52 protein-coding genes and 1 tRNA gene (2 of these 53 only partly in view) are annotated in these 56,749 nt (G+C 71.8%); 29 read left to right on the top strand and 24 right to left on the bottom strand.

All coding sequences use genetic code 11. From position 1 onward, the window contains the following. The 7 genes from typA to Q9S36_RS07220 all read left to right on the top strand — a co-directional run. Positions 1–1,547, top strand: partial view of a translational GTPase TypA gene (gene typA, locus Q9S36_RS07250; protein ID WP_311284547.1) — the 3' portion only. Its footprint begins 367 nt before the window's first position; only the last 1,547 of its 1,914 coding nucleotides appear in the window; its start codon lies off the left edge, out of view; the stop codon is at positions 1,545–1,547. A gap of 77 nt (positions 1,548–1,624) precedes the next feature. Continuing rightward, positions 1,625–2,410: an AzlC family ABC transporter permease gene (locus tag Q9S36_RS07245; protein WP_311284546.1), complete on the top strand. Its 786-nt coding sequence runs from the start codon at positions 1,625–1,627 to the stop codon at positions 2,408–2,410. Further along, on the top strand, positions 2,407–2,721 hold the full coding sequence (locus Q9S36_RS07240; RefSeq protein WP_311284545.1) for an AzlD domain-containing protein: 315 nt from the start codon (positions 2,407–2,409) through the stop codon (positions 2,719–2,721). The genes Q9S36_RS07245 and Q9S36_RS07240 overlap by 4 nt, the downstream gene beginning before the upstream one ends. 23 nt (positions 2,722–2,744) lie before the next feature. Continuing rightward, entirely contained in the window at positions 2,745–3,140 is a 396-nt protein-coding gene (locus Q9S36_RS07235; protein WP_311284544.1) for a DUF6113 family protein, read from the top strand. Next, a complete protein-coding gene (gene fdxA / locus Q9S36_RS07230; protein WP_251450328.1) occupies positions 3,137–3,457 on the top strand; it encodes a ferredoxin in 321 nt (106 codons plus the stop codon). The genes Q9S36_RS07235 and fdxA overlap by 4 nt, the downstream gene beginning before the upstream one ends. Before the next feature lie 59 nt (positions 3,458–3,516). Beyond that, positions 3,517–4,629, top strand: coding sequence for a succinyldiaminopimelate transaminase (gene dapC / locus Q9S36_RS07225; RefSeq protein ID WP_311284543.1), 1,113 nt, complete (start codon positions 3,517–3,519; stop codon positions 4,627–4,629). 225 nt (positions 4,630–4,854) lie between these two features. Further along, complete coding sequence (locus Q9S36_RS07220) at positions 4,855–6,153, top strand: citrate synthase (RefSeq protein WP_251450325.1); 1,299 nt, start codon at positions 4,855–4,857, stop codon at positions 6,151–6,153. Here Q9S36_RS07220 and ppk2 read toward each other — a convergent pair. Then, the gene (gene ppk2 / locus Q9S36_RS07215) at positions 6,135–6,968 is read right to left on the bottom strand and encodes a polyphosphate kinase 2 (protein WP_311284542.1); all 834 of its coding nucleotides are present in this window, start codon (positions 6,966–6,968) and stop codon (positions 6,135–6,137) included. The genes Q9S36_RS07220 and ppk2 overlap by 19 nt on opposite strands. Positions 6,969–7,009: 41 nt before the next feature. Further along, on the bottom strand, positions 7,010–7,966 hold the full coding sequence (gene dapD / locus Q9S36_RS07210) for a 2,3,4,5-tetrahydropyridine-2,6-dicarboxylate N-succinyltransferase (RefSeq protein ID WP_396653727.1): 957 nt from the start codon (positions 7,964–7,966) through the stop codon (positions 7,010–7,012). Positions 7,967–8,036: 70 nt separating this feature from the next. Between dapD and dapE the strand changes: the two genes are divergently transcribed. The 3 genes from dapE to Q9S36_RS07195 all read left to right on the top strand — a co-directional run bounded on the left by dapE (position 8,037) and on the right by Q9S36_RS07195 (position 10,559). Beyond that, a complete protein-coding gene (gene dapE, locus Q9S36_RS07205) occupies positions 8,037–9,107 on the top strand; it encodes a succinyl-diaminopimelate desuccinylase (RefSeq protein ID WP_311284541.1) in 1,071 nt (356 codons plus the stop codon). Continuing rightward, complete coding sequence (locus Q9S36_RS07200) at positions 9,095–10,291, top strand: mannosyltransferase family protein (RefSeq protein ID WP_311284540.1); 1,197 nt, start codon at positions 9,095–9,097, stop codon at positions 10,289–10,291. The genes dapE and Q9S36_RS07200 overlap by 13 nt, the downstream gene beginning before the upstream one ends. A 94-nt stretch (positions 10,292–10,385) precedes the next feature. After that, complete coding sequence (locus Q9S36_RS07195) at positions 10,386–10,559, top strand: DUF3117 domain-containing protein (protein ID WP_076490128.1); 174 nt, start codon at positions 10,386–10,388, stop codon at positions 10,557–10,559. A 66-nt stretch (positions 10,560–10,625) separates the two neighbouring features. Here Q9S36_RS07195 and Q9S36_RS07190 read toward each other — a convergent pair whose 3' ends face one another. After that, entirely contained in the window at positions 10,626–11,261 is a 636-nt protein-coding gene (locus Q9S36_RS07190; protein ID WP_311284539.1) for a class I SAM-dependent methyltransferase, read from the bottom strand. A 70-nt stretch (positions 11,262–11,331) separates the two neighbouring features. On the opposite strand from Q9S36_RS07190, the gene Q9S36_RS07185 reads away from it, so the two are divergent. Continuing rightward, positions 11,332–11,730, top strand: coding sequence for a Sec-independent protein translocase TatB (locus tag Q9S36_RS07185; RefSeq protein ID WP_311284538.1), 399 nt, complete (start codon positions 11,332–11,334; stop codon positions 11,728–11,730). A 44-nt stretch (positions 11,731–11,774) separates the two neighbouring features. On the opposite strand, the gene Q9S36_RS07180 is transcribed toward Q9S36_RS07185, so the two are convergent. Genes Q9S36_RS07180 through Q9S36_RS07170 form a run of 3 tightly spaced genes read right to left on the bottom strand, consistent with a single transcriptional unit; the run spans position 11,775 to position 14,748 of the window. Next, positions 11,775–12,932, bottom strand: a complete 1,158-nt coding sequence (locus Q9S36_RS07180; protein ID WP_311284537.1) for an Mrp/NBP35 family ATP-binding protein — start codon at positions 12,930–12,932, stop codon at positions 11,775–11,777. Then, a complete protein-coding gene (locus tag Q9S36_RS07175; RefSeq protein ID WP_311284536.1) occupies positions 12,929–13,477 on the bottom strand; it encodes a DUF1003 domain-containing protein in 549 nt (182 codons plus the stop codon). Before Q9S36_RS07175 ends, Q9S36_RS07180 begins: the two co-directional genes overlap by 4 nt. Further along, positions 13,477–14,748 carry a magnesium transporter MgtE N-terminal domain-containing protein gene (locus Q9S36_RS07170; protein ID WP_311284535.1) on the bottom strand — a complete coding sequence of 424 codons (1,272 nt, stop codon included), beginning with the start codon at positions 14,746–14,748 and terminating at the stop codon, positions 13,477–13,479. The genes Q9S36_RS07175 and Q9S36_RS07170 overlap by 1 nt, the downstream gene beginning before the upstream one ends. A gap of 40 nt (positions 14,749–14,788) precedes the next feature. Here Q9S36_RS07170 and Q9S36_RS07165 point away from each other — a divergent pair, with 40 nt between their 5' ends. Next, the gene (locus Q9S36_RS07165; protein WP_311284534.1) at positions 14,789–15,490 is read left to right on the top strand and encodes a general stress protein; all 702 of its coding nucleotides are present in this window, start codon (positions 14,789–14,791) and stop codon (positions 15,488–15,490) included. Continuing rightward, on the top strand, positions 15,487–16,161 hold the full coding sequence (locus Q9S36_RS07160) for an alpha/beta family hydrolase (RefSeq protein WP_311284533.1): 675 nt from the start codon (positions 15,487–15,489) through the stop codon (positions 16,159–16,161). Before Q9S36_RS07165 ends, Q9S36_RS07160 begins: the two co-directional genes overlap by 4 nt. Before the next feature lies 1 nt (position 16,162). On the opposite strand, the gene Q9S36_RS07155 is transcribed toward Q9S36_RS07160, so the two are convergent. The 3 genes from Q9S36_RS07155 to Q9S36_RS07145 form a co-directional block, all read right to left on the bottom strand. Beyond that, the gene (locus Q9S36_RS07155) at positions 16,163–17,893 is read right to left on the bottom strand and encodes a gamma-glutamyltransferase (protein WP_311285054.1); all 1,731 of its coding nucleotides are present in this window, start codon (positions 17,891–17,893) and stop codon (positions 16,163–16,165) included. An 80-nt stretch (positions 17,894–17,973) separates the two neighbouring features. Continuing rightward, entirely contained in the window at positions 17,974–19,392 is a 1,419-nt protein-coding gene (locus Q9S36_RS07150) for an aminopeptidase P family protein (RefSeq protein WP_311284532.1), read from the bottom strand. Positions 19,393–19,442: 50 nt separating this feature from the next. Further along, positions 19,443–20,462: an endonuclease/exonuclease/phosphatase family protein gene (locus Q9S36_RS07145; RefSeq protein ID WP_311284531.1), complete on the bottom strand. Its 1,020-nt coding sequence runs from the start codon at positions 20,460–20,462 to the stop codon at positions 19,443–19,445. Between the two features lie 104 nt (positions 20,463–20,566). Here Q9S36_RS07145 and Q9S36_RS07140 point away from each other — a divergent pair, with 104 nt between their 5' ends. Beyond that, the gene (locus Q9S36_RS07140; RefSeq protein ID WP_311284530.1) at positions 20,567–21,430 is read left to right on the top strand and encodes a PHP domain-containing protein; all 864 of its coding nucleotides are present in this window, start codon (positions 20,567–20,569) and stop codon (positions 21,428–21,430) included. Positions 21,431–21,466: 36 nt separating this feature from the next. Here Q9S36_RS07140 and Q9S36_RS07135 read toward each other — a convergent pair whose 3' ends face one another. After that, positions 21,467–22,951: a DEAD/DEAH box helicase gene (locus tag Q9S36_RS07135; protein ID WP_311284529.1), complete on the bottom strand. Its 1,485-nt coding sequence runs from the start codon at positions 22,949–22,951 to the stop codon at positions 21,467–21,469. 131 nt (positions 22,952–23,082) lie between these two features. Between Q9S36_RS07135 and Q9S36_RS07130 the strand changes: the two genes are divergently transcribed. After that, the gene (locus Q9S36_RS07130) at positions 23,083–23,799 is read left to right on the top strand and encodes a ferritin-like fold-containing protein (RefSeq protein ID WP_311284528.1); all 717 of its coding nucleotides are present in this window, start codon (positions 23,083–23,085) and stop codon (positions 23,797–23,799) included. A 29-nt stretch (positions 23,800–23,828) separates the two neighbouring features. Here the strand turns inward: Q9S36_RS07130 and Q9S36_RS07125 are convergent, their stop codons facing one another. Together Q9S36_RS07125 and Q9S36_RS07120 are read right to left on the bottom strand one after the other, a co-directional pair. Continuing rightward, positions 23,829–24,119 carry a hypothetical protein gene (locus tag Q9S36_RS07125; protein ID WP_311284527.1) on the bottom strand — a complete coding sequence of 97 codons (291 nt, stop codon included), beginning with the start codon at positions 24,117–24,119 and terminating at the stop codon, positions 23,829–23,831. Positions 24,120–24,129: 10 nt separating this feature from the next. Continuing rightward, the gene (locus Q9S36_RS07120) at positions 24,130–24,354 is read right to left on the bottom strand and encodes a DUF3107 domain-containing protein (RefSeq protein ID WP_251450304.1); all 225 of its coding nucleotides are present in this window, start codon (positions 24,352–24,354) and stop codon (positions 24,130–24,132) included. On the opposite strand from Q9S36_RS07120, the gene Q9S36_RS07115 reads away from it, so the two are divergent. The 3 genes from Q9S36_RS07115 to Q9S36_RS07105 are packed head-to-tail and all read left to right on the top strand — an operon-like array spanning position 24,355 to position 31,165. Further along, positions 24,355–24,495, top strand: a complete 141-nt coding sequence (locus Q9S36_RS07115) for a hypothetical protein (RefSeq protein ID WP_251450302.1) — start codon at positions 24,355–24,357, stop codon at positions 24,493–24,495. Beyond that, on the top strand, positions 24,495–27,713 hold the full coding sequence (locus Q9S36_RS07110) for an ATP-dependent DNA helicase (protein ID WP_311284526.1): 3,219 nt from the start codon (positions 24,495–24,497) through the stop codon (positions 27,711–27,713). Before Q9S36_RS07115 ends, Q9S36_RS07110 begins: the two co-directional genes overlap by 1 nt. Beyond that, positions 27,710–31,165 (top strand): ATP-dependent DNA helicase, encoded by a 3,456-nt coding sequence (locus tag Q9S36_RS07105; protein ID WP_311284525.1) that lies wholly within the window; start codon positions 27,710–27,712, stop codon positions 31,163–31,165. Before Q9S36_RS07110 ends, Q9S36_RS07105 begins: the two co-directional genes overlap by 4 nt. Here the strand turns inward: Q9S36_RS07105 and Q9S36_RS07100 are convergent. Next, complete coding sequence (locus tag Q9S36_RS07100) at positions 31,087–32,382, bottom strand: phosphotransferase (protein WP_311284524.1); 1,296 nt, start codon at positions 32,380–32,382, stop codon at positions 31,087–31,089. The two genes, Q9S36_RS07105 and Q9S36_RS07100, sit on opposite strands and share 79 nt — an antisense overlap. A gap of 127 nt (positions 32,383–32,509) precedes the next feature. Here Q9S36_RS07100 and nudC point away from each other — a divergent pair, with 127 nt between their 5' ends. Further along, positions 32,510–33,469 (top strand): NAD(+) diphosphatase, encoded by a 960-nt coding sequence (gene nudC / locus Q9S36_RS07095; RefSeq protein ID WP_311284523.1) that lies wholly within the window; start codon positions 32,510–32,512, stop codon positions 33,467–33,469. After that, positions 33,466–35,223, top strand: coding sequence for an ATP-dependent helicase (locus tag Q9S36_RS07090; protein ID WP_311284522.1), 1,758 nt, complete (start codon positions 33,466–33,468; stop codon positions 35,221–35,223). Before nudC ends, Q9S36_RS07090 begins: the two co-directional genes overlap by 4 nt. An 816-nt stretch (positions 35,224–36,039) precedes the next feature. On the opposite strand, the gene Q9S36_RS07085 is transcribed toward Q9S36_RS07090, so the two are convergent. Beyond that, entirely contained in the window at positions 36,040–37,404 is a 1,365-nt protein-coding gene (locus tag Q9S36_RS07085) for a zinc-dependent metalloprotease (RefSeq protein WP_311284521.1), read from the bottom strand. A 124-nt stretch (positions 37,405–37,528) separates the two neighbouring features. Between Q9S36_RS07085 and Q9S36_RS07080 the strand changes: the two genes are divergently transcribed. Both Q9S36_RS07080 and Q9S36_RS07075 read left to right on the top strand, forming a co-directional pair. Further along, positions 37,529–38,650: a S16 family serine protease gene (locus Q9S36_RS07080; protein ID WP_311284520.1), complete on the top strand. Its 1,122-nt coding sequence runs from the start codon at positions 37,529–37,531 to the stop codon at positions 38,648–38,650. 71 nt (positions 38,651–38,721) lie between these two features. Then, positions 38,722–41,655: a UPF0182 family protein gene (locus Q9S36_RS07075; RefSeq protein WP_311284519.1), complete on the top strand. Its 2,934-nt coding sequence runs from the start codon at positions 38,722–38,724 to the stop codon at positions 41,653–41,655. Positions 41,656–41,931: 276 nt separating this feature from the next. On the opposite strand, the gene Q9S36_RS07070 is transcribed toward Q9S36_RS07075, so the two are convergent. The 7 genes from Q9S36_RS07070 to idi are packed head-to-tail and all read right to left on the bottom strand — an operon-like array spanning position 41,932 to position 47,568. After that, a complete protein-coding gene (locus Q9S36_RS07070) occupies positions 41,932–42,822 on the bottom strand; it encodes a prenyltransferase (protein WP_311284518.1) in 891 nt (296 codons plus the stop codon). Further along, positions 42,819–43,148, bottom strand: coding sequence for a lycopene cyclase domain-containing protein (locus Q9S36_RS07065; RefSeq protein WP_311284517.1), 330 nt, complete (start codon positions 43,146–43,148; stop codon positions 42,819–42,821). Before Q9S36_RS07065 ends, Q9S36_RS07070 begins: the two co-directional genes overlap by 4 nt. Further along, positions 43,145–43,495, bottom strand: coding sequence for a lycopene cyclase domain-containing protein (locus Q9S36_RS07060; RefSeq protein WP_311284516.1), 351 nt, complete (start codon positions 43,493–43,495; stop codon positions 43,145–43,147). Before Q9S36_RS07060 ends, Q9S36_RS07065 begins: the two co-directional genes overlap by 4 nt. Positions 43,496–43,497: 2 nt before the next feature. Next, positions 43,498–45,072: a phytoene desaturase family protein gene (gene crtI, locus Q9S36_RS07055; RefSeq protein WP_311284515.1), complete on the bottom strand. Its 1,575-nt coding sequence runs from the start codon at positions 45,070–45,072 to the stop codon at positions 43,498–43,500. Next, positions 45,069–45,953, bottom strand: coding sequence for a squalene/phytoene synthase family protein (locus Q9S36_RS07050; protein WP_311284514.1), 885 nt, complete (start codon positions 45,951–45,953; stop codon positions 45,069–45,071). The genes crtI and Q9S36_RS07050 overlap by 4 nt, the downstream gene beginning before the upstream one ends. After that, on the bottom strand, positions 45,950–47,020 hold the full coding sequence (locus Q9S36_RS07045) for a polyprenyl synthetase family protein (RefSeq protein WP_311284513.1): 1,071 nt from the start codon (positions 47,018–47,020) through the stop codon (positions 45,950–45,952). The genes Q9S36_RS07050 and Q9S36_RS07045 overlap by 4 nt, the downstream gene beginning before the upstream one ends. Further along, positions 47,017–47,568 carry an isopentenyl-diphosphate Delta-isomerase gene (gene idi, locus Q9S36_RS07040; protein ID WP_311284512.1) on the bottom strand — a complete coding sequence of 184 codons (552 nt, stop codon included), beginning with the start codon at positions 47,566–47,568 and terminating at the stop codon, positions 47,017–47,019. The genes Q9S36_RS07045 and idi overlap by 4 nt, the downstream gene beginning before the upstream one ends. Positions 47,569–47,651: 83 nt before the next feature. Here idi and Q9S36_RS07035 point away from each other — a divergent pair, with 83 nt between their 5' ends. Further along, complete coding sequence (locus Q9S36_RS07035; protein ID WP_311284511.1) at positions 47,652–48,119, top strand: MarR family transcriptional regulator; 468 nt, start codon at positions 47,652–47,654, stop codon at positions 48,117–48,119. A 76-nt stretch (positions 48,120–48,195) separates the two neighbouring features. Here Q9S36_RS07035 and Q9S36_RS07030 read toward each other — a convergent pair. After that, positions 48,196–48,269, bottom strand: a tRNA-Met gene (locus tag Q9S36_RS07030). A 91-nt stretch (positions 48,270–48,360) separates the two neighbouring features. Between Q9S36_RS07030 and Q9S36_RS07025 the strand changes: the two genes are divergently transcribed. Beyond that, on the top strand, positions 48,361–48,876 hold the full coding sequence (locus tag Q9S36_RS07025) for a DUF6328 family protein (RefSeq protein WP_311284510.1): 516 nt from the start codon (positions 48,361–48,363) through the stop codon (positions 48,874–48,876). Beyond that, positions 48,873–49,742, top strand: a complete 870-nt coding sequence (locus Q9S36_RS07020; protein WP_311284509.1) for a carbon-nitrogen hydrolase family protein — start codon at positions 48,873–48,875, stop codon at positions 49,740–49,742. The genes Q9S36_RS07025 and Q9S36_RS07020 overlap by 4 nt, the downstream gene beginning before the upstream one ends. A gap of 17 nt (positions 49,743–49,759) precedes the next feature. Here Q9S36_RS07020 and Q9S36_RS07015 read toward each other — a convergent pair whose 3' ends face one another. Beyond that, entirely contained in the window at positions 49,760–50,959 is a 1,200-nt protein-coding gene (locus Q9S36_RS07015) for an aminotransferase class I/II-fold pyridoxal phosphate-dependent enzyme (RefSeq protein ID WP_311284508.1), read from the bottom strand. Positions 50,960–51,096: 137 nt separating this feature from the next. Here Q9S36_RS07015 and Q9S36_RS07010 point away from each other — a divergent pair, with 137 nt between their 5' ends. From Q9S36_RS07010 to Q9S36_RS07000, 3 genes are read left to right on the top strand one after another with little or no spacing between them, the layout of a single operon-like run. Beyond that, a complete protein-coding gene (locus Q9S36_RS07010; protein WP_311284507.1) occupies positions 51,097–52,593 on the top strand; it encodes a trypsin-like peptidase domain-containing protein in 1,497 nt (498 codons plus the stop codon). Positions 52,594–52,638: 45 nt separating this feature from the next. After that, entirely contained in the window at positions 52,639–53,916 is a 1,278-nt protein-coding gene (locus Q9S36_RS07005; protein WP_311284506.1) for a CDP-glycerol glycerophosphotransferase family protein, read from the top strand. After that, positions 53,913–55,367, top strand: coding sequence for a CDP-glycerol glycerophosphotransferase family protein (locus Q9S36_RS07000; protein ID WP_311284505.1), 1,455 nt, complete (start codon positions 53,913–53,915; stop codon positions 55,365–55,367). Before Q9S36_RS07005 ends, Q9S36_RS07000 begins: the two co-directional genes overlap by 4 nt. Before the next feature lie 24 nt (positions 55,368–55,391). Here the strand turns inward: Q9S36_RS07000 and Q9S36_RS06995 are convergent, their stop codons facing one another. Further along, positions 55,392–56,417 carry a glycosyltransferase family 2 protein gene (locus Q9S36_RS06995; RefSeq protein WP_311284504.1) on the bottom strand — a complete coding sequence of 342 codons (1,026 nt, stop codon included), beginning with the start codon at positions 56,415–56,417 and terminating at the stop codon, positions 55,392–55,394. Between the two features lie 111 nt (positions 56,418–56,528). Here Q9S36_RS06995 and Q9S36_RS06990 point away from each other — a divergent pair, with 111 nt between their 5' ends. Then, positions 56,529–56,749, top strand: the start of a protein-coding gene (locus tag Q9S36_RS06990; protein ID WP_311284503.1) for a CDP-glycerol glycerophosphotransferase family protein. 1,063 nt of this gene lie beyond the right edge of the window; the window shows 221 of its 1,284 coding nt (coding positions 1–221); its start codon is at positions 56,529–56,531; its stop codon lies beyond the right edge, outside the window.

Raw genomic sequence — 56,749 nt, 5'->3', positions numbered from 1 at the left:
TGCGCAAGGCGCTCGAGGCGAAGCTGCCGGTCATCCTCCTGGTCAACAAGACCGACCGACCGGATGCGCGCATCGCCGAGGTCGAAGAAGAAGCGCACGATCTGCTCCTGGGCCTCGCCTCCGACCTGCACGAGGACGTTCCCGACCTCGACATCGACGCCCTGCTCGACGTCCCCGTGGTCTACGCGTCCGGTCGCGCCGGCGCGGCATCGCGCACCCGCCCCGCCAACGGCGACCTGCCCGACAACGACGATCTCGAGCCGCTGTTCGAGGCGATCCTCGCGCACGTCCCGGCGCCCGCCTACGACGACGAGGCGCCCCTGCAGGCGTGGGTCACCAACCTCGACTCCAGCCCGTTCCTCGGGCGCCTGGCGCTCCTTCGCGTGTTCAACGGGACGCTGAAGAAGGGCCAGACGGTCGCCTGGGTCCGCGCGGACGGCTCGACGAGCAATGCGCGCATCACCGAGCTGCTGAAGACCCGTGCGCTCGAGCGCTACCCGGCCGAGTCCGCCGGCCCGGGGGACATCGTCGCCATCGCCGGCTTCGAGGACATCACGATCGGCGAGACGATCGCCGACCCCGACGACGTCCGCCCGCTGCCCCCGATCCACGTGGACGAGCCGGCCATCTCCATGACGATCGGCACCAACACCAGCCCCCTGGTCGGCAAGGTGAAGGGTCACAAGCTCACGGCGCGCATGGTCAAGGACCGCCTCGATCGCGAGCTCGTCGGCAACGTGTCGCTGAAGGTCGTCGACATCGGCCGGCCGGACGCCTGGGAGGTGCAGGGACGCGGCGAGCTGGCCCTGGCCATCCTCGTCGAGAACATGCGACGCGAGGGCTTCGAGCTCACGGTCGGCAAGCCCCAGGTCGTCACCCGCAAGGGCGAGGACGGCAAGGTGAAGGAGCCGTTCGAGCACCTGACGATCGACGCCCCCGAGGAGTACCTCGGCGCGATCACCCAGCTCATGGCCGCCCGCAAGGGTCGCATGGACAACATGACCAACCACGGCACCGGCTGGGTGCGTATGGAGTTCATCGTCCCGTCGCGCGGCCTGATCGGCTTCCGCACCGAATTCCTCTCGACCACGCGCGGCACCGGCATCGCCAACGCGATCTCGCACGGCTACGACGACTGGGCGGGGCACATCGTGACCCGGCAGAACGGCTCGATCGTCGCCGACCGCGCCGGCGTGGTCACCCCGTTCGCGATCATCGCGCTGCAGGAGCGCATGTCGTTCTTCGTCCAGCCCACGCAGGAGGTCTACGAGGGCATGGTCATCGGCGAGAACGCGCGCGCCGACGACATGGACGTCAACATCACGAAAGAGAAGAAGCTCACCAACATGCGCTCCTCGACGGCCGACTCGTTCGAGTCGATGACGCCTCCGCGTCAGCTGTCGCTGGAGGAGAGCCTGGAGTTCGCCCGCGACGACGAATGCGTCGAGGTGACCCCCGAGATCGTCCGCATCCGCAAGGTCGTCCTCGACGCCACCGAGCGCGGCCGCGCAGCTTCGCGTCTGAAGCGCCAGGACGCCAACGCCTGACCACCTCGTCGAGCCCCGTGCCACCGATCGTCCGGTGGCACGGGGCTCACGTGTGCGTCGTGGGTAGCATTCGAACGATGGATCACCTGCCCGACATCGAGGACGAGGACGCCCATGCCCGACGGGCCGGCCGACAGGGTCTCGGCGTCGCCCTGGCGACCAGTGCGTACGGCGTATCGTTCGGGGCCCTCGCCGTCGCATCGGGTCTCGACGTCTGGCAGACCTGTCTGCTGAGCCTGTTGATGTTCACCGGCGGCTCGCAGTTCGCCTTCGCCGGAGTCATCGGTGCCGGCGGGGTGGCGGCGGCGCCCGCGGCCATCGCGTCCGCGTCGCTCCTGGGCGTGCGCAACGTCGCCTACGGCGTGAGCATGTCTCCGGTCATCGGCACCGGATTCTGGCGCCGCGCGGCCGCCGCGCACTTCACCATCGACGAGTCCACCGCCGTCGCCCTCGCCCAGCGCACCGCCCGCGCGCGCACGGTCGGGTTCTGGGTGACCGGGGTCGGCATCTGGATCGGCTGGAATCTCTCCACCCTCGCCGGCGCACTCCTCGGGGACGTCCTGGGCGACATCCGCGCCTACGGGCTGGACGCCGCCGCGGCGGCCGCCTTCCTCGCGCTGCTGTGGCCGCGACTTCGGCGCCGGCAGCCGATCGTCGTGGGCGTGGCGGCGGCCGTCGTTGCGACCCTGCTCACTCCTGTTCTCATGCCCGGGATGCCGGTGCTCATCGCCGCTGCCGTCGCGGTCGTCGTGGGCTGGACCAACTGGCTCGGACACGACGACGATCCGGTGGTCGCGACGGGGACGACAGCGACACCGGGTCCGCTCGCACGGCCCCATGAACCGTGGGAGGGTCTGCCGTGACGCTCTGGAACGCCGTCCTGGTCGCCTCGATCGTGTGCGTCGCGCTCAAGACGCTCGGCTATCTCGTCCCGCCGCGCTGGCTCGAGGCGCCGCGGCCCGCGAGGATCGCCGACCTGCTGACGGTCGCCCTCCTCGCCGCCCTCGTCGCGGTGCAGACCCTCGCGGCAGGTCAGCAGGTCGTCGTGGATGCGCGGGTGCCCGCCGTCCTCGCCGCGGGGGGCCTCCTGCTGCTGCGCGCCCCTTTCCTCGTCGTCGTGGTCGCCGCGGCCGTCGTCGCCGCCCTCCTGCGGCTGTGGGGGATCGCCGACTGAGCCCCCACACGTAGACTGACGCGGTGGGATTCTCGTGGGCGCGCGCCGGAACGTGGGTGGTCGCCCTCGTGGTGGGGGTCGTCTACGGCGTGGCGGGCACGATCGCGCACGCCTACGCGCTGGGATGGTTCCCCCTCGGCCTGATCCTCGCCGTGGTCGGCTCCGGCGCTCTGCTCCTGGCCGTCCGGCTGCTCACCGCTGACCGATGGGCCGCGCTCGGCACGGGGCTGGGGATGATGACGGCGACGCTCGTCTTCTCAGGGCGAGGGCCAGGCGGTTCCATCGTCGTGCCGCAGACCCTTCTCGGGACGGTGTGGACGATCGCCCTTCCTCTCATGGTCGCGATCGTGGTGGCATGGCCCGATCGTGTCGCTGCGCGGCGAGACATCGACAGCGAGGCAACTAGACTGACTCCGTGACGTACGTGATCGCCCTTCCCTGCGTGGACGTCAAGGACCGCGCCTGCATCGACGAGTGCCCGGTGGACTGCATCTACGAGGGCGACCGGATGCTGTACATCCACCCCGACGAGTGCGTGGACTGCGGCGCCTGCGAGCCGGTCTGCCCGGTCGAGGCGATCTACTACGAAGACGACCTCCCCGACGAGTGGCAGGACTACTACAAGGCCAACGTCGAGTGGTTCGATGAGGTGGGCTCGCCCGGTGGCGCCGCGAAGGTGGGCGTGATCCACAAGGATCACCCGATCATCGACGCCCTGCCGCCGCAGGCCCCGTGACCGTCGCCCGCCCCCTGGCCATCATCGGGCGACTGTCCATCACCGGGCGGAGCTGACCGATGGGCGTCGCTGACCTCGCCGATTATCCGTGGGATGCCGTCGCACCTTACGCCGCCCGTGCGCGGGCGCACCCGGATGGGATCGTGGACCTCTCGATCGGCTCTCCGGTCGACGTCACGCCGCCGGTGGTGGCCGACGCGCTGCGCGCGGCGACCGACGCGCACGCGTACCCGCAGACGATGGGCACTCCCGCGCTGCGCGAGGCGATCGCGGCGTGGTACGCCCGCCGCCGCGGCGTTCCGGGTCTCACGCCCGATCAGGTCCTGCCGACCGTCGGTTCGAAGGAGCTCGTCGCGCTGCTGCCTATGCTGCTGGGTCTCGGTCCGGGCGACGCGGTGGTGCACCCCCGCGCGGCCTACCCGACCTACGAGGTCGGGGCGACCCTGGTGGGTGCGCGCGCCGTCGCAGCCGACGATCCGGGGGAGTGGCCGAGCGATGCGCGGCTCATCTGGATCAATTCGCCCGGCAACCCCGACGGCCGGGTGTGGGACGCCCCGTCGCTGCGCCGAGCGGTCGCGCGGGCTCGTGAGCTGGGGGCGGTGCTCGCCTCGGACGAGTGCTACGCCGAACTCGGCTGGGACGCGCCGTGGGACCGCGAGCCGATCCCGTCGGCCCTGGATCCGCGCGTGACCGACGGCGACAGTCGCGGCATCCTGTCGGTCTACTCGCTCAGCAAGCAGTCCAATCTCGCCGGGTACCGGGCGGCCTTCCTCGCGGGCGATCGCGAGATCGTGGCCTCACTGCTCACGGCTCGCAAGCACCTGGGACTCATGGTGCCGGCCCCCGTGCAGGCGGCCATGACCGTCGCACTCGGCGACGACGCCCACGTCGCCGCGCAGAAGGAGATCTACCGCCTCCGACGCGCTCAGCTCAAGCCCGCGGTCGAGGCGGCCGGCTTCCGCGTCGATCGCAGCGAGGCGGGCCTCTACCTGTGGGCGACCGAGGGGCGCGACGCCTGGGAGTCGCTCGAAAGGCTCGCGGACCTCGGGATCCTCGCGGGTCCCGGTCACTTCTACGGCGCGCACTTCACCCGGCACGTTCGGCTGTCGCTCACCGCCACGGACGAGCGCATCGCCGCGGGCGCGGCGAGGCTTCGCGCCGTGGCCTCGTGACCGGGGGAGCGGCCGGACGCATCGCGGATCGCGATGCGGAGGATTCCTCCATCGGATCCCCGGCGGCTTTGGTCGTGTCCGCAGTGGTCTCCCACTCCCAGTAGGCTGTACGAAGCGGCGGCACGGCACCCCGGCCCCGCACCGGCTCGCAGAAGGCGCCACCGAAGGTGCGTCGCAGAGGCGGACGACACCCCCCGGAACGACCAGAGATCGCGAGGAGGCGCCGTGAGCGAAGCGGGCACCCAGCAGGAGAAGGCCAGCCTCACCGTCGGAGGGAAGACGGCCGAATTCCCGGTGCTGCGCGGCACGGACGGCATCCCGAGCGTCGACATCACCACGCTCACCCGCCAGACGGGCTTCACCACGCTCGACTACGGCTTCGTCAACACGTCGGCGACCAAGTCCGCCGTCACCTTCATCGACGGCGACCAGGGGATCCTCCGTTACCGCGGCTACCCGATCGAGCAGCTGGCCACGCACTCCAGCTACCTCGAGGTGGCCTGGCTGCTCATCTACGGCGATCTGCCGAGCGCCGACGAACTCGCCGCCTTCGATGAGCGCATCCGCCGTCACACGCTGCTGCACGAGGATCTCAAGCGCTTCTTCTCCGCGCTGCCGCACAACGCGCACCCCATGTCGGTGCTGTCGTCGGCGACCGCGGCGCTCTCGACCTACTACGAGAACGAGTCCGACCCCAACAACCCCGAGCACGTCGAGCTCAACACGATCCGCATGCTGGCCAAGCTCCCGGTCATCGCGGCGTACGCGCACAAGAAGAGCGTGGGTCAGGCCTTCCTCTACCCCGACAACTCGCTGAGCTTCGTCGACAACTTCCTGAAGCTGAACTTCGGCGTTCTCAGCGAGCTCTACGAGATCAACCCCGTGATGTCGCGCGCCCTCGAGCGACTGCTCATCCTCCACGAGGACCACGAGCAGAACGCGTCGACGTCGACGGTGCGCCTGGTCGGCTCCACCGGCGCCAACCAGTTCTCGTCGATCTCGGCCGGCATCAACGCCCTGTACGGTCCGCTGCACGGCGGCGCGAACGAGGCCGTGCTGTCGATGCTCGCCCGCATCCAGGACTCCGGCGAGAGCGTGCAGCGCTTCGTCGAGCGGGTGAAGAACAAGGAGGACGGGGTGAAGCTCATGGGCTTCGGGCACCGCGTCTACAAGAACTACGACCCCCGCGCCAAGCTCGTCAAGGAATCCGCCGACGAGGTGCTCGAGGCTCTCGGCGTGAGCGATCCCCTGCTGGATCTCGCGAAGGAGCTCGAGGAGATCGCCCTCAACGACGACTACTTCAAGGAGCGTCGTCTGTACCCGAACGTCGACTTCTACACCGGCGTCATCTACAAGGCGATGGGCTTCCCCACCCGCATGTTCACCGTGCTGTTCGCGATCGGGCGGCTCCCCGGCTGGCTCGCACACTGGCGCGAGATGCAGTCCGACCCGCAGACCAAGATCGGGCGCCCGCAGCAGCTCTACACGGGAGCCGCTGCGCGCGACTACCCCGGCGCGGTCTGACCCGACTCCCTCGGCTTCGCCGCCACCGCCGTGGCGGCGTAGTCGGGCACCTGCGTTGTGAGTTCGCGCGGCGGACGCTCGTAGCCGCCGTCCTCGGGGCGTGAGGGGATCACGACCTCCGGGCGCTGGACCGGCTGCCACGGGATCGTTGCCAGAAGGTGCGCGATCATGTTGATGCGCCCGCGGCGTTTGTCCTCGTTGTCGACCTCGAACCAGGGCGCCTCGGGGATGTCGGTGTGCACGAACATCGTGTCCTTGGCCCGCGAGTAGTCCTGCCACTTCGTGATCGACAGCACGTCGTTGGGGCTGAGCTTCCACCTGCGCATCGGGTCTTCGGCGCGGGAGCGGAACCGCTTCTCCTGCTCGACGTCCGACACGCTGAACCAGTACTTCACCAGCATGATCCCGTCCTCGACCAGCATCCGCTCGAAGATCGGCGCCTGGTGCAGGAACCGGTGGTACTCCGCGTTCGTGCAGAAGCCCATGACGTGCTCCACGCCGGCGCGGTTGTACCACGAGCGGTCCATCAGCACGATCTCGCCGGCCGCCGGCAGGTGGGCGACGTAGCGCTGGAAGTACCACTGCGTGCGCTCGCGCTCGGTCGGAGACGGGAGGGCGACGATGCGCGTCACGCGGGGATTGAGGTACTCAGAGACGCGCTTGATCGTCGAGCCCTTGCCCGCGGCGTCACGGCCCTCGAAGATCACGACGATGCGGGCCCCGCTGGCCTGGACCCAGGCCTGCATGTCGACCAGCCGGGCCTGCAGCTGTTCGAGCTCGCGCTCGTAGACGTCCTTCGCCAGTCGTTTCGCCACGACAGCCCCTCTCGCCCGCGCCTTCGGCGTGTGAGAGAACTCTAGGCGTGCAGGGCCTCGTTGAGCGTGACGCCCACGCCCGCACGACGGACGGCTTCGATCGCCCCGCTGAGGGAGTTCCGGCGGAACAGGATGCCATCGCGTCCCGACAGCTCCGCGCCCTTCACCGTGGGGCGATCGCCCTGCGCGGTGGGAGCCTCGTCCGCGAGCACGATCTTCGAGCCCGCCGTGACGTACAGCCCCGCCTCGACGACGCAGTCGTCGCCGAGCGAGATGCCGACCCCGGCGTTGGCGCCCAGAAGGGTGCGGGCCCCGATGGAGACCCGGTGAGCGCCGCCCCCCGAGAGCGTCCCCATGATCGACGCGCCCCCGCCGATGTCGCTGCCGTCGCCGACCACGACCCCCTGCGAGATCCGGCCCTCGACCATGCTCTGGCCGAGGGTCCCGGCGTTGAAGTTCACGAACCCCTCGTGCATGACCGTGGTGCCGGGCGAGAGGTAGGCGCCCAGCCGCACGCGCGACGCGTCGGCGATGCGGACGCCGGCGGGGGTGACGTAGTCGAGCAGCCGGGGGAACTTGTCCAGCCCCTGCACCTGGATGCCGTCGCGCTGCAGGAACGGGCGCAGCCGGGTCAGGTCGTCGGGGTGCATCGGGCCCGCGGTGGTCCAGGCCACGTTCGGCAGATGGGCGAACACGCCGTCGAGGTTCAGCTCGTTGGGACGCACGAGTCGCAGCGACAGCGCATGAAGCCGCAGGTAGGCGTCCGAGGTGCTCTGGGGTGCGGCATCCAGATCGACCTCGACCGTGACCACCTCGACCGCCACCTCGCGGCGGGGGTCCTCGACCGCGAGCTGCTCGAGCTGAGCCGGAGGCTTCGCCCGGTCGAACCCGGTGGGGATGCGCCCGGCGGTCAGCTCGGGGAACCACGTGTCCAGGACGGTGCCGTCCTGCCGGATCGTCGCCAGTCCCGTGCCCCACATCCACCGCTCATCGCTCATTCCTCAACCGTACCGAAGCGAGCCGCCCCGTTCCGCTCGGGGGTCGCCGCCGCCTCGCTAGACTCGGGGGATGCCGGTGCTCGATCTGTCCGTTTCCGCCGTCGACCTCACCCGCACGATCTGCGACATCCCGAGCGTCTCGGATGACGAGACCCCGCTCGCGGACGCGATCGAGGCCGCCGTCCGGCAGCTGCCGCATCTGAGCGTGCACCGCGACGGCGACACCATCGTCGCCCGTACCGACCTCGGTCGTGCCCAGCGCGTGGTGATCGCCGGACACATCGACACGGTGCCGATCAACGGCAACGTGCCCACGCGCGACATCGAGATCGAGGGCGAACCGTACGTGTGGGGTCGCGGCACCGTCGACATGAAGGCCGGGGTCGCCGTGCAACTCGTGCTCGCGGCCGCCCTCGCCGAGCCCCGGGTGGACATCACATGGATGTGGTACGACCACGAGGAGGTGGATGCCGCTCGCAACGGCCTCACCCGTCTGGCGGCCGCGCGCCCCGACCTCTTCGCCGCTGACTTCGCCATCCTCGGCGAGCCCTCCAACGGGCAGGTGGAGGGCGGGTGCAACGGGACGCTCCGCGCGATCGTGCGCACCGACGGGGTCCGCGCCCACAGTGCGCGGGCATGGGTCGGCGAGAACGCCATCCACAAGGCCGCTCCGGTCCTCGTCCGTCTCGCCGAGTACCGGCCCCGAGAGATCGAAGTCGACGGCCTCGTCTACCGTGAGGGGCTGAACGCGGTGGGGATCTCGGGCGGGATCGCGGGGAACGTCATCCCCGACGCCTGCGAGGTCGAGGTGAACTTCCGGTTCGCACCGAGCCGCAGCGGCGAGCAGGCCGAACAGCACGTGCGCGACGTCTTCGAGGGCTTCGACGTGGAGATCGTCGACCTGTCGCCGGGAGCACGTCCCGGCCTGGACGCGCCCCTCGCGCAGGAGTTCGTGGCGTCGGTGGGAGCCGAACCGCGACCGAAGTACGGCTGGACCGATGTCGCCCGCTTCAGTGCGATGGGCGTCCCGGCCGTCAACTACGGTCCGGGCGATCCGCAGCTCGCCCATCACGACGAGGAGCGCGTGCCGGTGGCGCAGATCGAGGATGTCGAGCGCGGACTGCGCGCGTGGCTGACCTGAGCCCCGCGCGGTGGCCGGTCGCGGCCCGCATCGCGGTGATCTACCTCGCCGCCCGGGTCCTCACCACCGGGTTCCTGCTGCTGGCGGCCGAACTGTCCACCCCGGCATCCCGCTTCGGCGCCGACGCGGACCTCGCCGCCCTCCTCGGCGGCTGGGATGCGCAGTGGTACGGCTACATCGCCTGGGCGGGATACCCGTCCGAGCTGCCGCGGACGGATGAGGGGCTCATCGCCGAGAACCAGTGGGCCTTCATGCCGGTCTACGCCTATCTCGCCGCCGGTGTCGGCGCGCTGTTCGGATCATGGCTGACGGGCGCGGTGATCGTCTCGCTCGTGGCCGGGTACGGCGCGTGCCTCATCCTGCACCGCCTGCTGCGCGAGCGGCTGGACGACACCGCCGCGACCTGGGCGGTGGTGTTCTTCGCGTGCGCCCCGCTCGCGGCGCTGTTCCACGTCGGCTACGCCGAGTCGCTGTTCCTGCTCCTGCTCTTCCTCGCTCTGTGGGCGGTCGTGCGCCGGCGGTTGGTGTGGCTCTACGCGCTCATCCCGCTCATGGGCTACACCCGCCCCGGCGTCCTCGCCTTCGCGCTGTTCCTCGGCCTCTACGGCATCCACCGGTGGTTCACGCGGCGGCGCGACCCGCTGCCGGCGGTCCAGATCGTCCACATCGTGGTCGCCGGCATGCTCGCGGTCGTTATCGGCTTCTCGTGGCAGGTCATCGCGGGGGTGGTGACCGGCGACCCCGCCGCCTACCTCGAGACCGAGCTCGCCTGGCGTCGGGGGTGGGTCGGCGCCGACGGGCACTTCGTGCCCTTCGCCGGCTTCGTCGACGCATCCGCGATGTGGTTCGGGCTGTGGGGCCTCGGCCCGGTGCTGGGCTACGTCGCGCTCGCGCTCGGCGTCGCCGGCGTCGCCGCGCTGCTGGCGTTCGCTCCGCCGGTCAGGCGGCTCGGGCCCGAGATCCGGCTGTGGTCGGCGTCGTACGTCGTCTATCTGCTGGCGGTTTTCTTCCCGCAGTCGAGCATCTTCCGGCTCCTCGTCCCGTTGTCCCCGCTGTGGGGAGCGGTCGCCGTGCCGCGGTCACCGTGGTGGCGCGCCGGCGTCCTGGTGGCCAGCCTGGCGGGGCAGTGGTGGTGGATCTACAACATGTACGCCCTCGGGAACACCTACTGGCAGATCCCGTGAGACGGGTACCTGGGTCGTGGGGCGGCGCGGATTATCCCTCATCAGAGCCGGGGGATAAACTTGACAGGCTGACCCTCGAAGTAAAGGAGCCGCTATGGCAGCCATGAAGCCGCGAACCGGAGACGGGCCGATGGAGGCAGTGAAGGAGGGTCGCCTCATCATCGTGCGCGTTCCGCTCGAAGGCGGCGGACGTCTCGTCGTCTCGGTGAACGACGCTGAGGCCAAGGAGCTCTACGACGTCCTTGGCGGTGTGGTGGGCGCCGCCTGATTCCATCGTTCCGCGGAAAGGCCGGTCTTCGGACCGGCCTTTTCTCGTGCGCCGCGGCGCGCGCGCTCAGTCGGTCGGGACCGTGGTGAGCTGCAGCAGGCCCTCGCCGACGATCGAGAGCGCGCCGATGACGGCCGGCGACGCCTGCGTCTCCTGGATGAGCGAGCGGTAGGCGGTCGTGACGGCATCGCGGCGGACCGGGTCGGCGACCGCCCCGTTTCCGAGGACGCGCGGGACGAGCACGGTGCCGCCGGCGCGGACGAGCCGCAGACCGTGTTCGACGTACTCGATGACACCGTCGGGGTCGGCGTCGACGAGCACGATGTCGTATGAGGCCTCGTTCATGCGGGGGAGGACATCGGATGCACGGCCCGTGATGAAACGCGCGCGTGCCGCAGGAATCTTCGCCTCGGCGAACGCGCGACGAGCCATGGCCAGGTGCTCGGGCTCGCTGTCGATCGTGGTGAGGGTGGCGCGCGGCGAGCCGCGGAGAAGCCAGAGACCCGAGACGCCGGCGCCGGTTCCGATCTCGACGATGTTCAGGGCTTTCGCCACTGCCGAGATGACCGCGCACTGCGCGCCGACCTCGGGACTGATGGGCGTCGCGCCGACTTCGAGCGCGTGCGCGCGTGCGCGCGCGATGTGCTCGGGCTCGACCGTCGCCTCGGCGGCGAATCGGTGGTTGGCGTCGTGCTCGGGCATATGTCCTCCGGCGCTCAGCCTACGCGCCGCGGCGTGCGAAGCCCGGTCGGCACGGCGGTAACCTGAACACATGTTCTTCGGCCTCACGATCGAGAAGCTGCTGCTCATCGGGGTGATCGCAGCGCTCATCGTCGGTCCGGAGAGGCTGCCCCGCTATGCGGAGTCCCTCGCGCTGTTCACCAAGCGCGCTCGGGAGTGGGTGTCCACGGCCAAGACCCGCGTCAAGGACGAGATGGGCGAGGACTTCGACGACGTGGACTGGCGGACGCTCGATCCGCGACGCTACGACCCGCGCCGCATCATCAAAGAGGCGCTCCTCGACGACGCGCCGGTCGCCACCGTCCGCGCCGCGCAGACGGCCGCGGTCGCCTCCTCGGCGCTGGCCGCTCCGGTGCCCTCACCCTTCGCCGGTCCCGCCTCCGCGCGCGAGCCCGGTGCCGTCCCGCCCTACGACACCGAAGCCACCTGACCCGCGCTCGGATCGTCCCGCCGGATGTCCGCCGTGCGTGCCGGTCAGAGCGGGCGCATCGGCAGGGAGCGACCCGACAGGCCCCGTGGCGCCGCCGCGATCGACGCCGCGAGGGACCGGATCGCCGCGGATGCCGGATCGTCCGGGTGCGAGAGCACGGCGGGGATGCCGGCGTCGGCGTCGCGACGCAGGTCGGGACTGAGGGGGATCGACGCCAGCAGCGGCACGTCGTCACCGAGCACACGCGCGACGGCGGCACCGCCGCCGCTGCCGAAGAGGTCGAGCACCGTGCCGTCGGGCAGGGTCATCGCAGCCATGTTCTCGACGACGCCGATCACCCGCTGACCGGTCTGACGGGCGACGAGGCCGCTGCGCACGGCGACATCGGATGCCGCGGTCTGCGGTGTCGTGACGACGAGCACGTCGGCGTGGGGGAGCAGCTGGCCGACCGAGATCGCGACGTCTCCCGTTCCCGGCGGCATGTCCAGCAGCAGCACGTCCAGGTCGCCGAAGTACACGTCGGTGAGGAACTGCTGCACGGTGCGGTGGAGCATCGGACCGCGCCACGCGACGGCGCCCAGGGGCCCGTCGGCGTCTCCCCGCCGCAGGAACATCCCGATCGAGATCGTCTTCACCCCGTGGGCGACCGGCGGAAGCATCAGCTCGTCGATCCGTGTGGGCTGCACGGCTCCGCCGTCGGGAGCGGTGAGGCCGAGCAGAGCCGGGATGGAGAATCCGTGCACGTCGGCGTCGATCAGGCCCACCACGAGTCCCCGCTCGGCCAGCGCGACGGCGAGGTTCGCGGTGACGGTGGACTTGCCCACACCGCCCTTGCCGCTGGTGACGGCGATGACGCGCGTCAGACTGTCGGGGCCGAAGGGCATCTCCCGAGCGGCGCGGCCCCCGCGGAGCTTCTCCGTCAGGTCGCGGCGCTCGTCGGGCGACATGACGCCGACGTTCAGCACCACCTCGTCGATCCCGTGGACGGAGGCGGCGGCCGCGGTCACTTCGCGCGAGATCCGGTCGGCCGCGGGGCACCCGACGATCGTCAGCGCGATGCCGACGGTCGCGATCGCCCCGTCGACGCTGATGTCGCGCAGCATGTCCAGCTCGGCGAGGGGGCGACGCAGCTCGGGGTCGGACACCGCGCCGACCGCACGGCGGACGGCGTCGGCCGCGCCGACTCCATCGATGTCGCTCACGACGAACGGTCCCGGTTCGTCTCGGCCGGGGGAGCCGCATCCGGATCAGGTCCGATGCTCTCCAGGAGCTGCTTGAGCTCGGCTCGGAGCACATCCTTCGTGATGGCGTCGTTGCGGTAGTCGCTGACCGCCATCCGCAGCGCCACGATCTCGCGCGCCAGATACTCGGTGTCGGCGAGGTTGCGCTCGGCACGCTGGCGGTCCTGCTCGATCTGGACACGATCCCGGTCGTCCTGACGGTTCTGCGCGAGCAGGATGAGGGGAGCGGCGTACGAGGCCTGCAGCGACAGCACGAGCGTCAGCGCGGTGAAGCCGAACTCCTGCGAGTCGAAGCGCCACGCGACCGGGGCTGCGGTGTTCCACACGATCCACCCGACGCAGAAGAGGGTCAGTCCGAGCAGGAACGCCGGGGTGCCCATGTTCCGTGCGATCCACTCGGTGAAGCGGCCGAACCGGTCGCGCGACGGCTGAGGGGTCCGCGGTGCCAGCACGCCCCCGCGTCCGCGGGGGGCGTCCAGCGAGACCCGGCGGGAGCTGCGGGCCATCAGCGCACCCCCTGTCGCGGCGAGCGGGAGCGGGGTGCGGCATCCTGGGATCGCCAGTCATCGGGCAGCAGGTAGTCGAGCACGTCGTCGATCGAGACCGCGCCCACCAGTCGGTGCGCCTGATCGATGACCGGCACCGACACGAGGTCGTAGCTGGCGAGGAGGCGCGCGACCTCGGCGGCCGTGGCCGTGGAGGCCACCGGCTCGACGCTGTCGTCGATGATCGCGCCGATCCGCTCGTGCGGCGGGTAGCGCAGCATCCGCTGGAAGTGCACCGTCCCGAGCAGGCGACCCGTGGGGGTCTCGTACGGGGGAAGCGTGACGAAGACGGAGGCCGCGAGGGCGGGATGCAGCTCGTGACGCCGGATGAGGGCGAGAGCCTCGGCGACGGTCGCATCGGCGGGGAGGATGATCGGCTCGCTCGTCATCAGACCGCCGGCCGTGTCGGGGCCGTACTTCAGCAGCTCGCGGACGTCCTCGGCTTCTTCGGGCTCCATCAGATCGAGGAGCTGCTCGAGGCGGCCCTCGGGGAGCTGTCCGAGAAGGTCGGCGGCGTCGTCGGGCTCCATCGCGTCGAGGATGTCGGCCGCACGCTCGTCGCCCAGCTGCTCGAGGATGTGGATCTGCTCGTCCTCGGGCATCTCTTCGAGGGCGTCGGCGAGCCGGTCGTCGGGCAGCTCCTCGGCGACTTCGAGAAGCCGCTCCTCGGGCAGATCGAGCAGCGTGTTGGCGAGGTCCGCGGGCTTCAGCTCGGAGTAGGTGGCCACGAGCTGCTCGGCGGACTGGGCCTCGCCCGGCGTCTGCTGCTCGCGGACGTCGCTCCACGTGGCGAACGTCGTCGGTCCCTTCGCGAAGGGCGACGCGCTCGTCTTCGGGCGCCTGAGGAACAGCTGACCGACGTCCCACTCGCCGAGCCGGTTCCGCTCGATGGCGACGTCCTCGATGACGGCGTGACCCGACCCGTCGCGGAGGAAGACCTTGCGTCCGAGCATCTCGGCCATGACGCGCACCTCTCCGCCGCGCTGCTCGAACCGCCGCACGTTGATGAGGCCGGTGGTGATCACCTGGCCGGTCGCGATCGAGGTGACGCGGCCGATCGAGAGGAACACGTGGCGTCGTCCCGGGATCTCGATCACGAGGCCGACCACGCGCGGCGGATCGTCCTTGCGGTAGATGACGACGACGTCGCGCACCTTGCCGACGCGGTCGCCGGAGGGGTCGAAGACCATGCACCCGGTCAGGCGCGCGACGAAAACCCTCTGCGTGCTCACCTCCCCAGAGTAGCCCGGGGGAGCGTGGGAGGATGGGAGCATGACCATGATGGGCGGACGCTTCCCGCAGGGCAAGGACGAGGTCGGACAGACCGTCGCCGGATACCCCACCTACGAGGCCGCGCAGAAGGCGGTGTCGGCGCTCATCGCCGCCGATGTCCCCGCCCGGGAGATCGCGATCGTCGGCAAGGGACTGCGATCGATCGAGCGGGTCACCGGGCGCCTCGGCTACGCCGCCGCGGCCCGCTCGGGCGCGGTCAACGGGCTTCTGCTGGGAATGCTGTTCTCGGCGATCCTCGTGATCGGCAGCCCGACCGTCCCCATCCAGGCCTTCGTCGGCGTGCTGTTCGTGGGCATCGCGATCGGGATGCTGCTGAGCCTGGTCACCTACTCCCTCGTCCGCCGCCGTCGCGACTTCGCCTCGGTCATGCAGGTCGCCGCCGACCACTACGAGGTGACGGTCTCCGCCGCGAGCCTGAACCGCGCACGCGGCGTCCTCAACGCCCCGGGCGCCGGGTCCGAGAGCACGCCGACCGCGGCATCCGACCCGCCCCCCGCGGCCCCGGCCCCGGCCGCGCCGGAGGCGCCCCCGACCGAGGAGCCGCCGCGCTACGGGGAGCGGATCACACCGCCTGCCCGCTCGGGTGACGGCTCGGGTGCGCCGGAGACCGCCGCACCCGGCGCGTCCCCGGACCCCGCCGCTCCGGACCCCGCCGCTCCGGATCGGGCCCCCGGGCGATGACCTCCGCCGGCGCGCTGAACGTGCCGGTCGACCTTCCCACCGGTCGCGTCGAGGCCGTCGCGTGGCACGAGCGCGCCGAGGCCGGATGGGCGACCATGGCGATCGCCCACGGCGCAGGCGCCGGCTCGTCGCATCCGTTCCTCGTGGGTTTCGCCGCCGGCATGCGCGGCGAGGGCGTCTCGACGCTGCGCTTCGACTTCCCCTACCTCACCGCGGGGCGTCGGATGCCGGGGCCGCCGGCTCACGCCGTCGCGACGTGGCGGGCCGTCGCCGCGCTGGCCGCCGACCTCGACCGGTCCCCGCTCTGGGCTGCGGGCAAGTCGTACGGCGGTCGGATGGCCTCGATGGCGGCGGCGGAGGGCGCGATCTCACCGGCGGGGCTGGTGTACCTCGGCTATCCGCTGCACCCGCCGGGGCGGCCTGACAAGCCTCGCTCGGCGCACCTGCCGCGCGTCGCGCAGCCCCAGCTGTTCGTCGAAGGCACCCGCGATCCGTTCATCGACCCCCACGCGCAGCTCGTCGACGCGCTGGCGGCGTGCGCCGATGCCCGCATCGCGTGGGTCGAGGGCGCAGGGCACTCGTTCGAGGTGGCCGGGCGTCGCCGGGATGCCGCCACGATCGGCGCCGAGCTGGCGCCGATCGTGGCGGCGTGGATGCGCGAGCGCTCCTGAGTCAGCGCCCGGCGGCGTAGCCCTGCATGCCCCGCGGGTTGGCGGCCGCCCACAGCACGCCGCGTGCGCGGTCGATCCCCACGGCGGACAGGCGACCGAGGCGCCAGTCCCCGGCGCGAGTGACGTCGTGGCCGCGCCGACGGAGCCCTTCGATGACCTCGTCGCCGAGGCGATCCTCGACCACGACCCCCGCCGGGTCCCACGTGCGCGGCCAGAACGAGTCCACGAGGGCGGTGGTGTGCAGGGTGGGGGCGTCGATCGCCTCCTGCGCGCTGTAGCCGCCGGCGAGCATGCGCAGGATCATCGGCAGCTGCCACTGGTCCTGCTGGTCGCCGCCGGGCGTGCCCATGGCGACGACCGCTGCGCCATCGCGGAGGACGAGGGTCGGCGTGAGCGTCGTGCGGGGGCGCGCCCCCGCACGCAGCGCCGAGGGCGACCCCGGATCGAGCCACGTCATCTGGAGGCGCGTTCCCAGGCAGAAGCCGAGCTCGGGGATCGTCGGCGAAGACTGCAGCCACCCGCCCGACGGCGTGACCGACACGATGTTCCCCCAGCGGTCCACGACGTCGATGTGGCACGTGTCGCCGCGTGTGACGCCGTCGCGGGCGACCGTGGGCTCGCCGGCCCCGGCGAACGACACGGTCTCATCGGCGGTGCGTCGAAGCGGGGGCCGGAACGGCTCCGCGTCGCCGAGCCGACCCGGGCGCCACTCCCGGGACGCCTCGGCCCCGATCGCGTCCCGGCGCCCCGCGATGAAGGCCTCGTCCAGCAGCGCGGCGACATCGACGTCGTCGCCGAAGTGCGCGTCGCGGTCGGCCAGGACGAGCTTGAGCGTCTCGACGACCGTGTGCGCGCCGCGCTCGGTCGACACGTCGAGGTCCTCGTCCGCGAGCGGTTCGAGGATCCGCAGCGCCTCGAGCAGGGCGGGGCCCTGGCACCAGGCGCCCGCCTTGGCCACGACGTGCCCGCGGAACGCCGTGGTGGCGGCATCCTCGTACGACGCGCGAAACTCGCCGAAGTCGGCCGCTGAGATCACGGCCGAATGGTCGGTGCCGGACGAGTGCCGGTGCGGGACGGCGAGGAAGGCGGCGGCGGCCTGCGCGACGCGCCCCGTCGCCCACTCGTCGCGCGCGGCATCGATGCGGTCGGCACGGGTGGTGCCGTCGGTGCCGGCGTGGACGAGCTCTTCCAGCACCGTCGCATAGGCGGGGTTGCGGTGCAGCTCCCCGGCGGCGGGCACCCGTCCCTCCGGCATCCACAAGGCGGCCGAGCTCGGCCAGTGGTCGCGGAACAGCTCGGCGACCCGGGCGATCGTGGCGGCGGCGGTGGGGAGCAGGGGGGCGCCGTCCCGCGCGTACCCGATCGCGGGTGCGAGGACCTCGGACAGCTCGAGCGTGCCGTGATCGCGGAGAAGCAGGAGCCATGCGTCCACGGCGCCGGGCACGGCTGCGGCGAGGCCGCCCGCTCCGGGGACGAGGTCGAGGCCTTGGGAGCGGAAGTGCTCGATGTCGGCGCCGGCCGGCGCCGGTCCCTGGCCCATCAACACGACCGGGGTCCCCGGGTCGGCGGCCGTGGCGAACAGACCGACCAGGTCGCCGCCGGGGCCGTTCAGGTGCGGTTCGACGATGTGGAGCACGAACCCGCCCGCCACGGCGGCGTCGAAGGCGTTGCCGCCGCGCTCGAGCATCGCCTGCGCGGCGGCGGTGGCGATCCAGTGCGTCGACGCGGCCATCCCGAAGGTGCCGGTGAGGGTCGGGCGCGTCGTGAAGGCCGACGGCGGGGTGAACGCGGGCGACGGGGTGGAGACGGAGCTCACGAGGACAGCCGCGCGATCCAGGCCTCGACCTCGTCGGCCGTGCGGGGGATGTCAGCCGAGAGGTTGACCGGGCCGTCCGCCGTCATGAGGATGTCGTCCTCGATGCGGACCCCGATGCCCCGGTACTCCTCGGGCACGGTGGTGTCGTCGATCTGGAAGTACAGGCCGGGTTCGATCGTGAAGACCATGCCCGCCTCCAGCACGCCGTCGTAGTACATCTCGCGTCGGGCCTGCGCGCAGTCGTGGACGTCGATGCCGAGGTGATGGCTCGTCCCGTGCACCATGTAACGCCGGTGGTGGCCGCCCGCGTCCGCGTCGAGCGCCTCCTGCGCCGTGACGGGCAGGAGTCCCCATTCCGCGACCCGCGCGGCGATGACCTCCATGGCGGCGTCGTGGACGCTGCGGAAGCGCACCCCGGGCCGCGCGGCGGCGAAAGCGGCGTCGGCGGCCTCGCGCACGGCCTCGTAGACGCGGCGCTGCACGGCGGTGAAGCGTCCGCTGACCGGGAGCGTGCGGGTGATGTCGGCGGTGTAGAGGCTGTCGACCTCGACACCGGCGTCGATGAGGATGAGGTCGCCCGGAACCACCGCCCCGTCGTTGCGGGTCCAGTGCAGATAGCACGCGTGCGGACCGGAGGCGGCGATGGTGTCGTATCCGACCGCGTTGCCGTCGCTGCGCGCCCGAAGATGGAACACGCCCTCGACGATGCGCTCGCCGCGAGGGTGCGCGATGACCCGCGGCAGGTCGGCGACGATGTCGTCGAAGCCGGCCGCGGTCGCGGCGACCGCCTCGCGGAGCTGCGCGATCTCGTAGTCGTCCTTGACCAGGCGCAGCTCCGACACGAAGCGCGTCACCTCGGCGTCCTCGCCGACGACGCGGTCGTCCTCGCCCCCGGCGAAGTCGTCGATGTGCGCGGTGGCCACACCCAGGTCGGCGGCCACCGCCGCCAGGGACGGGCGGGGACCGATCCAGAACTCGCCGATCGCCGCATTGGAGTAGAACTCCGCCGTCGTGCGGTCGGCGCGCTCGCGGAAGTACAGCGTGACGTCGTGACCGTCCTCGCGCGGCTCGAAGACCAGAGCGGCATCGGGCTCGGCGTCACTGGCCCACCCGGTCAGGTGCGCGAACGCGGAGTGCGCGCGGAACGGGTAGTCGGTGTCGTTGCTGCGCTGCTTGAGGCCGCCGGCGGGCACGACCACGCGGGAGCCCGGGAACGCCGCGGACACCGCATCGCGGCGCGCGGCCGCATACGGCGCCTGTGCCCGCTGCGGGGGAGTGGAGTCGGGGCGCTCGGCCCACCCGGTCGAGATCGTGTCGAGGAAGCCCTGACCGTAGGGCTGGCGGCGGTTGGTGCTGGTGGTGGGGCGCTCGCCGTCGGTCTGCGCGATCGTGTCGCTGTCGCCTGAGGTGCTCATCCGCCCAGTCTCGCACGACGCACCCGCCCGGGATCGGCGGTCGGTGCGCGTCAGCCCACAGGCTCGAGCTGGACGATCAGCGGCCGGTGATCGCTGCCGGATCCGTCCAGGGACCGCAGGACGATCGAGCCGGTGGGCCTCCAGTGCGTCGTGGCCATGACGTGATCGATGGGGGCGCCGAGGAGGGCGGGGATCGCGGTCGTCCAGGTGCCGACGGCGCCGTTGCCGGTCTCTGCGGCGATGTCGTGACAGCGTCCGAGGGTGCCGCCGTCCACGCCCAGACCGGCCATGTGATCGAGGGTGGCGTTGAAGTCGCCCGCGAGGATCACGTTCGCATCGGCGCACTGATCCGCCAGCCACTGCAGGTCGCTGCGCCAGTACGACATGTACGCCTGCCGCGGGGCGACCGCGTGCGCGGCCACCACGATCGGTCCGTCGCCGCTCGTGGGCATCGCCACCGCACTCGGCACCGTGGAGGTGTTGCTGGTGCCGTCCTGCGAGGCCTCGATGACGGCGTAATCGCCCAGGTCCGGCGTGATCAGGAGGGTGGTCGATCCGGCATCCCACTGGGTCGACGGGTTGTCGACGTGATGCGCCCACATCGGATGCCCGAGTTCGCGCATCGCGATGGCGACCTGCTCGCCGGTGGCGATCGTCGTCTCGGGGAGTGCGACGATGTCGGCGTCCATGGCCACGGCGATCTTGGCCACCGTGTCGGCGGTCGTCGCCTCGCCGGCGGTGTTCCACGTCATGACCCGGATGCTGGCGTCGGACTTCGCCGGGAGGCTCTCGGTTCCGAGCCCCCTCGTCATCAGCATCGCGACGTTCGCTCCGGCGGCCAGCGCGGTCACCAGGGCGAGGGTGAGCGCCATCGTCCGCAGCGGACGCGCGACCGCCAGCAGCAGGAGGAAGAGGGTCGCCGCGGCGAAACCGGCCGCGAGGAGGCCGCGGAACGAGACCACCTGCGCCACCGGCCAGAAGCGTCCCACGCTGAACACTCCGGGGAAGGTCAGAGCGGCTGCGACGATCGCGCCGACCACGGTCACCAGGACCCCCACGAGGCGAAGCACGACGGCGACTCTATGTCAGCAGCCTGGGAGATCGGTCAGCGGACATGCCGGGGAGCGCATGCGCGTGCGACGCCGACGCCGTCCACCGGCGATACCCTCGGAGGGTGCAGGCATCACGTCGCTTCTCCGGTCCGAGCGACCTGCACCTGCACTCGACCCATTCCGACGGGACCGAGGCGCCCGCCGAACTGATGAGCGCCGCCCATCGACACGGACTGCGCACGGTCGCGCTCACCGACCACGACACGACATCGGGGTGGGCCGAGGCGGCGGAGGCCGCCACCTCTCTGGGGATGACGCTGCTGCCGGGGATGGAGCTGTCGGCCCGGCACGAGTGGCGCAGCGTCCACGTGCTGGCTTACCTGTTCGACCCCGACCACCCGGCGCTGCGGGCGATGACCGACCGCATCCGCTCCTCGCGCCTGGATCGGGCGCGTGTCATGGCCGACCGGATCGCCCGCGACTACGACCTCGTGTGGGACGACATCCTCGCCCAGACGATAGACGGTGCCACCGTGGGGCGTCCCCACATCGCGGACGCCCTGATCGCACGCGGCCTCGTGCGCGATCGCGCCGAGGCGTTCTCGGGCATCCTGAGCCCGCGCGGCGACTACTACGTGGCCCTCTACGCGCCCGACCCGGTGACCGCGGTCGAACTCGTCGTCGCGGCCGGGGGAGTGGCGATCATCGCTCACCCCGCCGGTCGCGCCGGCCTCCTGCCCGAGCGACTCACCGAGCGGATGCTGCACGCCGGTCTGGGCGGTTTCGAACTCGATCATCGCGAGAACCTGCCCGGGGGTCGTGAGACCCTCGCCCGGCTGTGCCGGGAGCGGGACCTGATCGTCACCGGCTCGAGCGACTACCACGGGGTCGGCAAGCCGAACCTGCCGGGCGAGAACACCACGGCCGACGCGATGGTCGCGCGCCTTATCGACAGTGCGAGCGGCAGCACCCCGGTCTATCCCTGAGTGCCGCCGCCCGGCGTGTGTGTGTGACCGACCGCGTCAGACCGCGGGGGTGCCGCCCGTGCGCGGGCCGCGACGGCGACGGCGCCGCGGGGCGGGCTTGCCGTCGTGGTGCTCCTTGCCGGAGCCGTCATGGGTTCCCGCGCCGTCGGGGACGGACGCCGGGGCGGGCGCCCCGTGCTCGGCGGGCACCTCGGCTCCGGCGGCGGCCGAGCCCGAGCGGCGGCGACGCCTGCGGCGGGCATCCCCGTCGCCGGTGTCGTTCGTGCGGGGGGTGCGCGCAGGGCGGTCGCCGTTCGTGCCGGCATCCTGCGTCTTGACGGTCTGGGTGCGCGGGGCCGTCGCGATGCGGCCCTTGGTCCCGGCGGGGATGTCGAGGTCGTCGTACAGGTGGGGGCTCGAGGAGTAGGTCTCGACCGGCTCGGGCTGACCGAACTCCAGGGCCCGGTTGATCAGCGCCCACTTGTGCAGGTCGTCCCAGTCCACGAACGTGACGGCGATGCCCGTCTTGCCGGCGCGGCCGGTGCGGCCGACGCGGTGCAGGTAGGTCTTCTCGTCGTCGGGGATCGTGTGGTTGATGACGTGCGTGACGTCGTTGACGTCGATGCCGCGAGCGGCGACGTCGGTGGCGATCAGCACGTCGCGCTTGCCGGCCTTGAAGGCGGCCATGGAGCGCTCGCGCGACTCCTGGCTCATGTCGCCGTGCACGGCAGCGGCGTTGAAGCCGCGGTCGCCGAGCTCGTCGACGAGCTTCTGAGCGGCGCGCTTGGTGCGGGTGAAGATGACCGACTTGCCCCGGCCCTCGGCCTGCAGGATGCGGGCGATGACCTCGTCCTTGTCGAGCGAGTGGGCTCGGTACACGAGGTGCCGGATGTTCGCCTGCGTGAGGCCCTCGTCGGGATCGTTGGCGCGCATGTGGATGGGGTTCGACATGAAGCGGCGCGCCAGGGCCACGATGGGCCCGGGCATGGTGGCCGAGAACAGCTGGGTGTGGCGCACCGGCGGGACCTTGGTGAAGATCTTCTCGATGTCGGCGAGGAAGCCGAGGTCGAGCATCTTGTCGGCCTCGTCGAGCACGACCTCGGTGGCGTTCGAGAGGTCGAGAAGTCGCTGGTTGCTGAGGTCGATCAGACGGCCGGGGGTGCCGACCACGATCTGCGCACCGGCCTTCAGCTGGTCGATCTGCCCCTCGTACGCCTTGCCGCCGTAGATGGCGACGACGCTCGTGGAGCGGTTCGACGTGAGCATGTCCATGTCTTCGTAGACCTGGACGGCCAGCTCGCGGGTGGGGACCACGATGAGGGCCTTGACGCCGGGGGCGGGGTCGAGGCCCATCCGCTGGACGACGGGGATGCCGAACCCGAAGGTCTTGCCGGTGCCGGTCTTGGCCTGGCCGATGATGTCCTGGCCGGGAAGCCCGAGCGGAATCGTCTGCTCTTGGATGGGGAACGCGTCGACGATGCCCTTGGTGGCAAGGGCCTCGACGATGTCCTGGTCTACGCCGAGTTCGGCGAAGGTCGTCACGATATGTACCTGTTCAGATGAGGCGGCGAGGGATGCCGCGAAGCGATCCACGCCCTCACTCATCCGCAGGCGCGGGGTCCCGGTCCGTCGCCGGGACGCGTTCCAGGATACCCGGCCCTAGGGTAGAAGCCGTGGTGACCTGGTTCTGGCAGCGCCGTCGGCGCGGCGATCGCTCGCTGGCCCTGCGCTCGAGGGGAGATTTCGGCGACGCCGTCCGCGTCGACTTCGAAGAGCTCGCACCCGACGCCGACACCTTCCTCGGCCAGGCCGCCTATCTGCAGCTGGGATACTTCGAGACCCTCAGCGAGCTGATCGCCTCGACTCCGGAACTGGCGCAGAAGGAGTCGCTGTCCCGGGCGGCGGGCGCGGCGCTGACCAAGCACGAGGCGCTCGTCGCCCTGATCCGCGAGCGCGGCGACGATCCCACGACCCTCATGCTCCCGTTCCGGGAACCGCTGGACGCGTTCCGCCGCGCCACCCACGGGGTGCGACCGCAGGAGACCATGCTGTCGGTGCACATCACCGCCGGCATGCTGGACGACTTCTATCTCGCCCTGTCGTCGAGCTACGGCGAGACCGGCCGGCGTGTGGCCAGGATCCTCAGAGCCGACGACGACCGCCAGGCGATCGTCGACATCATCCTCGACACGATCGCCAGCGATGCGCAGTGGCGATCCCTGCTGGCGATGTGGGGACGCCGGCTCGTCGGGGACACGCTGCTCATCGCGCGGGCCGCGCTGCGACCGACGGAGCTGCGCGTCGCCGACGAGGAGAAGGTCGAGCCGGTGTTCACCGAACTCATGGCCGCGCATTCGCGCCGCATGGACGCGATGGGCCTCGCCGCCTGACCCGCGCCCCGACCCCGCCGTGGCGTGGGTCAGCCGAGCCCGAGGCGCGCCCTCTCGTTGGCGTCGTGCGCCGCGCGCGTGCGCGCCAGCATGATCACGACCGGATAGGTCACCGCGAGCGGAACGAGGACGGCGGCGAGCCACGGCCATACGGTGGCGGCGCCCAGGCCGGCCCAGGTGAGGGCGGTCCAGGCCGCACCGGCCGAGACGGTGCCGATCATCGGCGCGAGAACCGCACCGCGTGTGGAGCGCGCACCGATGTGCAGGTGCACGCCGATGCCGATCGCGGCTCCGGCGATCAAACCCAGGAGGATCTCCACGGGCGTGGGGTCAGGCGACGAAGCCGACGCGGCGCGATTCCTCGGTGCCGAGTTCGATGTACGCCAGCGACGCGGTGGGGACGATGTAGGAGTTGCCCTTCGCATCGGCGAAGGTGACGTGGCTCGACTGGGCGTCCAGCGCGTCGGCGATCGACTTCTTCACCGCCGCCGCGGGCTCGTTCGTCTCGAAGCTGAGCTCGCGTCCGGTGTTCGCGATGCCGATGCGGATCTCCACGTGACTGCCTTTCTCGCGCTGTGCGCCCCTGCCTGCGGCGCATGGCAACTCTACGACACGGCCGGCGGCGACCCGCCCGCTGCGGGCACGCTCTGGGCGAACGGCATCGAGTCGGACGTGCACGGTAGCGTCGTCGGGTGATGCCGAGCCCGACCCGCCCCGACGTGCGGCCCGACGCCGCCCAACGTGCGGTCGCCGGTCTGCCCGCCGACGCGTCGGGCGTCGTCCTGGGAGCGCCCGGCACCGGCAAGACGACTGCACTCGTGCTGCGGGTCGCGCATCTGCTGACCGACGGCGGGCTCTCGCCGGACGAGCTCCTGGTGCTCACCCCGACGCGCCAGACGGCGACCGCCGTCCGCGATCGCCTCGCCGCAGGTCTCGACGTCGCCACCCCCGGTCCCCTCGCCCGCTCCACGGCGTCCTTCGCGTTCCAGCTGGTCCGCGCTGCGTCCGTGGCCGACCGCGGAGAGCCCCCGCAGCTGCTCACGGCGGGCGACCAGGACCGCATCATCGCCGACCTGCTCGCCGGGGACGAGGAGGATGCCGCGACCGGCGCCGACCGCTGGCCGGCGGTGCTCGGTCCGGCCGTGCGTCGGTCCCGCTCGTTCCGCTCCGAGCTGCGGGCTCTCGCCGCCCAGTGCGCGGATCTCGGCGTCCGCCCCCGCGAGCTCGCCGCCGTGGCGGCACGGGAGGGTCACGACACCTGGGCCGCGGCGGCGGGATTCCTGCAGGAGTACGACTATGCGCTGGCCCGCATGCGCGCCTCGCACCGCGACGCCGCCGAGCTCGTCCACGAGGCCGCGGGACTGCTCTCGCACGCCGGGCGGGATCGGATCGGCGCGGCGGTGGACCTCAAGGTGCTCCTCGTCGACGACGCGCAGGAGCTCACGCGCGGTGGCGTGGCGCTCGTGGAGGCCGCGCGACGCCGGGGGATCGCCGTGGTCGCCTTCGGCGATCCCGACATCGGATCCGGTGCCTTCCGCGGCGCCAGCCCGGAGCTGTTCGACGCGCTGGTGCGCACCCTCGGGGGCACGGTGCACGTGCTCGACGCCCCGCACCGAGCGGTCCCCGCCCTCACGCGGCTGACGCGTGTCGTCACCTCGTCGATCGGCGCCGTCGGCCGCGTGGACCATCGCCGCGCCCCCGGACCGGACTCCGATGACGAGGGCGTCGCGGCCATCATCGCGGACTCGCCCTTCGCCGAGGTCGATCGGATCGCGCGGACCCTGCGGGCGTGGCACGTCATGGACGGCATCGCCTGGGACGACATGGCGGTGATCGCGCACGATACGCGCCAGGTCGCGCAGCTCGAAGTGGAGCTGGCGGCGCGCGAGGTGCCCACCCGGGCCGGCAGCGTACCGCGTCCGCTGGGGCGGGAGGATGTCGTCCGCGATCTCGTCGGCATCGTCCGGCTGGGTCTGGCCGATCCCGCCGACCGCGAGCCGGACGCGCTCGCCGACGCCCTCGTGACCCCCTACGGCGGCCTCGACTCGGTCGGCCTGCGGCGATTGCGCGCGCGCCTGCGCATCGGCGAACTCGCGGCGGAGGGCAGTCGCCCGGCGCGCGAACTGCTCGCCGAGGCGATGCGCGAGCCCGGCATCCTCGCCCTGATCGACGCCGCCGAGGCCCGCCGCGCCGAGCGACTGGCGACCACCCTCGCGCAACTGCACGACCACGGCCGACGCGGAGCGACCATTCACGAGCTTCTGTGGCTGGTCTGGGAGCGCTCGGGCCTGGAGCAGGTGTGGTCGCGGCGCGCGGCCGGCGGAGGAGCCGGGGCGGACGAGGCGACGCGAGCCCTCGATGCGTTGGTCGCGCTGTTCGGCGCGGCCAAGCGCTCGGTCGAGCGTGCACCGGAGGAGGGGCCGTCGCGCTTCATCCGCGAGATCCTCGACAGCGAAGTGCCCGAGGACATGCTGACCGCGCCCGAGCGTGCCGGGGCGGTGGCGCTGCTGACCCCGGCTGCGGCACTCGGCACGGAGTTCGACGTCGTGGTGGTGGCGGGGGTCCAGGACGGGGTGTGGCCGAACACGCGGCTGCGCGGCGGCCTGCTCGACACCTGGCGCCTGGCGGACGCCGTCGCCGCGCACCGCGGGGGTGTGCCCGCCGCCCCGCCGCAGGTCATCGACCGTCGTCGTGCCGCACTCCATGAAGAGCTCCGCCTGTTCGTGCGGGCCGTTTCGCGGGCGCGGTCGCGTGTGGTGGTCACGGCGGTGGACGACGACGATCTCGGTCCGAGCGCGCTCTTCGCCTATCTCCCCGAGCCGACGACCGAAACGGCCGCGGAGGGCCATCCGCTCACCCTCCGGGGGCTCGTCGCGCAGCACCGCCGGGTGCTCACCTCCGTCTCCGACCCGCACGCTCGCGCCCACGCGGCGGGGCAGTTGGTGCTTCTCGCCGAAGCGGGCGTGCCGGGAGCGCACCCGGAGCAGTGGTACGGGGTGTCTCCGCCGTCGAGCACCGGCCCGCTGCACGATCTGCAACGGGCGCCGGTGCGGGTCTCGCCCTCACGCCTCGAGGGGTTCGAGACGTGCGGGCTCGACTGGGCGGTGCGCGCCCTCGGAGGTGACACGACCTCGTTCTCATCGGGGCTCGGGACGATCCTCCACGCGGCGATGGAAGACGCTCCGGACGGGGATCTGGAGGCACTGCGCGCCGCTGTGGACGCCCGATGGGGGGAGCTGGACTTCGAGGCGCCCTGGCTCGAGAGGCAGGAGCGCGCGTGGGCCGAGACCCTGGTGCAGCGACTCCATGTCTATCTGCGCCGGGTCGCCCGGGAGGGGGGAGCACCGGTGGGCTCGGAAGCCCGCTTCCGGCTGATGGTCCAGCTGCCCGACGACGGTGGCGAGCCCGCGGTGATCGCCTCATCCGAGCCGATGCAGCCGCCGCCGGGTCCGCTCGCGCTGCTGAGCGGCTCGATCGACCGGGTGGAGGTGTATCCGCCGGGTGGCGGCGAGGACGTGCCGGTCGTCGACGGAGAGGCCACTCGCGTGGTGGTCATCGACCTGAAGACCGGTCGCTCGGAGGGGCGCGTGTCGGCGGAGAAGGTCCGCGAGGATGCGCAGCTGGCCGCCTATCAGCTCGCCGTCGCGGAGGGCACGGTGGACGGCGCGCAGGGGCACGTCAACGCCGGGGCGCGTCTGCTCGTGCTGTCGAAGACCCTCAAGGGGACGCATTACCGCATCGCGCACCAGCCGCCCATGGGCGTCGACGAGCGCGCGGCGTTCCTGCGACGCATCGCCGATGACGCCCGGGGGATGGCGGCGTCGAGCTTCGTCGCGAACGTGGACGCCCACTGCACGGAGGACCGGTTCGCGGTCTGCCGGCTGCACACCGTCAAGGCGGTGAGCTCCGCGTGACGACGACACCGCAGTGGCCGCTCGGGACCGGTCTCTCCGCCTCGGTCATCGCCGCAGCCCTGGGGCTTCCCGAACCCACCGCAGACCAGCGCGCGGTGATCGAAGCGCCGCCGACGCCCGCCCTGGTCATCGCCGGAGCCGGAAGCGGCAAGACCGAGACCATGGCCGGCCGGGTGGTGTGGCTCGTGGCCAACGGACATGTGCGCCGTGACGAGATCCTCGGTCTGACCTTCACCCGGAAAGCGGCCGGCGAGCTCGCCGAGCGCATCGGTGCGCGCCTGAGTCGCGTCGACGAGTACGCCCGGCGGGGGCTTCTCGCCCACATCCCCGCGCTCGCGGCATCCGGTGAGCTCACGACGGTCTGGGAGCATGTCGCGCGCGAACCCGAGCGTCGACGGCGCCTCGCCCTCGGGGAGCACCTCGACCGGCTCGCCCGCCAGGTGGGAACGTACGGTGACGCTGACGCCCACCCGGAGGCCGCGGTCGGGCCGGGAATCCGCAGCGTCGACGAGGACGTGCTGCTGCGTGCCCGCGTGTCGACCTACAACGCGTTCGCGGACGCGATCGTGCGCGAGCACGCGGCACGCATCGGTCGCGACGCGGACGCGTCGCTGCTGAGCCAGTCCGGGTCGTGGCTGACCGCCAGACGAGTGGTGGTGTCCTCCGTCGACGAACGGCTCGCGCTCCGCGAAGACCGGTTCGGCACGGTGGTCGACGCGGTGCAGCGGCTCGCGGGAGAGGTCCTGGACAATCGGGTCGACCTGGACGAGCTGGCCGCGTTCGGCACCGAGATGGCCGCGGCGATCCGTCCGCTCACGAACCCGGGGCTGGCGCAGCCGGGCGACATCGAGAAGTTCGGGGCGGCGATGAGCGGCCTGCCCGTGCTCGCCGACCTCGTGCGGGACTACGCGCGCGTCAAGCAGGCCCGCGGGGCACTGGACTTCGCGGACCAGGTCGCCGGGGCTCTCGAGATCGTGATCACCTCGCCGGACGTCGCCGCCGAGCTGCGAGCCCAGTACCGGGTGGTCCTGCTGGACGAGTATCAGGACACGTCGGTCATCCAGACGGATCTGCTGGCCGCGGTCTTCCACGACACCGCGGTGATGGCCGTCGGCGACCCCCATCAGTCCATCTACGGCTGGCGTGGAGCCAGCGCCGACAACCTGCGTGCCTTCGCCCGCGCCTTCGCCCGGGACACCCCGTGCGAGCGGTTCGCGCTCATGGTCAGCTGGCGCAACGACCGGCGGATCCTCGACGCCGCGAACGCCCTCATCGCCGGTGCGGATGCCGACGTGCCGCCGCTGGTCTCGCGGCCCGCCGCCGGTGAGGGGCGGGTCGCCCGGGTGTTCGCCCAGACGATCGACGAGGAGGCGGCGGCCGTCGCCGACTGGTTCGTGCGGGTGCGAGACCATCACGCCGCACGCAGCGACGATCCCCATTCCGGCGCGATCCTCTTCCGCGCCAAGCGCCACATGTCCGTCTTCGCCGACGCCCTCGCCGCTCGAGGCGTCCCGCATCGCATCCTCGGGCTCGGGGGACTGCTGTCCACGCCCGAGGTCGTGGACGTCGTCGCCGCTCTGCGGGTGCTGAGCGACCCCGGGCAGGGCTCCAGCCTCATCCGCCTGCTCGTCGGGCCGCGCTTCGGCGTGGGCGTGGCCGACATGGCGGCGCTGCATGAGCTGGCGACCACGCTCGCGCAGCGCGATGCGTCGCTGTCGCGGCTGCCCGATGCGGTGCTGCAGCGCCTTCGCGGCTCTGTCGGCGTCGACGAGCAGGTCTCGATCGTCGACGCGGTCGACGTGGTGCGGGCGCTGCCTGCCGACTACGGGCTGCTCGGCGGCTTCACCCGCGAAGGAGTGCGCCGCATCAAAGAAGCGGGCGGTGTCTTCGAGCGCCTGCGCGGGCAGGTGGGTCAACCCATTCCCGACCTGATCCGGCAGATCGAGCTCGAGCTGGGGCTCGATGTCGAACTGGCTGCGAACGAGACGAGGGGCCCCGCGCGCCTGGCCTCGGCCCAGCTGCGCTCCTTCGTCGACGAGGTGCGCGGATTCCTGGCGTCGGACGAGCGGGGGTCGATCGGGAGCCTCCTGGCCTGGCTCGATCACGCCGAAGAGACCGACGAGCTCATGCCGCGTCCGGAGCCCCCCGAGCCCGGCGTGGTCCAGCTCCTCACCATCCACGGGTCCAAGGGCTTGGAATGGGACGCCGTGGCGGTCGTGCGGCTGGTGAAGGACGAACTGCCGAAACGGCCGCGGTCGACGCTCGCCTGGCTCGGGTACGGCGTCGTCCCGTACCGCTTCCGGGGGGACCGCGACGCGCTTCCGACGCTGGACTGGGACCCCGCCGCACCCGGCGACCGCAAGTCGCTTCAGAAGGCGATCACCGAGTTCAAGAACCGCAGCCGCGACCATCAGGAACGGGAGGAGCGCCGTCTGGCCTACGTCGCCGTCACCCGAGCGCGACAGGACCTGCTGCTCAGCGGCTCACAGTGGGGCGGCCAACGCGACGCCCGTCGCCCGTCGCCGTATCTGGACGAGGTGCTCGCCGCGCTCGGACTCGAACCCGTGGCGCTCGATGAGACCGCCGAGAACCCGTATGAGGGGCGTTCCGGGGCGACCCTGCAGTGGCCGCTCGACCCGCTCGGCGGTCGTGCGCCCGCGGTGCTCGAGGCCGCCGGCGAGGTCGGGGCCGCGCTGGCGGCGCCGGAGCGTGCGCACCCGACCGAGGAGCTCGATCGCCTCTTGCGCGAGCGGGCGGCGCGCGCCGCCCCGCCTGCGGCCGCGGCGCCGTCGCGGGTCGCGGCCTCCCGCTTCAAGGACTTCGTCGAGGATTTCGACAAGACGGTCCGCGCGCTGAACCGGCCCCTGCCCGAGCGCCCCTTCCGCCAGACCCGTATCGGCACGCTCTTCCACGCCTGGGTCGAGAATCGCTCGGGCCTGGTGGGGCTTTCCGGCTCGCTCGACGACGGGCTGTGGGAGGCGGACGAGGAGGCGCTCGAGAGCGAGTCCGCGCTGGCCGACGCCGCCGAGATGGACAGGCTGACATCGATCTTCCTGGCTTCGGAATGGGGGCGGCTCCAGCCGATCGAGGTCGAGACCGAGATCGACGTGACCCTCGGTGGTGCCACCGGCATCGTGAACGTCATCTGCAAGCTCGACGCGGTCTATCGTCGCGCGGACCGCGGCGGACGCATCGAGATCGTGGACTGGAAGACGGGACGCCCTCCGGCCACCGATGCGGAACGGGACGAGCGGATGCTGCAGCTGGCGCTCTACCGCGTGGCCTATCACAAGCGCCACGGAGTGCCTCTGGCCGACATCGACGTCGCGCTGTACTACGTCGCCGACGACCTCGTCATCCGTTCGGACCGTGTCTACTCCGAGGCGGAACTGGTCCAGCGCTGGAATGCCGCGCGGGAAGCGCGCTCGGCCTCGCGCTCCGCTTCGGCGTGATCCTCGCCGAAGCGGGCGATGTCGATCGGGCCGGTGACCGCATCCGCGCCCGGCGTCGAGGCGGAGACGGTTGAGCCGGAGGGGGCCGTGGCGGCGGCGCGTGCGGTCTCGGCCTCGACGTCGACCGGGGCGGTCTCGCGGTCGGCGTCGTCGTCGTCGATCCACTGCGAGAGCTCGGCCGCATCGTAGGCGTCCGTGTGCATCGACGTGTCGGACGCCGTCGCGGAATGGGCTGCCGGCACCTGGCCCAGCAGGGCGATCGCCCCGTCGACGTCCACCTGCCCGTCCGTGAGGAGATCGCTTCCCGCGACCGTGGCGGCCAGCGACTCCAGCAGCGCCACGGCGTCGTCGACGATGTCGGAGCGCTCGGCGTCATGGCCGTGCACCAGCCACTTGGCGAACTCGAGCTCCGCGTAGAGGCGGGCGCGCTCGCGCACCCCGGCGTCGGGCGCCCGATCGCTGGCGGAGACGTACGTGTCGAACACGTCCTGGGCGGCCGTCGGCGCCGACGCCAGCCACTGCAGGTCGACGGCCGGATCGCCGACACTCAGCCCGTGCCACTCCAGCACGCCGGTCACATGCGGCACGTCATCGACGTCCTCGAACAGGAAGGAGGCGGCACCTGCCCCGCCGAGGACGACCGCCGACTCGAAACGCCACAGCGGATCGGCGTCGAGCGCGCGACGCCATCGCACGATGAGCGGAACGGGCACAGCGCCGGTCGCCGCAGCGCGGTCCGCCAGTCGCGCGGCGTCGGCACGGACCTGGCCGGGGGTGCGGAAGGGAAGACCCTCCGTCCGGACGATGGACACCGGCAGGGCGTGCAGGGCGGCCAGGGCCGCCCCCACCGACGTCGCGGCTCCGCGTCCCGGAGGCAGGTGAGCAGCATCGACCCGGTAGCCGGGCAGGAAGTCCACCACGATCGCCCGCGAGCCGTCGATCGCGGTCTCACCGAGGAGCTCGGGGGCGCGGAAGGGCAGCAGCGAGCGCACCCCCGGCGTCAGAGCACGCAGAGCCCGCGCCTGCGCCGCCACCTCCGGTGCGGTGTCGGGCTCGGCCGGGACCCTCACCACGACGCGTCGCCCATCGTCGAGGTGCGCCACGGCGGAGTCGTATCGGCCGGCCGCGCCCTCGGTCAGGGCTCCCACGCCCACGACGCCGACGCGGGGAAGAGCCGCCGTGACGGACGCGGCTAGAGTGAGGGGTGAGCGAGCCATGTGCCCAGGGTAGGTCGGGCTCGCGCGTGCGGTGCCGCGCCACGCCCTGGCCGCCGAGCACCATGCCGCACCGGCGTCGCGGAGCGTCCCGGTGCCGGCTCCACGCCCAATCCGCAGAGGGGTCCCGATGTCGTCGTCCGAGAGCGCGGGCACCGTCCCGGCGGGCACCGTTCGAGACAGCGCCGGTCGAGACAGCGCCGGTCGAGACAGCGCTGACGCCCTCGCACGGGCGGCCGCCGAGCGCCTCGAGACAGGTCTGCTGGAGCGTCTCCGCGCGGATCCCGCCACCCGAGTGCTGGCCCTCCACGGTGATGCCTCGGCGCTGACCTCCGCCGGGCGCATCGATTGGATGCCGCCGGACCGGGTGCCGGGCGACGTGCTGTGGGCTTTTCTCGGGCGCGCGGCGACAGGCGAGGCGCTCCTGGCCGCGGTGTACCCGGAGGCCGACGCCGAGCCGTTCGCGCCGGCGGGAGGCTGGGGCGCGCTGCGCACGGTGGCCGCGGATCTCGATGCGGCGGACGCAGCCGCGTTCGTGACAGCGGTGAGCCTCGGACGCTGGCTGCGGGAGGCCCCCTTCTGCCCTGCATGCGGCACGATGACGCTGCTGTCGGATGCGGGGTGGTCCCGGCGATGCCCCTCCTGTGCTCGTCAGCACTTTCCGCGCACCGACCCCGCCGTCATCGTCGCGATCCAGAGCGCTCGCGATCCCGACCTGCTGCTGCTCGGCTCCAACGCGCTGTGGGGCGCTGGCCGCTACTCGTGCTTCGCGGGGTTCGTCGAAGCCGGCGAGTCGCTCGAGACCGCCGTCCACCGGGAGGTCGCCGAAGAGGCAGGTGTGACGCTCTCGAGCGTCCGCTACCGCGGGTCGCAGCCGTGGCCGTACCCGCGCTCGCTCATGGTCGGCTTCCTCGCCACGGCGACCGATGAGGATGCGGCCCGCCCCGACGGCGAGGAGATCATCGACGTGCGCTGGTTCACCCGGGCCGAGATCGGGGCCGGCCTGGCCGGTGAGGGCCCGCTGACACTGCCGGGCGCGGCATCCATCGCCCACCGCCTCATCGCCGACTGGCACCGGGGGACGGAATGAGCGACGCCCTCGCCGGACTCGACGAGCGGCAGCGCGAAGCCGCGTCCGTGCTGCGGGGTCCCGTCGTCGTGCTCGCCGGAGCGGGGGCGGGCAAGACGCGCGTCATCACCCACCGCATCGCCCACGGCGTCGACACCGGGGCCTACTCGCCCGGGCGGGTGATGGCGGTCACGTTCACGGCCAAGGCCGCGGGCGAGATGCGCGGCCGCCTGCGGGCGCTCGGGGTGGAGGGCGTCTCGGCCCGCACGTTCCACGCGACCGCGCTCGCACAGCTGAACTACTTCTGGCCGACCCTGGCGGGCGACACGATGCCGTCGATCGTGGACAACAAAGTTCGACTCCTGGCGCACGCCGCGGACGGCATCGGAATCGACCCGGACACCGCGACCCTGCGTGATCTCGCCTCGGAGATCGAGTGGCGCAAGGTCGGCATGCGCAGCATCGAGGAGTACGCCCTGGCCCGTCCGAACGGCGTGGGCAGGCTCAGCGTGGAGCGCGTCGTCGATCTGCAGCGCGCGTACGAGCGCCTCAAGGACGAGCGGCGCCAAGTGGACTTCGAGGATGTGCTCCTGGCGTGCGCGGGCATGCTCGAGGCCGAACCCAAGGTCGCCCGCGCCGTCCACGAGCAGTACCGGCACTTCACCGTCGACGAATTCCAGGACGTCTCGCCGCTGCAGCACCGCCTGCTGGAGCTGTGGCTCGGGGATCGCCGCGACATCTGCGTGGTGGGCGATGCCAGCCAGACGGTCTACACGTTCGCCGGCGCCGAGTCGCGGTTCCTGCTGGAATTCGAGCGACGCTACGACGACGCGCGCGTGGTGCGGCTCGAGACGAGCTATCGCTCGCTGACGCCGATCCTCGACGTCGCCAATGAGCTCATGCGGGATCGTCCGGGCGCCCTGCGGCTGGTCGCCGCGGCCGAAGCTCCCGGAGAGACGCCGACGGTGACCGCATACCCGGACGACGCGTCCGAGGCGCGCGGGGTCGCTCAGCGGATCGGCGCTCTGATCTCGGACGGCGTCGACCCACGGCAGATCGCGGTCCTGTACCGGTCTCACTCGCAGTCGGCGGAGCTGCTGAGCGCCCTTGCGGGAGCGGGGATCGCCACCACCGTCCTCGGCGGCAAGCGCTTCTTCGATCTGCCCGAGGTGCGCCAGGCCGTCATGGCCCTGCGCGGCGCGTCGGTGGCACCGCTCCAGTCGGGGTTCGTCGACGCCGTGCGCGACGTCCTCCGCTCGCTCGGCTTCACCGACGAACCGCCCCAGGCCGGCGGCGCCCTGCGCGACGCATGGGAGGCGCGGGCGGCGATCCTGCGTCTGGCCGAAGAGGCGCCCGAGGGCACGACGCTGCGGGTCTTCACCGATGAGCTGACCGCCCGCGCCCGAGCGGGCGACGAGCCCTCGCGACGCACCGTCACGCTCGCGACGCTGCACTCCGCGAAGGGCCTCGAGTGGGATCACGTCCACATCGTCGGACTCGCCGAAGGGCTGTTGCCGATCTCGTACGCGTCGACGTTCGAGCAGGTGGACGAGGAGCGCCGACTGGCCTACGTCGGCATCACCCGCGCCGCGCGGACGCTGTGGCTCAGCTGGGCGCGCGGGCCTCGTGAGAGGCAGCCGTCGCGTTTCCTTCGGGAGATCGGCAGCCGCACGCTGCGTGCGGTCGGTGCCACCGGGTCTGCCGGTGCAGGGGGTCGGCGGTCAGCGTCACCGACCGCATCCGCTTCGGCCAGGCGTCCGCCCGCACGTCGCTGACCAGGCGCGCGGCGACGAGCGCGGCTTCCGCCGCCCGGGATGCGGCGACGTCGGGCGACGGCCTTCCCAGCAGCTGCGCGATCACGAGAGGCCACGCCGGATCGCGGTCGCGCTGATGCGCTGCCAGGCACGCCAGGCATGCGGTGCGGCCGGGACGCACGAGCGGTCCGACCTCGATCCGGTCATGGCGCAGCACGATCGGCAGATGCGGATCGTCGGCTGACATCAGCGCGGCCACCCGACGCGGATCGACCAGGTGGGAGGCGACCACCACGGTGACCGGTCGCCCGGCAGCGCCGGCGTCGGCGTCGGCGTCGGCGTCGGTGTGGGCGCGCCGGCTATCGGGGTGCGCACCTGCTCGGCGGTCCGTCACGACGACGCCGGCGTCGCCGAACGCCACCCGCATCGACCGCATCACCGGGTCCGGCAGGTCCGCGGGTGTCTCGAGGACGACGGTCACCGGCGCCGGGTCGTCGCCGGCGGTCCGCAGCACCGGCGACAGGCTCTCCAGGAATCGGCGCGCCGTGACCGAGGGCACCCCGAAGCGTTCCGCCACGTCCATCAGCTCCGACTCGGCCGCGCCCGCCTGCAGCGCCGTCAGCCATCGCTCCTGCCACGGGAGCGGGTCGACGAGGACGGCGCGACCGTCGACACCGAACTGGAGCGTGTCCGGCGTCCGCCACAGCGGAGGGTGGGCGGGATCGAGTCGAAGCATGCACCCGATCCTGCCCGTCGTCGCGTGGGCAGGCGTCGGGCTTTCCACAGACCGGGCCGGGCTGCCCGCCGCGCGCCGCCTGGGGAGGGGAGGATGCCGCCTCAGACGGGGCGGTCCCCCTCGGGCGGTTCGCTCCCGTCGCCTCGTTCGCCGTCCAGCAGGCGCTGCAGAGCGGCATCCATCTCGTCCGTCTCGGGCTGCTCGCCGCGTGCCCGCGCCTGCAGGCGCGCCACCAGCGCCGACGGGTCATCGATGTCTTCGGCGGACGGCATGAGGTCGGGGTAGTCCCACAGACCGTCTCGGCCCGGCACGCCCACCGCGTCGGTCACGGCGCGCCACATCGCCGCGGCCTCGCGCATGCGACGCGGACGGAGCTCGAGACCCACGAGCGAGCCCAGCGCCCGCTCGGCCGGGCCCCCCACGGCGCGCCGGCGCCGGACGGCCTCGGCGATGCGCTCTGCGGAGGGAAGCCGCGAGGTCGCGTCGGCCGTGACGACGTCCACCCACCCCTCGATGGTCGCCAGGAGGTTCTCCAGACGGGACAGCGCCAGCTCCTGCGCCTCGGAGCGCGCCGGGAGCAGCGCACCGCTCTCGAGCGCGCGGCGCAGCTCGTCGGGGTCGGAGGGATCGAAGCGGGACGCGAGATCCTCGAGCGCGTCGGTGTCGACGTGCAGGCCGCGAGCGAAGTCGGTGACCTGCGAGATCACGTGCAGTCGCAGCCAGCGCGCGTGTCGGAAGAGCCGCGCGTGCGCCAGCTCGCGCGTGGCGATGTACAGGGCGAGCTGGTCGTCGGGGATCTCGAGCTCCGCGCCGAGTCCGGCGAAGTTCTGGGGGAGGATCGCCGCTTCGCCGTCGGGCATGAGCGGGATGCCGACATCGCCGCCGCTGAGGACCTCCTTCGACAGCTCGCCGACGACCTGGCCCAGCTGCGAGGCGAAGAGCGAGCCGCCGACGGTGCGCATCAGACGGCCGGCACCCTGGACGATGCCCTGCATGTCCTCGGGCGCCTGCTCGCTGAGACTGGCGGTGAGGGCGTCCGCGATGCTCGTCGCGACCGGCTCCGCCAGTTCCTGCCACACCGGCAGCGTCGCCTCCACCCAGCCGCCGCGGGTGAGCGGCACCGCGGGTGAGGGCAGGTCCGAGATCGTCGTCGCCTCGCTCAGCCACAGAGTGGCGAGGGCGAACGCCTGGTCGAGGTCGGTGCGCTGCCCGCCGGTCACGCTCAGACCGTCCTGGTTGGCGATGTGCAGCGCCTGACGCTTGGCCATGTCCCACGAGATGCCTTCGTCGCCGGCGGTGAAGGCCCCCTGCAGGTGGCGCATGACGGTCTGCATCATCGCGGGGTCGATCTGCATCCCGGCCAGCCGTGAGAGCTGCTCTGGATCGATGTCGCCGGCCGCTCCGCCGAGCATCTTGCGCAGGAGCTCCTGGAACTCCTCTTCGGGACTACGGTCCTCGTCAGCCACTTCAGCCGCCTTTCAGCCGGGTCGGGGCACCGCGTTCTACGCTAGTCGCGAAGATCATCGCACTGCCCGGCAGGTACCCGAACCCCTTACGCCGGTCGCGAACGACCAGGCGAGAAAGGTTCCCGTGGCGCTGTTCGACGACGACGCATACGTCCCGCAGGCCCCCGAGCGACGCATGTCGCGGGGCATGATCGCCGGGACGTGGGCGCTGGCGGTGGCGATGGTGGTGCTGCTGGCTCTCACGTTCCTGCCGACGTCCTACGTGATCCAGCGACCGGGGCCGGTCTACAACACGCTGGGCTCGGCGAACACCGCCGACGGCGGCGAGGTGCCGCTGATCTCGGTCGACGGCGCCGAGACCCATCCGACGGCCGGGGCCCTGGATCTGCTCACGGTGCAGGTCGTGGGCAATCGCGAGCGGACCCCGTCGTGGTTCGAGCTGGCGCTGGCGTGGTTCGATCCCAGCCGCGCGGTGGTGCCGATCGAGTCGGTGTTCCCCGAGGGTCAGAGCCTCCAGGAACGCAGCGAGGAGAGCACCGCTCTCATGGTGGACTCGCAGAAGGAGGCCACGGCGGCGGCGCTCACCGAGCTGGGGTACGAGGTCGATCCGCACTTGACGGTGTACTCGTTCGTCGACGACTCGGCTGCGGCCGGCATCCTCGAGGAGGGGGACGTCATCCTCGCCGCCGACGGCACCGTCGTCGAGGACGCCGATACGCTGCGCAGCATCGTCAACGACGGTGCGGGGGATCCGGTCGCGCTGTCGATCGAACGCGACGGCGAGCAGCGCGACGTCGAGGTCGAACCCCGTTCGGCCGAGATCAACGGCGAAGAGACGCTGCTGCTGGGCATCACCCTGATGACCGACTACGAGTTCCCGTTCGACGTGACCATCCAGCTCGACAACGTGGGCGGACCGAGCGCGGGGATGATGTTCGCCCTGGGGATCATCGACGTGCTCACCCCCGGTGAACTCAACGGGGGAGAGGTCGTCGCCGGAACCGGCACCATCTCGGGCTCGGGCGACGTGGGGCCGATCGGCGGCATCCGTCAGAAGATGTGGGGCGCCGTCGAGTCCGACGCGACCTGGTTCCTGGCACCCGCCGACAACTGCGACGAGGTCGTGGGCCACATCCCCGGAGGACTGCAGGTGTTCTCCATCGAGACGCTCGAGGACGCGCTCGCCGTGCTGGACGCGGTCGCCGAGGGCGGCGACACATCCGCACTGCCGACCTGCGAGGACTGACCGACCCTTCCTCGGTATTCCCCCAGCGGGGACTCGGGAAGACGTGTGAATCCGCCGCCTAGGATGGAACGGTGACCACGACCTCGGCGCCGATACCGGCCACACCGTCCCGCTCCCGACGCATCATCACGATCTCCCTTGCGGTGATCGCCGCCCTCGTGGTGGCGTTCTTCGTCTTCGCGAACCTCTACTCGGAGTGGCTCTGGTTCGAGCAGCTCGGGTTCGACTCCGTGCTGGTGACGCAGTGGATCGCGCGTACGGTCATGTTCGTCGTCGGATTCCTCGGTATGGCGGTTCCGGTATGGCTGGCGATCCAGCTGGCGTACCGGCTGCGCCCCGTCTACGCCCGGCTGAGCTCGCAGCTCGACCGGTACCAGGAGGTCGTTGAGCCGCTCCGTCGCCTGGCGATGTGGGGCATCCCGGTCTTCTTCGGCTTCTTCGCCGGCTTCTCGACGTCGGCCCAGTGGGAGACGACGTGGCTGTGGGTCAACGGCGTCGCGACCTCCGAGGTCGACCCCGAGTTCGGGCTCGACACGGGCTTCTACCTGTTCGGGATGCCGTTCTACAGCGCCCTCCTGGGCTTCGTCTCCGCCGTTCTCCTGGTCTGCCTCCTGGTCACCGCCGCGGTGTCGTATCTGTACGGGTCGGTGCGCGTCGGTCAGCGCGAGCTGCGGATCTCCAAGTCCGCCCGGATCCAGCTGGCGGTCCTCGCCGGCCTGTACCTGCTCGTGCAGGGCGCGAGCCTGTGGCTCGACCGCTATCGCACGATGATCGAGCCGGGCGGCATGGGCCGCATCACCGGGCCCGGCTACACCGAGGCCAACGCGGTCATCCCCGGCCAGACGGTCCTCGCGATCGTCGCCGTGCTGGTGGCGATCCTCTTCTTCGTGACGGCCGTCATCGGCCGCTGGCGCTACCCGCTCATCGCGACGGCGCTGCTGGTCGTCTCGGCCATCGTGGTCGGCGTCGGCTACCCCTGGGTGGTCCGCACCTTCCAGGTGCAGCCCAACCAGCTGTCGCTGGAGGCGCAGTACTACGAGCGCAACCTCGAGATGACCAAGGCCGCGTACGGCATCGACGGACTGGAGAAGAGCGACTTCACCGCCGAGACGGATGCCGCCGAGGGTCAGCTGCGCGAGGACGCCGAGACCACGGCATCCATCCGCATCATGGACCCGGCGATCATCGGCCCGACCGTTCGGCAGCTCGAGCAATACCGCGCCTACTACCAGTTCCAGGACCCGCTCGACGTCGACCGCTACGAGATCGACGGCGAGTCGCAGGACACGATCGTCTCGGTGCGCGAGCTGAACGTCGAGCAGCTCGGCGCCGCGTCGAACTGGCAGAACAACACCCTCGTCTACACCCACGGCTACGGTCTCGTGGCGGCGGCGGGCAACGAGCGCACCGACGACGGCAACCCGGTCTTCCTCGAGCGGGGCATCCCGGCGGCGGGCTTCCTCTCGGAGCAGGAGGACTTCCAGCCCCGCGTGTACTTCGGCGAGTACTCGCCGCCGTACTCGATCGTGGGCGCACCCGCGGACGCGGAGCCGATCGAGCTCGACTACCCGTCGGGCGCCGATGGCGAGAACGAGACGCGCACGACCTTCGAGGGCGACGGCGGCCCCAGCGTCGGCAACGTCTTCAACCGGCTGATCTACGCCCTGAAGTTCCAGTCCGAGCAGATCCTGTTCTCGGACTCGGTCAACGAGGAGTCGCAGATCCTGTACGACCGCGACCCGGCGCTGCGCGTGCAGAAGGCCGCGCCGTATCTCACGCTCGACAGCGACCCGTACCCGAGCGTCGTCGATGGGCGGATCGTGTGGATCGTGGACGGCTACACCCTCAGCTCGAACTACCCGTACTCCACGACGGTGAGCCTCCAGCAGGCGATCGCCGACTCCAACAACACCGCTCCGCGCTTCACGCTGGACGACATCAACTACGTCCGCAACTCGGTCAAGGCCACCGTGGACGCGTACGACGGCTCGGTGACGCTCTACGCGTGGGATGAGGAGGATCCGCTGCTGCAGGCGTGGCAGAAGATCTATCCCTCCACGCTCGAGCCGATCAGCGAGATGTCGGCCGACCTCATGAGCCACGTGCGGTATCCGACGGATCTGTTCAAGATCCAGCGGGCGCTCCTCGGGGTGTATCACGTCGACGACGCGCGGGCGTTCTTCCAGCGCGACAACGCGTGGGCGACCCCGAACGACCCGCAGACCGACACGCGTCTGCAGCCGCCCTACTACCTGACGATGCAGATGCCCGGTCAGGAGCAGCCGTCGTACTCGATGTTCACCACCTTCATCCCGTCCTCCGAGGCGGGAACGGCCAGCCGCAACGTGCTGATGGGCTACCTCGCGGTGGACTCCAACGCGGGGAGCGAGGCGGGTCAGAGGGCGGAGGACTACGGCAAGCTGAGGATGCTGGAGATCTCGGCCGAGACCACGGTGCCCGGGCCCGGCCAGGTGCAGAACCGCTTCGACTCCGATACCGCGGTGTCGTCGCAGATCAATATCCTGCAGCAGGGTCAGTCCGAGGTGCTCAACGGCAACCTGCTCACCCTTCCCGTCGGCGGCGGTCTGCTGTACGTGCAGCCGGTCTTCGTCCAGGCGTCGCAGGGTACCCAGTTGCCGACCCTGCGCAAGGTGCTGGTCGCCTTCGGCGACAACATCGCGTTCGAGGACACGCTCGACGAAGCGCTGGACGAGCTGTTCGGCGGCGACTCCGGCGCCAACGCCGGGGACGGCGACGTGGATCCGGTGCCGCTTCCCACCGATCCGGCAGAGCCGGTCGATCCCGAGGAGCCCACGACTCCCGAGGAGCCGGCCGAGCCCACGGTCCCGGCCGACGAGTACGAGGCGGCACTGCAGGATGCCCGCCAGGCGATGATCGACCGCGACGCCGCGCTGCAGGACGGTGACTGGACCGCCTTCGGCGAAGCCGACGAGCGCCTCACCGCTGCGGTGGACCGCCTGCTCGAGTTGAGCGAAGAGGGCTGAGCCCAGCCGTCGAGCAGAACGCTCGCTCGGGCCCCGGTGCGCTGCGCCGGGGCCCGAGCCGTTCTCACGCCCGGGCTGCTGTCAGGCCACCGCTGCAGGGCGCGGCATCCGCTGCAGGGATCGATGGCGCGGATGCCGCGACCTGGCGCGCCGGTGGGGTCGGCCTGTCGATATATGCCGCGGATGCCGCGACCTGCCGCGCCGGTGGGGTCGGCCCGTCGGTATCGGGCGCGGATGCCGCGACCTGGCGCGTCAGGCCGTCAGGCCGTCAGGCCGTCAGGCCGTCAGAAGTGCGTACCAGATGACGAGCATCGTGACGAGGAAGCCCGCCAGCTGGTTGAGCCACAGGAACCGCTGCCATCCGCGTGTGGCGAGGTGCGCCGTGCCGTCGGTGATCGCGCGGTACGGCCAGACCGCGAGCAGGTAGGGGAGGGCGACGGCGGCGGCCAGCGGCCCCGGCCAGGACGTGGCGAGCATCGTGAGCCCGGCGGCGGCGTAGCAGACCAGCGCGAACCACACGGTCCAGCGAGCGCCGCGCGCCGTGGCGATCGAGGCGATGCCGGCCTCGCGGTCGGCGACGACGTCCTGCACGGCCCCGAAGGCGTGCGAGGCGATACCCCACAGCGCGAACGCCACCATGATCACCACGAGCTGCCACGTCCACGTCGCGCCGGCCAGGACCAGCCCGTAGACCGCGGGCGAGAAGAAATGGATGCTGCTGGTCACCGAGTCGGCGAACGGGCGCTCCTTCAGCCGCAGCGGTGGAGCGCTGTAGAACACGACGAAGAAGAGGCTCGCCGCCAGCACCGCCCACGACAGCGGCGACCCCACGGCGACGAGGAAGACGACGAACGGCGCGCAGGAGAGCCCCGCCGCCCACAGCGTCACGCGGTGCATCCGCCGATCGAGGATCGCACCGTGCGCACGGCCCTTGCGGGGATTGCGCAGATCCGACTCGTAGTCGAAGACGTCGTTGATGCCGTACATCGCCAGGTTGTACGGGATGAGGAAGAACAGCGTGCCCACCACGAGGATCAGGTCGATGTCGCGGGTGACGAGCAGATAGGCCACGGCGAACGGATAGGCGGTGTTGATCCAGCTCACCGGTCGGGACGAGACGAACAGGTCGCGCGTCACACGCGCGGCGGTCAGCGCCGTGCCGGTCACCGCGCGTCCGCCTCGGCGCCGGCCCGACGACCTCCGGGGGTCAGCAGCGTCCACACCGCGGGGATCAGGAAAGCCGCGCACACGGCGTACGCGAAGTCCTCGATCGGCGCCAGGCCGATCCGGATGCCGCTCATGGACTCCTCGGGGTAACGCACGAGGTCGGAGCCGATCATGATGCTGTCGAAGACGGCGGTCAGGACGAACAGGACGGCGGCGGCGATCCCCGACGCGGCCATCCGACGGCCGAAGCCGGGCCGGCGCAGCGTCGCCAGGGTCACCACGGCGGTCACGATCACGAAGGGGATGTTGATGAGGGTGTACGTCACGCCCGCTCCCCTCCGACCTGCGCGGTCCGGGCGCTGCGGCCGGCGATGACGCGCGTCGCGCCGGCGTGCAGCACGAGCGCGAGGTAGGACAGGAACGCGAGGAAGACGGGCTCCTCGAGGGGGAGCTCGGGCGCGAGGTCGACGCCGACGAAGAGGGGGCTGTCGCCCTTGGAGAAGACGCCGCTGACGATGCCGGCGGCATCCCACAGCAGGAAGAAGACCACCCCGATCGCGACCGCAGCCGCGGTGCGGCCGGGCGCTCGGAACGCGGCGAGCCGGAACCGGGCGTCGATCGTCGCGATGCCCGCGGCCGAGACGAGGATCGCCGCGAGATACAGACCCGGCATCCTCACACCCTCGCCGGCTCGGCGACGGGACCGGGGGAGCGGTCGCCGCGCAGGCGCTTGACGACGAGCTCCGCTGAGATGAGGCACATCGGCAGGCCGATGCCGGGAAGGGTCGAGGTGCCGGCGTAGGCGAGGGAGCGCACCTTGCGCGACGCGTTCCGCGGCCGGAACACCGCGCTCTGCCCGAGGGTGTGAGCCAGACCCAGTGAGTTGCCGCGCCAGGAGTTGAGGTCTGCGGCGAAGTCGCCGGGTGCGACGGTGCGGCGCACCACGATCCGCTCGGCGAGGTCGGGGATGCCGCACCAGGCTGAGATCTGTGCGATCACGGTGTCCGCCGCGGTCTCGACGGCGGGGTCGCCGTCGCCGTCCACGCCCCCGCGACCGATGTGCGGGTCGGCGGGGATGGGAACGAGGACGAAGAGGTTCTCGTGACCGGGAGGGGCGACAGTGGCATCGGTCGCGCTGGGGCGGCACACGTAGAGCGACGCGGGCGTCGGGATGCGGGGGCTCTCGCCGAAGATGTCGTCGAAGTTCTTGCGCCAGTCCGCGGCGAACATCAGGGTGTGGTGCGCGAGCTGCGGCAGCTCGCCCTCCACGCCCAGCATCAGCAGGAGCGCGCCCGGGCTCGGCGTCTTGGCGTCCCACCACTTCTCGGGGTACGTCTGCAGGGCTTCGGGCAGGAGGACCGTCTCGGTGTGATGCAGGTCGGCCGTCGAGACGACGAGGTCGGCGGCCAGCTTGCGACCGTCGGCCAGACGGATGCCGGTGGCCACGGCATCGGTCGTCTCGATCTCGGCCACGGGAGCCTCGGTGAGGATCTCGACGCCGCGCGCGCGGGCGAGTCGCTCGATGGCGGCGATGATCTCGGTGAATCCGCCCCGCGGGTAGAGGACGCCGTCGTCGAGATCGAGGTGGCTCATCAGGTGGTAGAGGCTCGGGACGCCGAAGGGGGAGCCGCCGAGGAACACCGCCGGATAGCCGAGGATCTGCCGCAGGCGCGGATCCTGGAAGCGCTTCTCGATGAACGTCGAGAGGGTGCGGGTGAGCAGCGGCGCCAGCTGTGGCACGCGCCGCAGCAGCGCCGGGTCTCGAAGCCCCGCCGTCGTCTCGTACGTGTCGTAGAGGAAGCGTCCGACGGCGAGCTCGTACGCATCGGCTGCCGAGTCGAGGTACTCCTCGAGGGCGGCACCGGCTCCGGGCTCGATGCTCTCGAAGAGCGCCACCGCCTCGGCCCTGCCGGAGCGGACGTCGATCGCGCCGGGGTCTCGGTGGGCGCCGGGTTCGCCGTACACCCGGTACGCGGGATCGAGCCGCACGAGGTCGAGTTCGGCTGCGGCGGTCGTGCCCAGCAGCCGGAAGAAGTGCTCGAACACCTCGGGCATCAGGTACCAGCTGGGTCCGGTGTCGAAGCGGAAGCCGTCGCTCTCCCACGATCCGGCACGTCCCCCGAGCTGGTCCCGGGCCTCGCACAGCGTGACTCGCCATCCCTCCTCGGCCAGGAGCGCGGCGGTGGCGAGCCCTGCGATGCCGCCGCCGACGATCACAGCGGTTCCGGGCGGAGTGATGGTGCGCGTCACAGTCGGGCCTCTCTGGGTGCGAAGCCGAGCGCGGCACGTGCCGCGAGTCGGGCTTTGACGGGGTCGGGCACGCGCACGCGCACGCCCTCGATGCGCGGACGCCGCAGGCGTGCCGACAGCTCCGCGAACAGGTCGTGCGCCGCGGTCACGGCGCGTCGGCAGTCCGCGGGCAGGTCGGGCACCACGGCGGCCGCCGCAGCCAGGTCGGCGTCGATGCGATCGAGCACGTCTTCACGGCTGATCCGGCCGTCCGCGAGTCCGAGGTAGTCCCGGCCCAGGGCGGATGCATCGTGGTCGAGGTCGCGCAGGAAGTTCACGTCCTGGAACGCGGCTCCGAGTCGCCGTGCGCCATCGACCAGGCGCGGGTCGGGGCGCACAGGATGGGGCCGGCCGGCGCCGACGAACACCTGCAGGCACATGAGCCCCACGACCTCGGCCGAGCCGTAGACGTAGGCGTCGTGCGACGCATCGTCGTGCCGGGCGGTCGACAGGTCGGTGCGCATCGACGCGAAGAACGGGCGTACGAGGTCTTCGCCGATCGCGCAGGCCCGTGCGGTGCGGGCGAAGGCGTGGACGACCAGGTTCGCACTGAACCCGCGATCGATGGCGGCGAGGGTCTCGGCCTCGAGGTCGTCCAGCACCGCACGCAGTGCATCGGGTGTGAGACCGGCCGAGGCGGCCGGGCCGTCGACGATCTCGTCGGCCACACGCACGAGGGCGTAGACGGCGCGCACGTGCGGGCGGGGTCTCGGGCCGAGCAGACGACAGGCGAGATTGAACGAGGTCGAGTAGCGCGCGATGACGGTGTCGGCGGCGTCCTGCGCGGCGGCGTCGTAGAGGTCCAGACCGGTCGCCTCGGCGTCGCGACGTCGTCCGCTCACGGAACCCGCTCCTGGATGCTGTCGGCGAGAGCCCGCAGAAGCCCTGCCACCCGCGGGGGGAACACATCCGCCTCCGCGTCGAGGCGCACCTCGTCGAGCGTCGCGATGATGAGGTCGCGCAGCTGGACCCGCGCGCCGCTGTCTTCCAGCATCCGCTGCGCCTCTCGTACGGCGATGGGTCCGGTGTGCGCGACGGCGAGGGCGGAGTCCACCTGCTCCCAGACGGGTGTCTTGCGCGCGAAGGCCACGAGGGGGGTGCGCTTGGCCTCGCGCAGGTCGCCGCCGGTCTCCCGACCGGCCTGCTCGGCGGATCCGAATGCGCCGATGAGGTCGTCGACCAGCTGGAAGGCCAGGCCCAGGCGGTCGGCAGCGCTCTCGAGTGCGTCCAGGGCCTCCTCGGGGGCCCCGGCCAGCACGGCACCGGCGACCAGCGGCGCCCGGAACGAGTACACGCCGGTCTTGTTGAAGGCCGTCGCCAGCAGGTGCGACGCGTCGTCCTCGTCCAGCATCGCGTCGTCCGAGACGACGCTGTTCTCGACGTCGGCGAGCTCGCCGGCCGCCGACACGTACACGGCGTCGTCCAGGAGCTCGAGCACCCGGGTGCGTGCGGGGCCGGGTACGTCGGCGAGCGCGACGAGTCGCAGCGCTTCGTGCAGCAGCAGGTCGCCGCCGAGGATCGCTGCGGCGTCGCCGAGGAGTGCGGCTCCGGCGGCATCGGCGCCCAGGCTGCGGGCGCGCATGCGGAACTCGCCGGCGACATTCGGGATGCCGCGCCGGACGGTGTCGTGGTCGATCACGTCGTCATGCACGACGAAGGCCGCGTGCAGCAGCTCGAACGCGGCGGCGATGCGGTGGACCTCGGCGAGGGCGGCGGGCGATCCGCCGAAGGCGTCGTACGACTCGCACACCAGGGCGGGGCGGAACCGCTTGCCCCCGCTCGCGGCGCGACCGACCGCGTCGGCCAATGCGCCGAAGCCGTCGCCGAGAAGGTCGGCCCGCGAGCGGATGCGGTCGATCGCGGAGTCGATGGCCGCGTCGAGGTCGGGACGTGATGCTCGCGGGATCATGATGCGCGCCGACGCTCGGCGACGGATTCGAACAGCCGGAGCTGCCGGGCCTGGAGGACCAGCCACGGGCTGAAGGCCCACGGGGTGGCCTCGAGCGACGCGGCCAGATCCAGCGGATCCACCCAGCGGGCGTCCACGACCTCGTTGGGGTTGAGGGTCGGCTCCTGGTCGGTGCGGGCCGTGTAGACCGGGCACACCTCGTGCTCGACGATTCCCGTCGCGTCGACGGCGCGGTAGCGGAACAACGGCAGCGCCAGCTCGAGTTCGGTGAGCGTGAGTCCGATCTCGAACTCCGCACGGCGGTGCACGGCGGCGATGACGGGTTCGGCGGGCCGGGGGTGGCCGCAGAAGGAGTTGCTCCACACTCCCGGCCAGGTCTTCTTGTCCAGCGCCCGGCGGGTCACCAGCACCTGGCCGGCGGCGTTGACGACGTGACACGAGAAGGCGAGGTGCAGGGCGGTGTCCGTGCCGTGGACGCTGCTCTTGGGGGCAGTGCCGATCGCGCGACCTTCGTCATCGAGGAGCACAACGTGGTCGGCATCGGTCATCTTCGTTCTCCCTGTTAATTCGCTAGTTTAGCTAGCGATCGGCGTGTGGTCGATGATACAAGTGAACCAGGGATGGTGTCCACATGGCTCAACCGTGGCAACCGCGGACCGATCACGACCGCGCGGTGCTCGACGTGCTCTATGCCGTGCGCGCCTTCAGCGACGCGCTGGATCGCATGAACGGCGACATGAAGGACGACTTGGCGATGAACGCCTCGGACCTGCAGGCCCTGCGGATGCTGATCATGCGAGAGCAGCAGGGCGAGTCGGTGTCTCCGCACGACGTGGCCGCGCACCTGCGGATCTCGACCGCGTCCACCACGAAACTGCTCGACCGTCTCACCGCGGCCGGGCATGTCGAGCGTCGTCCGCACCCGCACGACCGCCGGGCGCGCGTGATCGTCCTCACACCCCAGTCGCGCCGAACCTTCTTCGAGCACTTCGGCGAGCGGATGCAGGCGCTGCGCGCGGTGGCGGACGGCTACACCGACCACGAGCTGGCGGTCGTGGCCAGGTTCCTCGCGCAGCTGGGGGACGCGCTGACGACATGACGACGCGGGCGTGCCGTTTACACCGCTGATCGGGGAAAAGAAGAAGGCGCCCCCGGAGGGACGCCTTCTTCATCTGTTGCGGGGACAGGATTTGAACCTGCGACCTCTGGGTTATGAGCCCAGCGAGCTACCGAACTGCTCCACCCCGCGGCACAAGAGGAAAGCCTAGCACGGGTTCAACAGGTCCGCGAATCGGGGTCGGTCCTTGCCGCTGCGAGCGCGGGAGCGGGAGGATGTGCACATGGATTCACCCCGCCGTTCCGGCCGCAGCGAAGACCGCGCGAAGGGTCGCGACGAGACCCCGGAGGAGCGCGCCGACCGCAACTGGAGCGAGGTGCTGCAGGAGCTGCGCGTGCTCCAGACGGGCACGCAGATCCTCACCGGCTTCCTGCTCGCCCTCGCGTTCCAACCGGCGTTCTCGGATCTCAATGACAGCCAGCGCTTCGTCTACCTCGTCCTGGTCGTCCTCTCGGCGCTGAGCGCCGTCATCGCCCTCGCACCGGTGGCGCTTCACCGCGTGCTGTTCCGCCAGCGCGCGAAGCTCCAGGTGGTCGCCTATGGGCACGCGGCTCTGATGACCGCTCTGCTGACGGTCTCGCTCCTGCTGGTGGGGGTGGTCGCCTTCGTCTTCGACGTCGTCGTCGGCGACGCGGCGGCCTGGACGGCGCTGGGGGCGCTGGCCGTCGTCATCGTCATCGCGTGGATCGTCGCGCCGTACATGGTGCGGATGAAGCTGCGCGCCAAGGACGGATCGTGACGGGACCGGTCGCGGGGGAGCGGCCGGCGGACGCGTCGCTCCCGGTCGCCGTGGCGCAGTTCTCGCCCGCGGCCGATGCGGCCGCCAATGTGCAGACGATCACCGCGCTCGTGACCACTGCCGTCTCGCGCGGCGCGCGCCTGGTGGTGCTGCCCGAATACTCCAGCTTCTTCATCGACCCGTTCGACTCCTCCCTCGCCGAGAACGCCGAGCCGCTCGACGGGCCCTTCGTCCAGGCGCTCACCGCCCTGGCGAGCGAGAACGACATCGTCGTCGTCGCGGGCCTGGTGGAACGGGCTGGGGACGACCGGCGCGTACGCAACACGGTTGTGGCCGTGGGGCCGGACGGGCTCGTGGCGACCTACCGCAAGCTGCACCTCTACGACGCGTTCGGCCAGCGGGAGTCCGACTGGATCGAGGCGGGCGAGCTGGCCCCGCCGCAGGTGTTCTCCCACGGCGGTCTGCGCTTCGGGCTGATGACCTGTTACGACCTGCGGTTCCCCGAGGTCGCGCGCACCCTGGTGGATGCCGGGGCCGACGCGATCCTCGTCCCCGCAGAGTGGGTGCGCGGCCCGCTGAAGGAGCATCACTGGCGCACGCTCCTGCACGCCCGGGCGATCGAGAACACGGTGTTCGTCGCCGCGGCCGACCACCCGCCGCCGCTCGGAGTGGGTGCGTCGATGATCGTCGACCCGCAGGGCGTCGAGATCGCCGCCGTGGGCACCGCCACCGATGTCGCCGTCGCCCATCTCGACCTCGATGCCGTGGAGCGGGTGCGCCGGGTCAATCCCGCCCTGCGGCTGCGGCGATTCCGGGTCGTGGCGGCCGACGGCATCCCGGCGCCGCCGGACTCCGGCTCGGCCTGACCTCTGTCGGCGCGATGTCAGGCCAGCGCCGACAGGCGGCGCGAAGCCTCTTCGAGGACGTCGACGCGCTTGCAGGCGGCGAAGCGCACCAGCGTGGCGTACTCGCTCCGGCGCTGCGGCGACGTGAACGCGGTCAGAGGCACGGCCACCACACCCGCGCGGTCCGGGAGCTCACGGCAGAAGGCGTGCGCGTCCACCGCGCCGACAGCGGCGGCATCCGCGACGCTGAAGTACGAACCCGCCGGTGTCGATACGGCGAAGCCGGCGGCTCGCAGGCCGTCGCCCAGCACGTCCCGCTTGTGCCGGAGCGCGCTCGCCGCGCCCGCGAAGAAGCCGTCGTCGAGACCCAGCCCCACGGCGATGGCCGGCTGGAAGGGGCTCCCGTTGACGTAGGTGAGGAACTGCTTTACCGCGAGGACGGCGTCCACGAGGTCTGCCGGCCCGGTGACCCAGCCGATCTTCCACCCCGTCGTGGAGAAGGTCTTCCCCGCCGACGAGATGCTGAGCGTGCGTCCCGCCGCGCCAGGGAGTGTGGCGATCGGCACGTGCCGATCGCCGAAGACCAGGTGCTCGTAGACCTCGTCGGTGACGATGATCGCGTCGTGCCTGTCGGCGAGCCGGACGATCTCGTCGCGGACCCCCGCGGCGAACACGGTCCCGGTGGGATTGTGCGGGTCGTTCACGAGGATCACGCGCGTGCGGTCCGACACGGCGGCGGCGAGCTCCTCGAGGTCGGGCTGGAAGTCCGGCCAGCGCAGGGGCACCGTCACCAGGCGTGCCCCGGCGAGGGCGACCAGCGCCGCGTACGCGTCGTAGTGCGGCTCGAAGACGACGACCTCGTCGTCGGGGCCGTCGACCAGGGCCAGCAGCGTCGCCGCGAGCGCCTCGGTCGCACCCGCCGTCACGAGGACGTCGGTGTCGGGGTCCGGGCGCAGGTCGTAGAAGCGACGCTGGTGGGCGGCGATCGCTTCGCGGAGGGCGGGGATGCCGCGGCCGGGCGGATACTGGTTCGCGCCGCTCGCGATGGCCTCGCGCGCAGCCTCGAGCACCGCGGCGGGCCCGTCCTCGTCCGGAAAGCCCTGGCCGAGGTTGATCGCGCCGGTTCGGGCCGCCAGGGCCGACATCTCGGCGAAGATGGTGGGGTGGATGGTGCCGTCCGAGCCGATGAGTCCGGCGCCCGCGGCAGTGCGGTGCCATGCTCCGGAGATGTGTCGCATGCGGCCGAGACTACGCCGAACCGATCACATAGGCCGGTCCCATCCCCGGCATAAGAAACGCACAGCTACCGCCGCCACAGTGGTACCGGACAGTAGTCAACGACAGCGGACAGCGGTCGGCAGAAGGAGCAGCATCCATGAGCGACACCTCGGGCACGCGCCCTGAAGATCAGCACCCCGGCGAATCGGCGGACGCCCCGGCGACCGCGTCGTCCGCGGGAGCAGCGTCCACCCCGCCCGTCCCGCCCACCCCGCCGTCGACCGGAGCGTGGCCCGCCCCGCCGACGACCCCTGCTGCGGTCGCCGCTGAGCGGCCCGCGCCGCCGCACGGCTACCCGGCAGGCGCGTCATACGCCCCGCCCCCCGGATACACGCAGCCGACCACCCCTCTTCCCTCAGGTCCCGTGGCGACCGAGCGCGAGCCCGAACCCAGACGCGGCTCGGGCGCCGGGCGCGTCGCCGGCCTCATCGTCGCCGCCGCCCTCGTCGGGGGCGCCGCGGGTCTGGGCGGAGCGTACGCAGGGGTGAGTCTGTTCGCCCCCGAGAGCGTGAGCCCTGCCGCAGGCCCCTCGACGGTCACCGTCAACGACGACGGGTCGGTCAACCAGACCACGGCGATCGCCGCCAAGGTCGTGCCGAGCGTCGTCACCATCAGCGCGTCCGGCGGCAGCGGCAGCGGGACGGGGTCGGGCGTCGTGCTCACCAGCGACGGCTACGTCGTGACCAACACGCACGTCGTCACCCTCGACGGCGCCACCGGCAGCGCCGCTATCCGGGTGACCACCTCGGACGGCCGGGTCTACGACGCGGACGTCGTCGGCACCGACCCGACGTACGACCTCGCCGTCATCAAGCTGCAGGATGCCGAAGGGCTGACTCCCGTCGATTTCGGAGACTCCTCCGCCCTGAACGTCGGCGACGAGACGATCGCCGTGGGCGCGCCGCTCGGCCTGTCGAACACCGTCACCACCGGGATCGTCTCCGCCCTCAACCGCTCCATCGAGATCGCATCGGCCGCCGCCCCCGACACGGGCGAGGGCGAGGGTGAGGACGGCGAGTCCGGCGAGCAGGGCGAGTCGCCGTTCTTCTTCGACTTCGGTCAGGGCGAGATGGGCGCGCAGACGTCGGAGTCGATCAAGATCGCCGTCATCCAGACCGACGCCGCGATCAACCCCGGCAACTCCGGCGGCGCGCTCGTGGACGCAGACGGCGCGCTCATCGGCATCAACGTCGCGATCGCCTCAGCCGGCGGCGCATCGGGTCAGGCCGGCTCGATCGGCGTGGGCTTCGCGATCCCGTCGACGATCGTGCAGCGCATCACCGACGAGATCATCGAGACCGGGTCAGCGTCCCACGGCCTGCTGGGGGCGAGCGTCCAGTCCGCCGCCTTCGTGGAGGACACCGACATCACCGGGGCGTACATCGCCGAGGTCGTCGAGGGCGGCGCGGCTGCCGCCGGAGGGCTGCAGGTAGGCGACATCGTCACCGGCTTCAACGGCGTGCCGATCACCGACTCGGTCGATCTGACCGCCCAGGTGCGCGCCGCCGCAGCCGGCAGCGAGGCCACGGTGACGTACGTCCGCGACGGCCGGACCGAGACCGTGGACGTCACGCTCGGCGAGCTCACGCCGTAGTTCCGGCTCCGAAGGAGGACGCCGCCATCGCGATAGGCTCGCGTGGTGGCGTCCTTCTCGTTCGGCGCGGGCAACGCGCGGAAGATCGCCGCGATCCCGCTGTACGCGGCCGGGCGCCTCGCGACCGCCCTCATCCCGCGCTCGACCGACGAATGGGTCTTCGGCTGCGCGGTCGGCGTCGCCGACGGCGCGCTCGCCCTGTGGCGGGTGGCGGCGGCCGATGGGGTCCAGGCGGTATGGCTCGTCGCCGACGACCGTGACGCGGCGGAGGCCGCCGCACTGGGCATCCGCGCCGTCCGGCGCTCGTCGCCCCGGGGATGGTGGCGGACCGCTCGCGCCCGCGTGGTCGTCGTCACCCACGGTCTGGGGGACGCCAACCGGTACGCCGTCCGCGGCTCCTTCCTGGTGCAGCTGTGGCACGGCATCCCGCTCAAGCGCATCGGGCTCGATTCGCCCGCCATGCTGCGCCTGCCCCGAGCGATTCAGCTCATGATCGGGGAGCGGCAGTCGACCCGGCTGGTCGCCGCGATGTACCGCAGCGCCACCCGCGGCATCCGACTCGTCCCTGCGGCCTCGCACCTCGTGCGCGGCCGGCTGGAATCCGCTTTCGCCCTGGACGACGCCCGCGTGCCGGTCACCGGCGAACCGCGCGTGGATGTGCTGTCGCAGGGGGATGCCGCGACGCGCCGTCGCAGCGCGCGGGCGTCGATCGAGGCGGCCGTCGGGGGCCTGCCCCCGGACGCTCGCCTGATCCTGTACGCGCCGACCTGGCGGGACGGCGAGCCCGATCCCGCGGTGCCGGATGCCGCCCAGTGGCGTCGCCTCGCTGACCTGCTGGAGCACCAGGACGCCGTCCTCCTCGTCCGCTCGCACCCGCTCGGTGCGGGGGAGTACCGCCCACCGGTCCCCACGCCACGCGTTCGCGCGATCGGCAGCGACCTGGTGCGCGACATCACGCCGACGCTGCCGGGGTTCGACGCCCTGATCACGGACTACTCCTCGCTCGCGTTCGACTCCGCGCTGGTGCCGCTGCCGGTGATCTACCTCGCCCCGGACGAAGCGGACTACACGCGGCGGCGGGGCTTCTACGGCAGCTACCGCGACGTCGCCGTCGCCCCGGCACGAGACTGGGATGCCGCCGCGAGCGAACTCGAGGCCGTCCTGTCCGATCCGGCGGATCGCGACGAGCGACTGCGACGCGCCACCGACCTGAGTGCCCGGGTGCATGCCTTCCGCGACGGGGGCAATGCGGTCCGGGTGTACCGTGCGATCCGGGCGGGCCTGTCCGGCCCGCCATCCTCGCCGCGCAAGGGAGACACATGACCGAGGCCCGCTTCGACGCCGACGACGAGCCGACGCTGACGCTGTGGGGCGATGCCCCGCAGCCGGCGTCGGTCGAACTCGTGGGCGCGCGTGCCCGGGTGGCGGGGTCGCTCACGACCGAGGACGACGGCTCGTGGCGCGCGGTGCTGCCGCTTCGCGCGTCCCGGTGGGGCGGGCGGGTCCTGCCCCTGCCGAGCGGCGTCTACGACCTCGTCTTCGTCCCCGGGGCCGGCGGCGAAGGCACGGATGCCGCGCCGCCCGCGCCGGCGGATGTGCCGCCCGTGGTGCTGGGCGAGCTGCGGGCGGAGCTGAGCGGCGCCACCGTCCGCATCGCTCCGCCGCTGGACCCGGCGTACGACTCGCGCGACGGTCAGGCCGCGCTGGAGCGGCGGTACGCGGCGCTCGAGAACGCCGTGTTCTTCGAGAGCTTCTACGGGCGCAACGCCGGCTGCAACCCGCTCGCCATCGATCGCGAGCTCGCGCGCCGCGCACCGGGCGTCACCCGCTATTGGAGCGTCGTCGACCTCTCCGTCGAGGTCCCCGAGGGCGGCGTCCCCGTCGTCGAAGGAAGCCCGGAGTGGTGGCGCGCCAGAGGAGCCGCGCGGCTGCTCGTGGTGAACGACTGGCTGCGCCGGCGGTTCGCCCGTCGGCCGGGGCAGAGAGTGCTGCAGACGTGGCACGGGACCCCGCTGAAGCGACTCGCGCTCCATCGGCCCGGCTTCCAGCCGCGTCGGATGGCGGCGGTGATCAAGGAGTCCCGGCGCTGGGACGTGCTGCTCGCGCAGAACCCGTACGCGGCCGGCATCCTCACCCGGGCCTACGCGTTCCTGCGGCGGCCTGTCTGGGTCGAGGGCTATCCGCGCAACGACGTGCTGGTGAACGGCGACGGAGCGCCGGTGCGCGAGGCCCTCGGCATCGCACCGGGGGAGCGCGTGCTGCTCTACGCTCCGACGTGGCGCGACGATCGCTCCGAGATGGTCGACTTCGTCGATCCGGCGGCGCTGGCGGCGGCCGCGGACGCCGTCGTCCTCGTGCGGGGCCACTCGCGGACCCTTCAGCCGGGCCGCAACGCCGAGGGCCCGCGTGTGATCGACGTCACCGGCTTCCCCGACACCTCGCGTCTGCTGCTGGTCGCCGACGCCCTGATCACGGACTACTCGTCGGTCATGTTCGACTATTCCGCGACCGGCAAGCCGATGTACTTCCTCGTCCCCGACCTCGAGCACTACCGGGGCGAGCTGCGCGGGTTCTACTTCGACCTCGCCGCTCATGCGCCGGGGCCGGTGGTGCGCACGCAGGAGGAGCTCGTCGCGGCTCTGGCCGCCGATCCCGCCGATCACGCCGCGGCGTACACCCGCTGGCGCGAGCGGTTCAACGCGCGCGACGACGGGGCCGCGTCGGCTCGCGTGGTGGCCCGCATCCTGGATCAGGGATTCGTCGACCGCGACTGACCCCGACCGACCCCGACCGCGAGGTCACGGCAGGGGCGTGTTGCGCGTGCCCAATCGCGACGTGTCGACGGTGCGCTCGGCGCCGCGCAGCACTCCGATGACGAATCCGGCGCCCCAGGACAGGTGCATGGTGGGGAGCACGGCGCACGTCCACAGTCGGTCGCGCCACCCGCGCCCGCCGCCGGGACCGGCGGCGACCACCAGCACCAGGAAGGCGTAGGCGACGAGCGGCAGATAGACCGCGGATGCCGCAACCGCCCAGGCGCCCGAGAGGGCCCCCGTGGCCTGCAGCACGGCGGTCATGACGCCGACGATCAGCGCCAGCACGAGCAGAGGCGGCGCGAAGAAGCGCAGGGAGTTCCCTCGTCCGAGACGGCGGACCAGTTCGCCCCGCCACCGGCCGGTGGCGAAGAACTGTCGGGCCAGTCGCGGCCAGCTGTCCCGCGGCCAGTACGTCACCGACAGGGACGGGTCGAACCAGACGGTGTAGCCGGCGCGCCGGATGCGCAGATTGAGCTCCCAGTCCTCGCCCCGGCGGATGGACTCGTCGAAGAGACCGACCTCGTCGATGACGCTGCGGTGCATGACGCCGAGATAGGCCGATTCCGCCTCGCCGGCCTCGTCGGCCCCGTGGTAGGCACCGCCGCCGAGCCCGACGGGGGAGTTGTAGGCCCTCGCGACGGCGCGCTGGAAGGGCGTGCGTCCGTCCGCGCGCATCAGCCCGCCGACGTTGGCCGCGCCGGTGCGCTCGAGGATCTGCAGGGCGCGACGGGTGTAGCCGGGCTCGAGCTCGGAGTGGGCGTCGACCCGAACGATCATCGGGTGCGCCGCCGAGCGGATGGCGAGGTTGAGGCCCACCGGGATGTCGGCGGCGGGGTTGGCCACGAGCGTGATCCGCTCGTCCTCGTCGGCCAGCGCGCGGGCGAGGTCCGTCGTGCCGTCCGTGGACGGGCCGAGGGCGAGGATCAGCTCGGTCGGACCGTCGACGTCCTGCGCGAGGACCGAGGCGACGGCGGTGCGCAGGTGCTCGCGCTCGTTCAGGACCGGCATGACAAACGTCACGCCCACGCCCGCAGGGACCGCCGGCGCACGTCGTCGCCCGCGATCCTCGTCATGCACGCGTCCGATCATGTCATGACGGGCGCTGAGTAGGCTGGAGGGATGGGCATCGTCTCGGACTCGCGCAAGGCCGTCACGCTCATCCGCAAGGCGGTGGCCAGCCGCTCGGCCGTCGGCGACGTGCGCCGGGCGCTGGCGACCCGGCCGCCTCACCCGCCGGGCCGCTTCCGCGTCGCGGTCTACTTCGCCGACGGAGCGGTGAACATGTACCAGATGCGGCAGTGGTACAAGCCGCTCGCCGACCTGGCCGCACGCTGGCCCGT

Source organism: Microbacterium sp. ARD31, from assembly GCF_031844425.1.
The sequence above is the reverse complement of the archived record's forward strand: the minus strand, read 5'-3'. Positions and strand labels throughout refer to the sequence as shown.

Coding starts and splice junctions, on each gene's coding strand:
- Q9S36_RS07245 (WP_311284546.1), top strand. CDS start 1,625: ATGGATCACCTGCCCGACATCGAGGACGAGGACGCCCATGCCCGACGG.
- dapC (WP_311284543.1), top strand. CDS start 3,517: ATGGGCGTCGCTGACCTCGCCGATTATCCGTGGGATGCCGTCGCACCT.
- dapD (WP_396653727.1), bottom strand. CDS start 7,966: ATGAGCGATGAGCGGTGGATGTGGGGCACGGGACTGGCGACGATCCGG.
- dapE (WP_311284541.1), top strand. CDS start 8,037: ATGCCGGTGCTCGATCTGTCCGTTTCCGCCGTCGACCTCACCCGCACG.
- Q9S36_RS07195 (WP_076490128.1), top strand. CDS start 10,386: ATGGCAGCCATGAAGCCGCGAACCGGAGACGGGCCGATGGAGGCAGTG.
- Q9S36_RS07190 (WP_311284539.1), bottom strand. CDS start 11,261: ATGCCCGAGCACGACGCCAACCACCGATTCGCCGCCGAGGCGACGGTC.
- Q9S36_RS07185 (WP_311284538.1), top strand. CDS start 11,332: ATGTTCTTCGGCCTCACGATCGAGAAGCTGCTGCTCATCGGGGTGATC.
- Q9S36_RS07175 (WP_311284536.1), bottom strand. CDS start 13,477: ATGGCCCGCAGCTCCCGCCGGGTCTCGCTGGACGCCCCCCGCGGACGC.
- Q9S36_RS07165 (WP_311284534.1), top strand. CDS start 14,789: ATGACCATGATGGGCGGACGCTTCCCGCAGGGCAAGGACGAGGTCGGA.
- Q9S36_RS07160 (WP_311284533.1), top strand. CDS start 15,487: ATGACCTCCGCCGGCGCGCTGAACGTGCCGGTCGACCTTCCCACCGGT.
- Q9S36_RS07155 (WP_311285054.1), bottom strand. CDS start 17,893: ATGGCCGCGTCGACGCACTGGATCGCCACCGCCGCCGCGCAGGCGATG.
- Q9S36_RS07150 (WP_311284532.1), bottom strand. CDS start 19,392: ATGAGCACCTCAGGCGACAGCGACACGATCGCGCAGACCGACGGCGAG.
- Q9S36_RS07110 (WP_311284526.1), top strand. CDS start 24,495: ATGCCGAGCCCGACCCGCCCCGACGTGCGGCCCGACGCCGCCCAACGT.
- Q9S36_RS07100 (WP_311284524.1), bottom strand. CDS start 32,382: ATGGCTCGCTCACCCCTCACTCTAGCCGCGTCCGTCACGGCGGCTCTT.
- nudC (WP_311284523.1), top strand. CDS start 32,510: ATGTCGTCGTCCGAGAGCGCGGGCACCGTCCCGGCGGGCACCGTTCGA.
- Q9S36_RS07090 (WP_311284522.1), top strand. CDS start 33,466: ATGAGCGACGCCCTCGCCGGACTCGACGAGCGGCAGCGCGAAGCCGCG.
- Q9S36_RS07060 (WP_311284516.1), bottom strand. CDS start 43,495: ATGCCGGGTCTGTATCTCGCGGCGATCCTCGTCTCGGCCGCGGGCATC.
- Q9S36_RS07045 (WP_311284513.1), bottom strand. CDS start 47,020: ATGATCCCGCGAGCATCACGTCCCGACCTCGACGCGGCCATCGACTCC.
- idi (WP_311284512.1), bottom strand. CDS start 47,568: ATGACCGATGCCGACCACGTTGTGCTCCTCGATGACGAAGGTCGCGCG.
- Q9S36_RS07035 (WP_311284511.1), top strand. CDS start 47,652: ATGGCTCAACCGTGGCAACCGCGGACCGATCACGACCGCGCGGTGCTC.
- Q9S36_RS07025 (WP_311284510.1), top strand. CDS start 48,361: ATGGATTCACCCCGCCGTTCCGGCCGCAGCGAAGACCGCGCGAAGGGT.
- Q9S36_RS07015 (WP_311284508.1), bottom strand. CDS start 50,959: ATGCGACACATCTCCGGAGCATGGCACCGCACTGCCGCGGGCGCCGGA.
- Q9S36_RS07010 (WP_311284507.1), top strand. CDS start 51,097: ATGAGCGACACCTCGGGCACGCGCCCTGAAGATCAGCACCCCGGCGAA.
- Q9S36_RS07000 (WP_311284505.1), top strand. CDS start 53,913: ATGACCGAGGCCCGCTTCGACGCCGACGACGAGCCGACGCTGACGCTG.
- Q9S36_RS06995 (WP_311284504.1), bottom strand. CDS start 56,417: ATGCCGGTCCTGAACGAGCGCGAGCACCTGCGCACCGCCGTCGCCTCG.